Annotated in this window: 58 protein-coding genes (2 of these 58 only partly in view); 29 read left to right on the top strand and 29 right to left on the bottom strand. The window is 59.2% G+C overall.

Features of this window, described 5'->3' with window-relative positions:
• A protein-coding gene (locus ACR0AJ_RS13155) for a saccharopine dehydrogenase family protein (RefSeq protein ID WP_170349835.1) crosses the window boundary here: on the top strand, window positions 1-669 show its 3' portion. The gene continues 474 nt to the left of window position 1, outside the view; only the last 669 of its 1143 coding nucleotides appear in the window; its start codon lies beyond the left edge, outside the window; the stop codon is at window positions 667-669.
• A 99-nt stretch (window positions 670-768) separates the two neighbouring features.
• Here the strand turns inward: ACR0AJ_RS13155 and ACR0AJ_RS13150 are convergent, their stop codons facing one another.
• From ACR0AJ_RS13150 to ACR0AJ_RS13130, 5 genes are all read right to left on the bottom strand, one after another.
• The gene (locus tag ACR0AJ_RS13150) at window positions 769-969 is read right to left on the bottom strand and encodes a DUF1127 domain-containing protein (protein ID WP_170349834.1); all 201 of its coding nucleotides are present in this window, start codon (window positions 967-969) and stop codon (window positions 769-771) included.
• A 43-nt stretch (window positions 970-1012) separates the two neighbouring features.
• A complete protein-coding gene (locus tag ACR0AJ_RS13145; RefSeq protein ID WP_170349833.1) occupies window positions 1013-1249 on the bottom strand; it encodes a DUF1127 domain-containing protein in 237 nt (78 codons plus the stop codon).
• 159 nt (window positions 1250-1408) lie between these two features.
• Window positions 1409-2488 carry a hypothetical protein gene (locus ACR0AJ_RS13140; protein WP_170349832.1) on the bottom strand — a complete coding sequence of 360 codons (1080 nt, stop codon included), beginning with the start codon at window positions 2486-2488 and terminating at the stop codon, window positions 1409-1411.
• A gap of 115 nt (window positions 2489-2603) precedes the next feature.
• A complete protein-coding gene (locus tag ACR0AJ_RS13135) occupies window positions 2604-2921 on the bottom strand; it encodes a DUF3775 domain-containing protein (protein WP_170326413.1) in 318 nt (105 codons plus the stop codon).
• A gap of 86 nt (window positions 2922-3007) precedes the next feature.
• A complete protein-coding gene (locus ACR0AJ_RS13130; protein WP_170349831.1) occupies window positions 3008-3781 on the bottom strand; it encodes a DUF1365 domain-containing protein in 774 nt (257 codons plus the stop codon).
• Between the two features lie 146 nt (window positions 3782-3927).
• On the opposite strand from ACR0AJ_RS13130, the gene ACR0AJ_RS13125 reads away from it, so the two are divergent.
• From ACR0AJ_RS13125 to ACR0AJ_RS13115, 3 genes are read left to right on the top strand one after another with little or no spacing between them, the layout of a single operon-like run.
• The gene (locus tag ACR0AJ_RS13125) at window positions 3928-4584 is read left to right on the top strand and encodes a sigma-70 family RNA polymerase sigma factor (RefSeq protein ID WP_170349830.1); all 657 of its coding nucleotides are present in this window, start codon (window positions 3928-3930) and stop codon (window positions 4582-4584) included.
• 10 nt (window positions 4585-4594) lie between these two features.
• Window positions 4595-5245 carry a ChrR family anti-sigma-E factor gene (locus ACR0AJ_RS13120; protein WP_170376149.1) on the top strand — a complete coding sequence of 217 codons (651 nt, stop codon included), beginning with the start codon at window positions 4595-4597 and terminating at the stop codon, window positions 5243-5245.
• Window positions 5246-5300: 55 nt separating this feature from the next.
• On the top strand, window positions 5301-5705 hold the full coding sequence (locus ACR0AJ_RS13115) for a hypothetical protein (RefSeq protein WP_425081390.1): 405 nt from the start codon (window positions 5301-5303) through the stop codon (window positions 5703-5705).
• 3 nt (window positions 5706-5708) lie between these two features.
• Here the strand turns inward: ACR0AJ_RS13115 and ACR0AJ_RS13110 are convergent, their stop codons facing one another.
• The 6 genes from ACR0AJ_RS13110 to ACR0AJ_RS13085 all read right to left on the bottom strand — a co-directional run bounded on the left by ACR0AJ_RS13110 (window position 5709) and on the right by ACR0AJ_RS13085 (window position 13029).
• Entirely contained in the window at window positions 5709-6938 is a 1230-nt protein-coding gene (locus ACR0AJ_RS13110) for a DNA recombination protein RmuC (protein WP_480741048.1), read from the bottom strand.
• Window positions 6939-6990: 52 nt separating this feature from the next.
• Window positions 6991-8850 carry a DNA mismatch repair endonuclease MutL gene (gene mutL, locus ACR0AJ_RS13105; RefSeq protein ID WP_480741046.1) on the bottom strand — a complete coding sequence of 620 codons (1860 nt, stop codon included), beginning with the start codon at window positions 8848-8850 and terminating at the stop codon, window positions 6991-6993.
• Between the two features lie 283 nt (window positions 8851-9133).
• Window positions 9134-10063, bottom strand: a complete 930-nt coding sequence (locus ACR0AJ_RS13100) for a metal ABC transporter permease (protein ID WP_170349825.1) — start codon at window positions 10061-10063, stop codon at window positions 9134-9136.
• Window positions 10060-11265: a metal ABC transporter permease gene (locus tag ACR0AJ_RS13095; RefSeq protein ID WP_480741044.1), complete on the bottom strand. Its 1206-nt coding sequence runs from the start codon at window positions 11263-11265 to the stop codon at window positions 10060-10062. Before ACR0AJ_RS13095 ends, ACR0AJ_RS13100 begins: the two co-directional genes overlap by 4 nt.
• Window positions 11266-11268: 3 nt before the next feature.
• Complete coding sequence (locus ACR0AJ_RS13090; RefSeq protein ID WP_170349852.1) at window positions 11269-12072, bottom strand: metal ABC transporter ATP-binding protein; 804 nt, start codon at window positions 12070-12072, stop codon at window positions 11269-11271.
• Window positions 12073-12075: 3 nt separating this feature from the next.
• Window positions 12076-13029, bottom strand: a complete 954-nt coding sequence (locus ACR0AJ_RS13085) for a metal ABC transporter solute-binding protein, Zn/Mn family (protein ID WP_170349823.1) — start codon at window positions 13027-13029, stop codon at window positions 12076-12078.
• Window positions 13030-13229: 200 nt separating this feature from the next.
• Here ACR0AJ_RS13085 and deoC point away from each other — a divergent pair, with 200 nt between their 5' ends.
• Genes deoC through ACR0AJ_RS13070 form a run of 3 tightly spaced genes read left to right on the top strand, consistent with a single transcriptional unit; the run spans window position 13230 to window position 17412 of the window.
• Window positions 13230-14228: a deoxyribose-phosphate aldolase gene (gene deoC, locus ACR0AJ_RS13080; RefSeq protein ID WP_170533106.1), complete on the top strand. Its 999-nt coding sequence runs from the start codon at window positions 13230-13232 to the stop codon at window positions 14226-14228.
• 10 nt (window positions 14229-14238) lie between these two features.
• On the top strand, window positions 14239-16572 hold the full coding sequence (locus ACR0AJ_RS13075) for an aldehyde dehydrogenase family protein (protein WP_480741042.1): 2334 nt from the start codon (window positions 14239-14241) through the stop codon (window positions 16570-16572).
• A 24-nt stretch (window positions 16573-16596) separates the two neighbouring features.
• Window positions 16597-17412, top strand: a complete 816-nt coding sequence (locus ACR0AJ_RS13070) for an SDR family oxidoreductase (RefSeq protein ID WP_480741041.1) — start codon at window positions 16597-16599, stop codon at window positions 17410-17412.
• Window positions 17413-17433: 21 nt separating this feature from the next.
• On the opposite strand, the gene ACR0AJ_RS13065 is transcribed toward ACR0AJ_RS13070, so the two are convergent.
• The 7 genes from ACR0AJ_RS13065 to ACR0AJ_RS13035 form a co-directional block, all read right to left on the bottom strand.
• Window positions 17434-18744: a M16 family metallopeptidase gene (locus ACR0AJ_RS13065; RefSeq protein WP_170376163.1), complete on the bottom strand. Its 1311-nt coding sequence runs from the start codon at window positions 18742-18744 to the stop codon at window positions 17434-17436.
• A complete protein-coding gene (locus ACR0AJ_RS13060; RefSeq protein WP_170349818.1) occupies window positions 18741-20081 on the bottom strand; it encodes a M16 family metallopeptidase in 1341 nt (446 codons plus the stop codon). Before ACR0AJ_RS13060 ends, ACR0AJ_RS13065 begins: the two co-directional genes overlap by 4 nt.
• Before the next feature lie 82 nt (window positions 20082-20163).
• Complete coding sequence (locus ACR0AJ_RS13055; RefSeq protein ID WP_480741039.1) at window positions 20164-20682, bottom strand: DUF3035 domain-containing protein; 519 nt, start codon at window positions 20680-20682, stop codon at window positions 20164-20166.
• 50 nt (window positions 20683-20732) lie between these two features.
• Window positions 20733-21203, bottom strand: coding sequence for a signal peptidase II (lspA, locus tag ACR0AJ_RS13050; protein WP_170349816.1), 471 nt, complete (start codon window positions 21201-21203; stop codon window positions 20733-20735).
• Window positions 21203-22792: a bifunctional phosphoribosylaminoimidazolecarboxamide formyltransferase/IMP cyclohydrolase gene (gene purH / locus ACR0AJ_RS13045; RefSeq protein ID WP_480741037.1), complete on the bottom strand. Its 1590-nt coding sequence runs from the start codon at window positions 22790-22792 to the stop codon at window positions 21203-21205. The genes lspA and purH overlap by 1 nt, the downstream gene beginning before the upstream one ends.
• A gap of 22 nt (window positions 22793-22814) precedes the next feature.
• Entirely contained in the window at window positions 22815-24554 is a 1740-nt protein-coding gene (locus tag ACR0AJ_RS13040; protein WP_480741035.1) for a heparinase II/III family protein, read from the bottom strand.
• 90 nt (window positions 24555-24644) lie between these two features.
• Window positions 24645-25901 (bottom strand): RsmB/NOP family class I SAM-dependent RNA methyltransferase, encoded by a 1257-nt coding sequence (locus ACR0AJ_RS13035; protein ID WP_170349813.1) that lies wholly within the window; start codon window positions 25899-25901, stop codon window positions 24645-24647.
• Between the two features lie 89 nt (window positions 25902-25990).
• On the opposite strand from ACR0AJ_RS13035, the gene ACR0AJ_RS13030 reads away from it, so the two are divergent.
• Entirely contained in the window at window positions 25991-26185 is a 195-nt protein-coding gene (locus ACR0AJ_RS13030; protein ID WP_170349812.1) for a DUF1674 domain-containing protein, read from the top strand.
• A 4-nt stretch (window positions 26186-26189) separates the two neighbouring features.
• Here ACR0AJ_RS13030 and ACR0AJ_RS13025 read toward each other — a convergent pair whose 3' ends face one another.
• Window positions 26190-27044, bottom strand: a complete 855-nt coding sequence (locus tag ACR0AJ_RS13025; protein ID WP_170410700.1) for a LysR family transcriptional regulator — start codon at window positions 27042-27044, stop codon at window positions 26190-26192.
• 98 nt (window positions 27045-27142) lie between these two features.
• Between ACR0AJ_RS13025 and tmpA the strand changes: the two genes are divergently transcribed.
• From tmpA to ACR0AJ_RS13005, 4 genes are all read left to right on the top strand, one after another.
• Window positions 27143-28279 (top strand): 2-trimethylaminoethylphosphonate dioxygenase, encoded by a 1137-nt coding sequence (gene tmpA / locus ACR0AJ_RS13020; RefSeq protein ID WP_170349810.1) that lies wholly within the window; start codon window positions 27143-27145, stop codon window positions 28277-28279.
• Complete coding sequence (tmpB, locus tag ACR0AJ_RS13015) at window positions 28276-28866, top strand: (R)-1-hydroxy-2-trimethylaminoethylphosphonate oxygenase (protein ID WP_170349809.1); 591 nt, start codon at window positions 28276-28278, stop codon at window positions 28864-28866. The genes tmpA and tmpB overlap by 4 nt, the downstream gene beginning before the upstream one ends.
• Window positions 28863-29531: an ureidoglycolate lyase gene (locus tag ACR0AJ_RS13010; RefSeq protein WP_170349808.1), complete on the top strand. Its 669-nt coding sequence runs from the start codon at window positions 28863-28865 to the stop codon at window positions 29529-29531. The genes tmpB and ACR0AJ_RS13010 overlap by 4 nt, the downstream gene beginning before the upstream one ends.
• A gap of 97 nt (window positions 29532-29628) precedes the next feature.
• Window positions 29629-30486: a hypothetical protein gene (locus tag ACR0AJ_RS13005; RefSeq protein WP_170349807.1), complete on the top strand. Its 858-nt coding sequence runs from the start codon at window positions 29629-29631 to the stop codon at window positions 30484-30486.
• 6 nt (window positions 30487-30492) lie between these two features.
• Here the strand turns inward: ACR0AJ_RS13005 and dapB are convergent, their stop codons facing one another.
• Window positions 30493-31302, bottom strand: coding sequence for a 4-hydroxy-tetrahydrodipicolinate reductase (gene dapB / locus ACR0AJ_RS13000; RefSeq protein WP_170349806.1), 810 nt, complete (start codon window positions 31300-31302; stop codon window positions 30493-30495).
• Window positions 31303-31391: 89 nt separating this feature from the next.
• Here dapB and rbfA point away from each other — a divergent pair, with 89 nt between their 5' ends.
• From rbfA to ACR0AJ_RS12965, 7 genes are all read left to right on the top strand, one after another.
• Window positions 31392-31787: a 30S ribosome-binding factor RbfA gene (gene rbfA / locus ACR0AJ_RS12995; protein WP_170349805.1), complete on the top strand. Its 396-nt coding sequence runs from the start codon at window positions 31392-31394 to the stop codon at window positions 31785-31787.
• Entirely contained in the window at window positions 31784-32527 is a 744-nt protein-coding gene (locus ACR0AJ_RS12990) for a phosphodiester glycosidase family protein (protein ID WP_170349804.1), read from the top strand. The genes rbfA and ACR0AJ_RS12990 overlap by 4 nt, the downstream gene beginning before the upstream one ends.
• 54 nt (window positions 32528-32581) lie before the next feature.
• Window positions 32582-33487, top strand: a complete 906-nt coding sequence (gene truB / locus ACR0AJ_RS12985) for a tRNA pseudouridine(55) synthase TruB (protein ID WP_170349803.1) — start codon at window positions 32582-32584, stop codon at window positions 33485-33487.
• Between the two features lie 21 nt (window positions 33488-33508).
• Entirely contained in the window at window positions 33509-34012 is a 504-nt protein-coding gene (locus ACR0AJ_RS12980; protein WP_170360724.1) for a DUF1643 domain-containing protein, read from the top strand.
• A gap of 94 nt (window positions 34013-34106) precedes the next feature.
• Window positions 34107-35135 carry a calcium-binding protein gene (locus ACR0AJ_RS12975; protein WP_480741031.1) on the top strand — a complete coding sequence of 343 codons (1029 nt, stop codon included), beginning with the start codon at window positions 34107-34109 and terminating at the stop codon, window positions 35133-35135.
• 144 nt (window positions 35136-35279) lie between these two features.
• Entirely contained in the window at window positions 35280-35549 is a 270-nt protein-coding gene (rpsO, locus tag ACR0AJ_RS12970) for a 30S ribosomal protein S15 (protein WP_008757925.1), read from the top strand.
• Window positions 35550-35802: 253 nt separating this feature from the next.
• Window positions 35803-36924: a Hint domain-containing protein gene (locus ACR0AJ_RS12965; RefSeq protein ID WP_170349800.1), complete on the top strand. Its 1122-nt coding sequence runs from the start codon at window positions 35803-35805 to the stop codon at window positions 36922-36924.
• 117 nt (window positions 36925-37041) lie between these two features.
• Here ACR0AJ_RS12965 and ACR0AJ_RS12960 read toward each other — a convergent pair whose 3' ends face one another.
• Together ACR0AJ_RS12960 and ACR0AJ_RS12955 are read right to left on the bottom strand one after the other, a co-directional pair.
• Window positions 37042-38643 (bottom strand): BCCT family transporter, encoded by a 1602-nt coding sequence (locus ACR0AJ_RS12960; RefSeq protein ID WP_170349799.1) that lies wholly within the window; start codon window positions 38641-38643, stop codon window positions 37042-37044.
• A gap of 197 nt (window positions 38644-38840) precedes the next feature.
• Window positions 38841-39602 carry a DUF3299 domain-containing protein gene (locus tag ACR0AJ_RS12955; RefSeq protein ID WP_480741029.1) on the bottom strand — a complete coding sequence of 254 codons (762 nt, stop codon included), beginning with the start codon at window positions 39600-39602 and terminating at the stop codon, window positions 38841-38843.
• Window positions 39603-39884: 282 nt separating this feature from the next.
• Between ACR0AJ_RS12955 and pnp the strand changes: the two genes are divergently transcribed.
• On the top strand, window positions 39885-42035 hold the full coding sequence (gene pnp / locus ACR0AJ_RS12950; RefSeq protein ID WP_170396549.1) for a polyribonucleotide nucleotidyltransferase: 2151 nt from the start codon (window positions 39885-39887) through the stop codon (window positions 42033-42035).
• A gap of 124 nt (window positions 42036-42159) precedes the next feature.
• Window positions 42160-42498, top strand: coding sequence for an NIPSNAP family protein (locus ACR0AJ_RS12945; protein WP_170360736.1), 339 nt, complete (start codon window positions 42160-42162; stop codon window positions 42496-42498).
• Between the two features lie 52 nt (window positions 42499-42550).
• On the opposite strand, the gene ACR0AJ_RS12940 is transcribed toward ACR0AJ_RS12945, so the two are convergent.
• Window positions 42551-43186, bottom strand: a complete 636-nt coding sequence (locus ACR0AJ_RS12940) for a DUF1326 domain-containing protein (protein ID WP_170349795.1) — start codon at window positions 43184-43186, stop codon at window positions 42551-42553.
• 252 nt (window positions 43187-43438) lie between these two features.
• Here ACR0AJ_RS12940 and ACR0AJ_RS12935 point away from each other — a divergent pair, with 252 nt between their 5' ends.
• From ACR0AJ_RS12935 to ACR0AJ_RS12920, 4 genes are all read left to right on the top strand, one after another.
• On the top strand, window positions 43439-43711 hold the full coding sequence (locus ACR0AJ_RS12935) for a PepSY domain-containing protein (RefSeq protein WP_170360740.1): 273 nt from the start codon (window positions 43439-43441) through the stop codon (window positions 43709-43711).
• A 23-nt stretch (window positions 43712-43734) separates the two neighbouring features.
• Window positions 43735-44262: a helix-turn-helix transcriptional regulator gene (locus ACR0AJ_RS12930; protein WP_170360743.1), complete on the top strand. Its 528-nt coding sequence runs from the start codon at window positions 43735-43737 to the stop codon at window positions 44260-44262.
• Between the two features lie 131 nt (window positions 44263-44393).
• Window positions 44394-45083: an outer membrane protein gene (locus ACR0AJ_RS12925; RefSeq protein ID WP_480741027.1), complete on the top strand. Its 690-nt coding sequence runs from the start codon at window positions 44394-44396 to the stop codon at window positions 45081-45083.
• 71 nt (window positions 45084-45154) lie between these two features.
• Window positions 45155-45886: a glycosyltransferase family 25 protein gene (locus tag ACR0AJ_RS12920; RefSeq protein WP_170360746.1), complete on the top strand. Its 732-nt coding sequence runs from the start codon at window positions 45155-45157 to the stop codon at window positions 45884-45886.
• Between the two features lie 67 nt (window positions 45887-45953).
• Here the strand turns inward: ACR0AJ_RS12920 and ACR0AJ_RS12915 are convergent, their stop codons facing one another.
• Window positions 45954-46604: a peroxiredoxin gene (locus tag ACR0AJ_RS12915; RefSeq protein WP_170360748.1), complete on the bottom strand. Its 651-nt coding sequence runs from the start codon at window positions 46602-46604 to the stop codon at window positions 45954-45956.
• A 183-nt stretch (window positions 46605-46787) separates the two neighbouring features.
• Here ACR0AJ_RS12915 and ACR0AJ_RS12910 point away from each other — a divergent pair, with 183 nt between their 5' ends.
• Window positions 46788-48227 (top strand): aldehyde dehydrogenase family protein, encoded by a 1440-nt coding sequence (locus ACR0AJ_RS12910; protein WP_480741026.1) that lies wholly within the window; start codon window positions 46788-46790, stop codon window positions 48225-48227.
• 52 nt (window positions 48228-48279) lie between these two features.
• On the opposite strand, the gene ACR0AJ_RS12905 is transcribed toward ACR0AJ_RS12910, so the two are convergent.
• On the bottom strand, window positions 48280-49131 hold the full coding sequence (locus ACR0AJ_RS12905; RefSeq protein WP_480741024.1) for a methylated-DNA--[protein]-cysteine S-methyltransferase: 852 nt from the start codon (window positions 49129-49131) through the stop codon (window positions 48280-48282).
• A gap of 118 nt (window positions 49132-49249) precedes the next feature.
• On the opposite strand from ACR0AJ_RS12905, the gene nth reads away from it, so the two are divergent.
• From nth to ACR0AJ_RS12890, 3 genes are read left to right on the top strand one after another with little or no spacing between them, the layout of a single operon-like run.
• A complete protein-coding gene (gene nth, locus ACR0AJ_RS12900; RefSeq protein ID WP_170410745.1) occupies window positions 49250-49894 on the top strand; it encodes an endonuclease III in 645 nt (214 codons plus the stop codon).
• Window positions 49891-50880: an adenosine kinase gene (locus ACR0AJ_RS12895; RefSeq protein ID WP_170410748.1), complete on the top strand. Its 990-nt coding sequence runs from the start codon at window positions 49891-49893 to the stop codon at window positions 50878-50880. The genes nth and ACR0AJ_RS12895 overlap by 4 nt, the downstream gene beginning before the upstream one ends.
• 28 nt (window positions 50881-50908) lie before the next feature.
• Window positions 50909-51760, top strand: a complete 852-nt coding sequence (locus ACR0AJ_RS12890; protein ID WP_170410751.1) for a glycosyltransferase family 2 protein — start codon at window positions 50909-50911, stop codon at window positions 51758-51760.
• Window positions 51761-51773: 13 nt separating this feature from the next.
• Here ACR0AJ_RS12890 and ACR0AJ_RS12885 read toward each other — a convergent pair whose 3' ends face one another.
• The 4 genes from ACR0AJ_RS12885 to sigZ form a co-directional block, all read right to left on the bottom strand.
• Window positions 51774-52607: a DUF547 domain-containing protein gene (locus ACR0AJ_RS12885; protein ID WP_170410754.1), complete on the bottom strand. Its 834-nt coding sequence runs from the start codon at window positions 52605-52607 to the stop codon at window positions 51774-51776.
• Window positions 52604-53977: a radical SAM protein gene (locus ACR0AJ_RS12880; protein ID WP_480741023.1), complete on the bottom strand. Its 1374-nt coding sequence runs from the start codon at window positions 53975-53977 to the stop codon at window positions 52604-52606. The genes ACR0AJ_RS12885 and ACR0AJ_RS12880 overlap by 4 nt, the downstream gene beginning before the upstream one ends.
• 71 nt (window positions 53978-54048) lie before the next feature.
• Entirely contained in the window at window positions 54049-54759 is a 711-nt protein-coding gene (locus ACR0AJ_RS12875; protein ID WP_170549930.1) for a glutathione S-transferase family protein, read from the bottom strand.
• Between the two features lie 64 nt (window positions 54760-54823).
• Window positions 54824-55336: the 3' portion of an RNA polymerase sigma factor SigZ gene (gene sigZ / locus ACR0AJ_RS12870; RefSeq protein ID WP_480741021.1), read on the bottom strand. The gene runs 27 nt beyond the window's last position; 513 of the gene's 540 nt are visible here — the last part of the coding sequence; its start codon lies off the right edge, out of view — the gene reads right to left on this strand; it ends in the stop codon at window positions 54824-54826.

The following is a 55336-nucleotide window of genomic DNA, read 5'->3' as shown; positions in this document are numbered from 1 at the left end:
CCCAACCCGTTCCGTTATAAATTCAGCTGGTCGCCGCTGGGGGTACTCAAGGCGCTGCGTTCGCCGTCCAAGTCGATCCGCGACTATGTTCCGCTGGACGTGGCCCGCCCCTGGGACGCAATCACCAGCTATATCGCGCCGCTGCCGACGCCCGAAAGCTTTGAGGTCTACCCCAATCGCGACTCGATCCCGTTCATGCAGCAGTACCACTTTGAAAAGCACTGGCCGGTCAAGGAATTTGTCCGCGGCACCCTGCGCCTGAACGGCTGGGCCGATGCGTGGTCTGATGTATTCCACGAAATCGAAACCCTGTCCGGCCCCGAAGGTGACGCGCGCTTGAAAGAGATGTCAGACCAGTTCTGGGAAGAAAACGCCTATGACAAGGGCGAACCCGACCGCGTGGTCCTGTGCGTCGGGCTGAAGGCGGAAAAAGACGGCATCCCGGTCTGGCACAAGACCTATGTGATGGACGCCTGGGGTGACGCGCGTGGCACCGCCATGGCGCGACTGGTGTCGATCCCGGTGTCGCTTGCGGTCGAGGCGGTCCTGAACCGCTCCATCCCAGCCGGCGTCCACGCCGCCCCCAGTGACCCGAAACTGGTACAGGACTGGATGGCCGAAATCGACACGCTGACTCAGCATCTTCAGATCGTAGACCAGTTGAAATGAACGGCTGACACCGCCCGTTCGAGAATGGGCCGCTTAAAGGTTAAAAAAGCCATCCCGAAATATCGGAATGGCTTTTGGTTTGTCTTGCATCGCGATCGGTCAGATGTAGCGCTCGATCACGGTGTCGATATCGCTGCGGTTGATGCCCAGTTCGGCGAGTTCGGAATCGTTCAAGCGGTTCAGATCTTGTGCGGCGCGTACGATGCTGGAACTGATCGCCTGCAACCGCATCGCCCGGTCGAACAACAACACGGAACTGGCATTTATCGACTGGTCGCGATTTGGGTTAAAATCAAACATTTTCTCCTCCAAGTAATTTACGATATTCGGCGCGGCCCGTGGATCAGTGTGCGGTGCCCGAGTAAGGCTTCTTGTGATAAACGCTCTCATAGGCGCGTTGCTTGATCTCACTGCGTGGGATGCCGATGTCTGCCAATTGACGATCACTGAGGTTTTCCAGTGCCCGAACGGATTTGGCAAAGATATCGCGGCGAAAATGTTCGACCCGTGCTTCGGCGTAATTCGAGAACAGACCGAAGAAGAGCCCCTTTTGCGGAGTAACTGTTTGTGCGTATCCCATGACTTTCTCCTTTAACTCTGAATTGCGTTTATCGTTGAAACAGAGAAAAGGGTTCGGGGTTAAAAGCGTCGGAGGGTTGGATTAAATCCGCTTAATCTTCGCAGGACCAGACGCCGACAACATGGCACGGTCAGGTGTAATCAGCTGAAATAAAATAATTTAATCAAAATCACTAATATCCAGCGCGTTTTTAACCAGAAACAAAACCGCGGCATCAAGGTCTTCACGCGCCAAAACTTGTTTGAACGACGCCGTCAATGCATCCGTTTCCCATGTCCGTACAGACAAGGCGATCCAGCCTGCCAGTTCCGCGCTGCGTTCAAGCTCAAGCTTGTAAATCTCCAGTATTTGTTCTTGCAATTCCGGCCATGTGGAACCGCCAACGGCAAGAACCTGAATTAGCTTCTGCTTATCTTCTGGCGACGAGTTCGCCTGCGCTAACGCCTGCCCAATCGCTTCTACTGCGTCTGCGCCGTCAACCTCGATCCCGGCCAGCGCCCAATCCGCTATGTTTCGGTCACCGGCACGCAACGCGGGCTGATACCGCTGTCGAACGAATGCCTGCGCGGCAGGATCGGATTGCATACCCAACAATCGAATGACAGCCGGCGCATAAGCAAGGCGATTTACATCGCGCAACTCCTGCAACAAAGACGCGGTTGTCACAACGTCCCGCACCTGTCGGGCAGTCGGATACGGTGCGCGATGAAGCTCTGCAAGCGCGGCATTGCGCAACAGCCTGTCTTCATGCGTCAGATATTGGCTAAAAAAAGTGACGCGTGCAGGGTTAGCCGTTTTTCCGACGATCCAGTGTTTACCCTGAAAACGCACCGCTTCTAGAAAAGCTGCCCGCTCTTGCGTCATCAGAAAACCTTTTGACCAGGCGCTTGCGAAGCTGCGGCCTGACTTGTCCACAGATCCGCTGCCGTAGATCATCAAAACAACTCTTTCAGGGTCGACGCGGAAGGCTGATCGCGTCACGCTGTCAACCAGGAATGGGATATCCGGTAGGGTCTCTAGCTGCGCGGGCGCGCCTTTCAGCACGGAAACCGAGGCGTACTTAAAGGGATTGGTCGGCGACGGCGCAGCCAGAACAATCACACGCGCAGACAGAATACGGTCTGCAAGAGAGTATTCCGGCAATGTTGTACAAACCGAACAGGCGTTCGAAACGCGCGGAGCGGCCATGCTGGCCACGGCAAACACAAGTCCCACTAGAATACGCCAATCGAGTCGCATGGTTCGAGCATCCACCGGTTTACGGCCCTGCTGCAACTATTCTTTGCGCCGCCGAATTGGCGGTCGAATTTGATGACCACCAGGCATGGGGAAAAGGCGCTTCGTTCAAACCGGCCTACATCAGATCGTTTTCCACGTCCTCGGCTGAAATCCCCAGCGCATCCAGACCGTTTTCTAGGTGATCCGACAGGTGTGGAGTGCCGATCAGATAATCGGCGCAGGGGGTCGAGGCCTCGGATTTTGCGGTTGCGATGGCTTCGGCCAGATCCTCGGCGAAAAAGCTTTCGCGTCCGATCCACATGACAGCAACCAGCTCGGCCTGCTCGTCCTCACCCATACGGTCGATAAAGGCGCGCAGTTCGCCCTCGGCGCGGTTCAGTTCGCGCCCCATCATGGCGACCTGAGCGATTTTTCTTGCCGAGATTTCCAACATGACCCAACTCCTCGTGTTCGCGGTTTCATCCTAGCACAACCACCTCACGGCGCCTGAGTCTTTGATCTTACGCAAACTATGCCAGCTTAAGGCTCGCGAATGCGGGAAACCGGGTGGTCGGGAATGGGGGCTGTACGAAACGGGCGGAACCGGGCCTTTTTCGCCTTCAACTTCACCGCCTGCCACAGGATCAGGAAAAACGCGCGGCGCGCACCAAAAGGTCGGCGCAGCAAAGACCTTAGGATCGTACGATTGGTCAGCGGAGCCCGCCGTCCGGTCAGGGTTGCAATCAGCCCACCATCGTCGCGCACGTAATCGATCCAGACACCCACCCGGTCCGGGCGATAGTCAAACCGGAAGGTATAAGACCCTTCGACCTTTTGAAACGGCGAGACATGCATCAGCTTGTCCGCCACGATCCGGTCCGAGGGTCGGATCGGCGCAAAGTTGGGGGTGTGGCACAGATAGCTGTGGCGCGTGCCATAGGTGTTTGTGACCTCGGCCACCACGGCGTAAAGCTGGCCGTCAACATCAAAGCAAAACCAGAAGCTGACCGGATTGAACACATGGCCGAACACTCGCGGCTGGGTAAGCAATGTCACGTGATCCGGTTGGGTCACGCCCATCTGGTCAAACTGCTCCCGCAGCCAGGCCGCACCGCGCCCCTGCCCTGGCTCACCCCCATGGTCGAGTTCCCGCCAGTTGGTGACATTAGTCCGGTTCAGGGAAAACAGCGCCGGAGTGGCCGGATGGCTTTCCGGGTCCAACAAGATGTAGTCGACGGAATAACGAAAGGCGTTCTGGATCGCGCCCTTGCGCCCGTGAAAGGTATGGCCTGCAACATGGTCGACCGTGTTCACGCAGTTTTCTCCGTTCTTCGTGTAAACCGTTCCGGCGGCATTCTTTTCCTCATGTGTTTCTATCAGATAGTACGATATTTGACGCGGCCCGGATCAAAAACAGCAAATAAAGTGATCCGTCTTGGGCTGGGCCGCGTAATGTGGTTATGTTTACCGAGATCGATACCGTGACCTTGGATGAACCGGCGGCCGAAAGGCCAGCACTGAAACCTCGGCGCGCAAGCAAACGCATCAGGGGCAAGCCGGTGAACAAAGCGGATGGCAGTTGCGACACCAGAACTGAGTGGGTGAGCCACGTCAGGCGAATTCGGGACGCGCAGGATCAGGCGGCCTTTGCCGAACTGTTCCAACACTTCGCGCCACGCATCAAGGCGTTCCTGATTAAGTCAGGGTCCGACGCCGCGCTGGCCGAGGAATGCGCGCAAGAGGTGATGGCGACCTTGTGGCACAAGGCGCATCTGTTCGATCCCACTCGTGCGACCGTGGCCACTTGGGTGTTCACGATTGCAAGAAACAAGCGCATCGACGTTCTGCGCAAACAACGCCGACCCGAACCCGAGGATCTGTGGTGGGGGCCTGAGGCGGAACCAGATCAGGACGACGTGGTCGCGCTGCAACAGGAAACCGCGCAGCTGCGCGACGCCATGGCGGCGTTGCCCGAGGCGCAAAGACAACTGATCGAACAGGCCTATTTTGGTGATCTGAGCCATCGAGAAATCGCATCTCAGACCGGGTTGCCGTTGGGTACGATCAAATCACGGATACGGCTGGCGCTGGACCGCTTGCGCCATGCGATGAATTGAGATGACGAAGATGAGCAACGATATCAAACATCACCTGACAGACGATCTGTTGATGGCCTACGCCGCGGGCAACCTGCCCGAAGCGTTCGACCTGATGGTGGCAACACACCTGTCCCTGTGTGACCACTGCCGCGCCCGGGCCGAAAGCTTTGACGCTGTGGGCGGATGTGTTCTGCAAGAGCAGGACAGCCCTACCAGCATGAGCGATGGGTCTCTAGCCGCAACCATGGCGCTGATCGCTCAGGGAGCCCCGATTGCAAAACCCGCACGTCCGGGATGCACGGTTCTGCCCGCGCCCTTGCAGGATTATGTCGGTGGCGATGTGAATGACATCAAATGGCGATCCATCGGCATGGGTGTAAAACAGGCGATCCTACCCACCACGAGCGAGGCCACCGCCCGCCTGCTATTCATTCCGGCCGGTGCGGCCGTGCCCGATCACAGCCATAACGGCATGGAACTGACGATGGTTCTGCAAGGTGCGTTCTCGGATGAGGTCGACCATTTCGGTCGTGGAGATGTTGAGATTGCGGATGAAAGCCTGCACCACACGCCGACGGCCGATATCTCAGAGGATTGCATCTGTCTGGCCGTGACTGACGCGCCTTTGAAGTTTACCAAGTTGATGCCGCGCCTGTTCCAACCATTCTTGCGAATCTGAAACACTGGGGTGGCTCGTGCTACACTGACCCTTCAATAGGTTCGGGAGACTTTTCATGAGAAATCATCTGATACTGACTGCATTGATCGCAAGCCTTACCAGCACGGCCTGGGCGCAGCGTGCAGCAGAAGTAAAATTCGAGCCCGGCAATTTCGGCACGATGGTGAATGGGGCAATTACCGGCAACGAGTATTTCGATTACATGTTGGGCGCGCAGGCTGGTCAGGAAATGTTCGCCGATCTCAAGGTCAGCGACACCAATGGCAATGGCGTGATTTACTTCAACATCCTGCCACCCGGCAGTGACGGCGTTGCGATCTACAACGGCTCTATCGATGGCAACACCGCCCGCATCGACCTGCCCGAAGACGGAGATTATACGATCCGCGTCTATCTGATGGGCAATGATCGGGATACTGATAAGACAGTCGGCTACAATCTGGATCTGTCGATCCAGTAAAGCCTAGCCTTCGGATTTGCCTAGCGGTACCACATTATTGTGGTCGTCCGGGGCAAGCTCTTCGAAATCGAAGTTGTCCAACCGCTGTGCCCGACGCCCGGCTTTTTCGGCGCTGATCTTGATTTCCGAGATATCCTTGACTGCCTGTCCGAAATGGCGATCAAGGTTCGAAACACGGTCCCCCAGACGCTCCACATCCTTGTGCAACAGGCCCAGTTCCTTGCGGATTGCCCCCGCCTGTTCTCGCATACGCGCGTCTTTCAAGATCGCTCTCATCGTGTTCAGCGTCGCCATGCAGGTGGTGGGGGAAACGATCCAGACTCGCTTGCTGAAACTCTCCTGCACCAGTTCCGGGAATTTGGCGTGCAACTCGGCATATACCGCCTCGGACGGAAGAAACATAAGCGCGCCGTCGGCGGTTTCGCCGTCCAGAATGTACTTCTCGGCAATATCGTTGATGTGCTTGCGCACGGTGCTGCGGAACATCTGAACCGCCGCTTTCAACTCGGCATCATTGGTCGAGCCGATCAGTGCCTCATACGCCTCCAATGGAAACTTGCTGTCGATTACAATCGGTCCCGGCGGGTTCGGCAAGTGGATCAGACAATCTGCGCGGCGACCATTCGACAGGGTCGCCTGCAATTGGAAACTGTCTGACGGCAAAGCCTTGGAGACGATATCGTTCAGCTGAATCTCCCCAAACGCGCCGCGTGTCTGCTTGTTCGACAAGATATCCTGCAGCGACAGCACATCGCCCGACAGCTTGGTGATATTGTCCTGCGCTTTGTCGATGGCGGCCAGACGTTCCTGCAATTGTGTCAGAGACGTCGCGGTCTGTTTCGACGAGCCATGCAGCGATTCCTTCATTCGCTCCTGCATCTCGGCCAAAGCCCGAGCGGATATCATCGCATTGTCTGCCAACCGGTCATTCATCTGCTGCTGCACCGAGGACAGGCGCGATTCAACCGTCTGGATCACCTGCACCTGCGCATTGGCCTGTGTATCCGACACATGCTGCAAACCACCGCGCAACTGTTCCTGGCCCTGCCCCAGTTGCTGCACGTGTTGACCCAAATGCGCCATCTGCCGCACCAGCGGTTCTGCCATTCGGGCGGAACGGTTGGCTGCCCGCAAGGACAGGAATAGCAGCAGCAGAATCAATGCCACCACTCCACCCGCGATCAGCACCACAGGGTCGTTCAAAGCCATTTCTGTGCCAGCAATCTCGATCATGTCGCCTCGGATGTTCTTGTTTTATTCTTCATAACCCGGTGAAGCGCCGGGATCAACTGCGCCCGAACAGGCGTTCGATGTCGCTCAGCTTCAGTTCCACATAAGTGGGTCGCCCATGATTGCACTGGCCGGAATGGGGAGTCGCCTCCATCTCGCGCAGCAGGGCATTCATTTCCTCGGCCCGCATCCGACGGCCAGACCGGACCGAGCCATGACAGGCCACCCGGCTGAGGATTGCTTCGATCCGCGCCTGCACCGTTTGGCTTTCGCCTTGATCGGCCAGTTCATCCAGAATATCTAGGATCATTGCACGGGCATCCACTTCGCCCAGAATGGCAGGTGTTTCGCGCACGGCGATGGCGCCGCCGCCAAAGGGTTCCAACGTCAGCCCAAGGCGCGACAGGTCATCCGCAACCGCCATCAGACGCGCGCAGTCGCCTTCGGACAGCTCGACGATTTCCGGGATTAGCAATGCCTGCGCGGCGACGCCGTTTTCGGTCATCTGAGTTTTTAGCTTTTCATAAACCAGCCGTTCATGCGCGGCGTGCTGATCGACGATCACCATACCATCAGCGGTCTGGGCAATGATGTAGTTCTCATGTACTTGCCCGCGCGCCGCACCCAAGGGCAGGTCCTGCATCGGGGGCTCTTCTTCTGTGGTCGAAACTGGCGGAACCGCCTCCACGATGCTACCGCTATAATCGCGGGAGAGTTCGGCAAAACCCGGCGCCTGCGCCTGAAACGCGGCCTGCCGGGCTGCGGGCGAAGGACGATCCATCTGATACACCCGGGCGGGAGTGGGCTGTGCCGGTTCGGGCCGCATCGCGCCCAGCGTTGCATTGGCCACGGTCGAGGACGCTCGGTGCCCGGCCTCGGCCAACGCATGCCGCAAGGCCGAGACGATTAGCCCCCGCGCCACGCCGGGATCGCGGAACCGAACCTCAGACTTTGCCGGGTGAACATTTACATCCACCAGCATCGGGTCACAGTCGATGAACAGCGCCGCCGCCGGATGCCGGTCGCGGCTGAGAAAGTCGAAATAGGCCGCCCGCAACGCACCGGTCAACATCTTGTCGCGCACGGGACGGCCGTTGACGAAGAGATACTGCGCCACTGCTGCGCCACGCGAATAGGTCGGCAAGGCAGCATAGCCATACAAGCGAATACCCTCACGAGTCGCATCGATCTGCAATGCGTTCTCGGCAAACTCGCGCCCGATCACGCGGGCCAGTCGGGCGTGCAACGCATCGAACAGATCGCCATTTTCGCGATCGGCGCGAAAGGTCACGCGACCTTCACCCCCGCCCGAGACATCGCGCAGCGTAAAAGTGATGGCGGGCTCGGCCATGGCCAGACGTTTGACCGTATCAGTGATCGCCTGCGCCTCGGCCCGGTCGGTGCGCATGAATTTCAGCCGAGCGGGCGTGGCAAAAAACAGATCCCTCAGCTCGACCACCGTGCCTGCACGCAAGGCGGCGGGTTTCACCGCCTCCATCTTGCCACCAGATACATATATCTGGGCCGCATCTGACCCCGGCACCCGACTGGTTATGTTCAGCCGCCCAACCGCACCCAGCGACGGCAGCGCCTCGCCCCGGAAGCCGAACGTGTGAATGTTCAGCAGATCCGACCCGTCGATCTTGGATGTCGCGTGGCGCGAAAGGGCCAGTGGCAGATCATCCGCCGAAATCCCGCACCCATCATCCGTGACGCGAATCAACGTCTTGCCACCATCAGCGATATCGATGGCAATCCGGGTTGATCCGGCGTCGACGGCGTTTTCCACCAGTTCTTTGACAGCTGAGGCGGGGCGTTCCACCACCTCACCCGCAGCGATGCGGTTGATTGCAGCATCGTCAAGTTGACGGATTACGGGGCGGATTTCGCTGATATTGGGGTTTGCCTGCACCATACCACCAGACCTAGCATATGCGCACACGATTCTGCCACTGATTTGGCAGTCCTATTTTTAGGAGGGAGGGGGCGTTCGAACAATCGCGCTGCGCCGATGTCAACAGACGGCAAACCTTGCCACGATTGTCCGAACGATCCAAGTGAGTGGTGGTCATTCAGAAATTTATTGCGGCGGGCCTAACACGAAACGCGGCGCGACAATCATTAACTCTGTCCTTGCTGGGCGTCTGGGCGAATTTCAGCCGACCCCTCGCATTGACCAACAGCGGGAAAGCGCCGTGTCAAGTGGCTTGGGGCGCTCCGGCACGGGAGCGGCACGGGCCCCACAATGCGGCGCAGGCCAGGATCAGGCCGGACATGGTTGCGATCATCCCTGCCGCGCTGACCGCATCCGTACTGCCCAACCAAAGCGGCCCGTAGCCCGCCAGCACATAGCCCGATATTGCCGACACGCTGGCGAAAATGACGCTCCAGGCGATTTGGGTTTCCAGCCGATTTGTCATCATCCGCGCCGCCGCCGGGGGGCAAATGAACATGGCGATCACGATAATTGACCCCACTGCATCAAACGCGGCCACGGCCGATATTGCAGCCACGATCACCAACGCCATACCCAGCGCGCCGGTGCGAATGCCGATGGTGCGTGCGAAGCCTTCGTCGAAGGTCGAAATTTTCAACGGACGCCAGAACAGCCAGATGAACAGGACCACCCCGACCAGCGTCAGCGCAATCCGCGGCAGCTCCGGCGGCAGCCCGGCCAAAGCCGTCAGGTCCAACAGAGATGACCAGCCCACAGCATCCAGCCAGATCAGGCTTTCCAGATTGCCATATAGCGCATGTTCCACGTCCAGATGCACGGTCGAGGTATCGGTCTGCTCCAGCAGCAGCACACCGCCTGCGAACATGGTGGTGAACACCACGCCCATCGCAGCACCGGGTTCAATCTGGCCCAGCCGCCGGATCGCCTCGATCATCACAACGGCAACAATGGCTGCACCCGCCGCGCCCAGCATCATGGGCCAGGTCGAGATCGCTCCGGTCAGCAGAAAGGCCACAACGATGCCGGGCAGCACCACGTGGCTGATTGCGTCCCCAATTAGGGCTTGTTTGCGAAGTACAAGAAAATTCCCCGGCAGGGCGCAGGCGATGGCGGCGAAGATCCCGATCAACAGAGGCGTCAGGGACAGGGGGACAAATTCTTCACCGCTCATGGCTGGACCTCCTGCGGGCCACCGATCAGGCGGTCGATATCCGCGATCTGATCGCGGGTCAGCACCGTTTCGATATCGCGCAGCCCGTCATAAAGCGCCGCCGTCGCCTCATGCGCCTGATCCGCGCGCACGATTTCCCACCGTTTTTCGTCGCGCAACGCCTTGGCGGCACGGGCTTTACCAGCCTCGGTAGCAACGCCATCGGCGCGGGCAAAGCCAGCGCGTTTCAGCAGGCGCAGGGTCAGCGGTTCATAGATTTTCTGACCTTGCGCCAGCGCCAGCAATCCTTGGCGGATATGCACCCGACGCTGGAATCTCAGATGTTGCAACACCGCCGCCAGAACACCGCGAACAGGTGCAAACAGTAGGGACAGCGCGAAAAAGCCAAAACTGACCAGCACAATGATCGGACCGGTCGGCAGGTTCGGCGCCGAGGCCGACAGGGCCGCGCCCAGATACCCGGCCAACCCACCCGCCAAACCAGCGAGCAAAACAACTCGGTCCGAGCGGTCGGTCCAGAACCGCGCGGTCACGGGCGGTATGATCAGCAATGCCACAATCAGGATCAGCCCGACGATCTTCAACCCGACAACGGTGACGGCCATCACCAATCCCATCATCGCCAGATCAATCCGATGCACAGGCAGACCCCGTGCGGCGGCATATTCCGGGTCAAACGCCACCATGGTCATCGGTCGGCGGATGATCATCACCAGAACAAGCGTAGCGGCCCCGCCAATCGCAATGATCAGCGCATCCGCCCACAACATCCCGGCAGTGGAGCCCAGCAAGAACCCTTCGAGCCCCGCCTGACGACCAACGCCCATGGTTTGAATCACGGTCAGCAGTACGATGCCAAATCCGAAGAAAACGGACAGCACCGCGCCGATGGCAGCATCTTCGGCCAGCCGCGTGCCCCGGGTCAGCCAATTCATACACAGCAGACCAATCCAGGCCGAGATCGCCGATCCGGCAAGCAGACCGATCAGATTGCGTCCATCGCCGCCAAAAGCGACCAGCACCATGAAGGCCAGGCACACGCCGGGCAGGGTCGCATGGCTGATCGCATCGCTGACCAGCGCGCGCTTGCGCAGAAACAGGAAAGTGCCGGTCACCCCGGCGGATACGCCCAGCAAGGTCGCACCAATAGCAACCAGCGTGGCGTTATAGCCAAGCTGCAGGCTCAGAGCATCCCAAAGCATGATTTACCCCAGCGCGCGTGAGATCTGGTCGATCTGCGCGGTGGCCAGACGGCCCCCATAGGCCGATTGCAGGGTTTCGGCGGTAAAGGCCTCGGCCACTGTTCCCTCGGCCACCTTACGGGTGTTGATCAGGAAGACGTGGTCGAAATAATCGGTAACGGTGGCCAGATCGTGATGCACGACAACGACGGTCTTGCCCGCCTCTTTCAGCGATTTCAAAACCGCGATGATGGCCTTTTCTGTGGCCGCATCGACCCCGGCAAAAGGTTCGTCCAACAGGTAAAGATCAGCCTCTTGCGCCAATGCGCGGGCTAGAAAAACCCGTTGCTGCTGACCGCCGGAAAGCTGGCCAATCTGACGATCCGCGAAGTCGCGCATGCCAACCCGGTTCAGGCAATCCATGGCCTGCGACATATGTCGGGCTCGAATGCGGCCCAACAGGCCCAACTGCCGCGACAGGCCCATCAGAACCACGTCGATCACGCGAGTCGGGAAATCCCAGTCCACACTGGCGCGCTGCGGGACATAGGCGATGCGGGCACGCTGCTGCTCCAGCGGTTTGCCAAAGACAGTGACCTGCCCGGAGAGCGGCGATACGATCCCCAATGCGGCTTTGAGAAGGGTCGATTTCCCCGCGCCATTAGGTCCGATGATCGCCGTCATCGCACCGGTCTGCACGGTCATATCCACCGAGAACACCGCAGGTTTCTGGCCATAGGAAACGGTCAATCCGCGAATGGCCAGAGGGCTCTCGTCCAAACTGTGCCCGGTAATTGAAACACCCTGATCAGCGGCCAGTTCCAGCATCATTCAAAACCCCGCCGATAGTTTGCCGTTCATACCCCGATCAGGCACATCCGCGCCCAGCGCCCCGGCGATGACAGTGATGTTGTGATCCAACATGCCAACATAAGTGCCTTCATACGTGCCAGGCTCTCCCATGGCGTCGGAATACAGCTCGCCGCCCACACCCACGTCGTGACCTTTGGCAGCAGCTCCTTCGATCAGCGCCCGCATCGACCGGTCAGAGACCGAGCTTTCAACGAACACCGCTGTCAGCTGCTGATCGACCAACGTATCCACCAGCTCTCCGATCCGGTTCAGCCCGGCCTCAGATTGGGTCGAGATGCCCTGAATGCCCATCACCTCATAGCCGTAAGCCGCGCCGAAATAGCCAAAGGCGTCATGCGCGGTGACCAGCACGCGGTTGTTTTCGGGAACAGCTGCAAGCGCCTGATTGGCATAGGTGGTCAGCGTATCAAGCTCGGCCAAATGCGCTTCCGCATTAGCGGCAAAAATATCCGCCGCTTCGGGGCGCGCTGCGGTCAGGGCCTCTTGCACCTCAATCACCACATCACGCCACAGGGTCGGGCTCATCCACACATGCGGGTCGTATTTGTCGGCATAATCGTCATGCCCACGCAGTTTGGACTTGTCGATCCCTTCAGCCACGGCCACCACAGTGCGTTTGCGGCCGAGGTCATGGAAGAAATCTTCCATCTGCGCTTCCAGATACAGACCGTGCCACAGGATCAGGTCCGCACGGGTCATCGCAACGATATCGCTGCGGGTCTGGCGATAGGCATGCGGATCGACTCCTGGACCCATCAGGCCCTTCACCTCGACCTGGTCCCCGCCCACCTGACGCGCGGCGTCAGCAATCATACCGGTGGTTGCGACCACTTTCAGTGGTGTCTCGGCCCAAGCCGTCAGAGGCAAAGCAGCCGCAAATGCCAGCGCTGCAAGAAAGCTGCGACGAATCATAGTCAGATCCCGATTTGGTGTCCTGTTGAGAATGAATATGCGAACCATTCGCAACTAAGTCAACGCTATTGCGAATTATTCGCAAGAAAATGCCTATTTTTGTCCATTTGGTCAAAAAATTTGCAGATCGAACCTTGCTGCACCTTCCCTTTACGTGCGGCTCGTGCGATTTTGGCGCAAACCTCCCAAAGGACGTGACTATGGATACGCAGAGCTCAGAAAGCCCCGTGCGCACCGCGCATCTGCCGCAAGTGACCGAACCCAGAAACCCCGGCATGGATCTTGATCTGGATTGGGTACGCGCCGTGCAGGCCAATACCTCGGCCATCGAACGCCGGGCCGCGACGCTGCCCGGTCGCCGCTCGGTTAAAAAAGAGTATCAGGCCGCGTGGCTGTTGAAGGCGATCACCATGATCGACCTGACCACCTTGTCCGGCGATGACACCGTGGGCCGGGTGCGGCGCCTGTGCGCCAAGGCGCGTCAACCGGTGGCACCTTCGGTATTGCAGGCGCTGGACATGCCGCCGATCACCACCGGGGCTGTCTGCGTCTACCACGACATGATCGGCACGGCGGTTGAGGCGCTGAAAGGCACCGGCATTCCTGTTGCGGCTGTGTCAACCGGTTTCCCGGCGGGCCTTTCGCCGTTCCACTTGCGTGTAGCCGAAATCGAAGAAAGCGTAAAAGCTGGCGCCGAAGAGATCGACATCGTCATCTCGCGCCGCCACGTGTTGTCCGGAGATTGGCAGGCGCTGTATGATGAGATGAAAGCCTTTCGCGTGGCTTGCGGTGATGCGCATGTAAAGGCCATCCTTGCCACCGGAGAGCTGGGCAGCCTGCGCAACGTCGCGCGCGCCTCGCTGGTCTGCATGATGGCCGGGGCGGACTTCATCAAGACCTCGACCGGCAAGGAAAGCGTCAACGCCACCCTGCCCGTGTCGCTGGTGATGATCCGCGCGATCCGCGACTATTATGACCGCACCGGGTATCGCGTTGGCTATAAGCCTGCGGGTGGCATCTCGAAAGCAAAGGACGCGCTGGTTTACCTGTCGCTGATCAAGGATGAGCTGGGCGACCGCTGGTTGCAACCGGACCTGTACCGCTTTGGCGCGTCGTCCTTGTTGGGCGATATCGAACGGCAATTGGAACACTATGTGACCGGAGCCTATTCGGCCGGTTACCGTCACTCGATGGGCTGAGGACAGAACAATGACAGTCAAAGAGATTTTCGAGACCATGGACTACGGCCCCGCCCCCGAAAGCGCCGCCGAGGCACTGGCCTGGCTGGTCGATCAGGGTGATAAGTTCGGTCACTATATCGACGGTGCATTCACCAAGCCCGGCAAAGGGTTCGAAAGCCGCAACCCCGCGACCGGAGAGGTGCTGGCCAAGCTGACCCAAGCCAAACAGGCCGATGTGGACGCAGCCGTTGCCGCCGCCCGCAAGGCGCAACCGAAATGGGAAAAGCTGGGCGGTGCGGGCCGTGCGCGATACCTCTATGCCATTGCGCGGCTGTTGCAGAAACACGCGCGCCTGTTTGCCGTGCTGGAAAGCCTCGACAACGGCAAGCCGATCCGGGAATCGCGCGACATCGACATCCCGTTGGCGCAGCGGCATTTCTACTACCACGCGGGCATGGCGCAGCTGATGGAAAGCGAATTGCCCGATGCGCAGGCGTTGGGTGTGTGCGGGCAGATCATTCCGTGGAACTTCCCGCTGCTGATGTTGGCATGGAAAATCGCCCCTGCGATCGCGATGGGCAACACCGTGGTTCTGAAACCGGCTGAATACACCTCGCTGACCGCGCTGCTGTTCGCTGATATCTGCTCCCAGGCCGGTTTGCCGAAAGGCGTGGTCAACATCGTCACCGGCGACGGTGCCGTGGGCGAAATGATCGTTTCCACAGACGTGGACAAGATCGCCTTTACCGGCTCGACCGTTGTGGGCCGTCGCATCCGCGAAGCCACTGCGGGCTCAGGCAAAGAACTCACTCTGGAGCTGGGTGGCAAGTCCGCTTACGTCGTCTTTGACGACGCCGATATCGATTCAGCCATTGAAGGTCTGGTCGACGCGATCTGGTTCAACCAAGGCCAAGTCTGCTGCGCAGGCTCGCGCCTGTTGGTGCAGGAAGGCATCGCCGACCGCTTCCACGAGAAACTGCGCGCGCGGATGGACAAGCTGCGCATTGGCGACCCGCTAGACAAATGTATCGACGTGGGCGCGGTGGTGGACCCGGTTCAGTTGCAGACCATCAAGAGCATGGTCGAAAGCAACACCACCGGTCACGTTCATCAGGCGGCCTGCGACCTGCCCGCCAATGGGTGCTATTACCCACCGACGCTGATCTCGGGGCTCGAAACCTCGGACCCGCTGATGCAGGAAGAAATCTTTGGCCCGGTACTGGTATCGTCCACCTTCCGCACTCCGGAAGAGGCGGTCGAGCTGGCCAACAACACCCGCTACGGGCTGGCCGCGACGGTCTGGACCGAGAATGTGAACCTTGCACTGGATATTGCGCCCAAACTGGTCGCGGGCGTGGTCTGGGTCAATGCCACCAACCTGTTCGATGCTGCCGCCGGATTCGGCGGTGTGCGCGAAAGCGGCTTTGGCCGTGAAGGCGGTTGGGAAGGTCTGGCGGCCTATACCAAGCCCAAGGGCAAGGTCAAACCGCTGGCCAAGGTTGAGGCGACCCTGGGCGAAGGTGCTCCGGTTGATCCCATCGACCGCACCGCCAAGATGTATGTCGGCGGCAAGCAGGCAAGACCCGATAGTGGCTATTCCAAACCTGTCTGGGGTAAATCCGGCCTTTTGGGCCATGTGGGCCTAGCCAACCGCAAGGACGTCCGCAACGCGGTTGAAGCTGCGGCGGGCGCCAAGGGCTGGTCTAAAACCACTGGCCATCTGCGGGCGCAGATCTTGTATTATATTGGTGAAAACCTGTCGGCCCGTGCTGATGAATTCGCGGCTCGTCTCGATGCCATGACCGGTAAGAAGGATGGTGCGAAAGAGGTCGAGGCCTCGATCCAGCGCCTGTTCACCGCTGCCGCCTGGGCGGACAAATATGACGGTCAAGTGCATGGCGTTCCGATCCGGGGCGTTGCCATTGCCATGAAAGAGTCCGTTGGTGTCATCGGCGCGCTGTGCGCGGATGAGGCACCTTTGCTGGGTCTGGTCTCGGCCATGGCCCCGGCGATCGCTATGGGTAACCGGACAGTTCTGGTTGCGTCCGAGCCCTATCCGCTGGCAGCAACCGACTTCTACCAGATTCTTGAGACGTCCGACGTGCCCGCAGGTGTGGTCAACATCCTGACCGGCAGCCACGTGGAACTGGCGAAACCGCTGGCCTCACACCTGAACGTCGATGCGGTCTGGTCGTTCTCGTCCACTGATCTTTCACAAGAGATCGAGGTCGTTTCGGCCGGAAATTTGAAACGGACCTGGGTCAATAACGCGACGGCATTTGATTGGGGCGTGGACCATTCGCGCCGCTTCCTGCAGGCTGCAACCGAAGTGAAAAACATCTGGGTGCCCTACGGCGAGTAGGGCTCCCGTTTTAGGGAGGCCCACATGGATTTTTCAGGACAGACCGTCATCGTCATTGGCGGCACCAGCGGCATCAACCGCGGCATTGCCGAGGCGTTTGCGGCCTCGGGGGCCAAACTGGCCGTTGCCAGCCGGTCGCAGGACAAGGTCGATGACACGCTTGCCGCGCTAAAAGAGGCCGGCGCAGCCGAAGTAGTTGGCGCAGCCTTTGATGTGCGCGATGCGCAGGCAGTGGCGGACGGGCTGAAACAATTCCATGACGCCTTGGGTGATTTCGACGTTCTGGTCTCTGGCGCGGCGGGGAATTTCCCGGCCCTGACCTCCGAGATGTCGGTCAATGCGTTCAAGACCGTGGTGGATATCGACCTGATAGGCACCGTTCATGTGATGAAGGGGGCCTATCCTTACCTCAAACGCCCCGGCGCCAGCATCATCAATATCTCGGCCCCACAGGCGTTTCTACCCTACGAAGGGCAAGCCCATGTTTGCGCGGCCAAAGCCGGGGTCGATCAGATCACTCGCACCCTGTCGATGGAATGGGGGGTCGAAGGCATCCGCGTGAACTCGGTGGTGCCAGGATTTATTGAAGGAACTGAAGGCGCACGGCGTCTGGCACCAACGGAAAACGCCCACGAGGAACTGCGCCGCGATGTGCCGCTGGGGCGTTGGGGAAATACACAGGATGTAGCCAATGCCTGCCTGTTCCTCAGCTCGGACATGGCCAGCTATATCAGTGGCACAGTTCTGTCCGTTGATGGCGCGCTGTATCAGCGCGGGTCCGGCAAGTTCGGGCAGATGATGGGGCAGATGCTGCGCAGCGCAGCGGGGAAAAAGGGCTGAGCGTTGCTCAGCCCCCTTTGATCAGTTTGTGGTTTCCAAACCTTCGGGTTTGCCGACAACAGTGAAATGCAGCCCCTCGGGGTCCAGCAATTCACTGGCCACGCGGTTCACCTCGTCCAACGTCACCGCGTTCACCTTGTCGTTGCGGGTGGCGATATAGTCGATGGGCAGGTTTTCCATCTGCATACCGACCATGATCCCGGCGATCGGGCCATTGCCATCAAACCGTAACGGATAGGCTCCGGTCAAATAGGTCTTTGCGTCGTCCAACTCTTTTTGAGTCACACCTTCGGTCGCGGCACGCGCCCACTGGTCGCGGATCACCTCGACCGCTTCGGCGATGCGGTCATTGGCCGAGGACACCGAGCCCAGATAGACCGAAGCCAGATCCTTGGGTACCAGATAGGTCGCGACGCCATAGGTCAGGCCACGCTTTTCGCGCACTTCCTGCATCAGGCGGCTCTCAAAACCACCGCCACCCAGAATGTGGTTCAGAACAAAAGCGGCAAAGAAATCCGGATCGTCCCGGTCGATCCCCGCGTGGCCGAACAGGGCCACGGATTGCGGCGTATCGAACTCGACCACGCTGACGCCACCGGGGATGTCCACGTCAGCACGGCCCGGAATGGGTTTGCCCGCCTCGGGCAGATCCGCCAGCAACGTGTCCAGTAACGCGCCCAGCTCATCGGGGGTGATATCGCCCACCGCACCTACATAGAGCCGGTCCTTGGCGAACACATTGTCATAGGCGGTGACCACATCATCACGGTTCAATGCGCTGACGCTTTCGATCGTGCCTTTGCCCTCGGACCCATAGGGGTGATCGCCATATGCCATCTGTGCAAAATTGCGCCCGGCAATGTCATTGGGGTCAGTCTGGTCCGAGCGCAGCCCGGACAGAATCTGCGCCTTCACCCGCTCAACCGCGTCTTCATCGAACCGAGGCTCGTGGATCGTGGTGCGTAACAGGTCGATGACTTCGCCCCGGTTCTCAGTCAAAAATTGCGCCGAAATCGAAACGGAATCATCCGACGCATTGTACCGGAACGAGGCCGCCAGTGATTCCAACTCGCGCGCATAGGTGCGGGCGTCCATGTCACCTGCGCCTTCTTCGATCAGACCGCTCATCAGATAGATGGCGCCGCGTTTGCCGGGCTCATCCAGCGAGGTACCACCGCGAAAACGTAGTTCCAGCGCGGTGAAGGGGATCGAGTGATCCTCGACCAGCCATGCGGTGATACCGCCGGGTGAGGTGACCTCTTCGATCTCGATCTCGGCCCATGCGGGCAGCGCGATGACAACGGCGATCAGGGTTGCAAAAATCCGTTTCATTGCGTCACCTCATCGTCGCGCATCAGCCATCCGGTGACCGACGCCTCGGGCTGTAGAACCTCACGGGCGGCGGCGATGATTTCTTCCCCGGTCACGGCCTGCAGGATATCGGGCCACGCCTGTACATCCTCGACCGTCAAGCCGCTGGTCAGGGCGCGGCCATAGCGGTTGCCGATCCCGTCCACATTATCGCGCGCATAAGTCTGGGCGGCGCGCAACTGCATCTTGATCCGGTCAAGGTCTTCTTCGTTCACACCTTCAGCGATGAAGTCGGCGACGGCTTGATCCATGGCTTCTTCGGCTTCTTGCAGCGACACGCCCTGGGCCGGGACGACCAGCAGATCAAAGGTCGTGTCGTCCAGCGAGACGCCGCGATAGAAGGCACCCGTATAAACGACCTTTTGCTGTTCGAATTGCAGTTTTTCGTTCAGGTAGGACGTGGTGCTGCCCCCCAGCAATTCGGCCAGCAAGAACAGCGCGGCGGCTTTTTCCTGCGCACCGGCATCCCGTTCGGGCGCGAGATAGCTGCGCTGGACATAAGGCTGCGAAACACGCGCGTCCTTGAAGGTCAGGCGACGTTCGGCCGATTGCGGCGGTTCCTGAGAGCGTACGCGTTCAGGCAAGTCCGGGTTGGCGGGGATAACGCCATAATACTGTTCGGCCAGAGTTTTGACCTCATCCGGCTCCACATCGCCGGTCACCACCAGAATGGCGTTATTGGGCGCGTAATGGGTCTGATAGAAGGACAGCGCATCCTCCATGTCCAGCGTCTCCATCTCGTGCTTCCAGCCGATGATCGGCACGCCGTAACGATGGTTAAGGTACTGAGACGCGCTCATCTGCTCGCCAAAAAGCGCCCGCGGGCTGTTTTCGGTACGCTGGTTGCGTTCTTCAAGGATCACGTCACGCTCGGTTGCGATATCCTCTTCGCTCAGGCGGATATTGCGCATCCGGTCCGCCTCCATCCGCATCATCAACTCCAACCGGTCGGCAGCTACGCGCTGAAAATAGGCAGTGTAGTCATAGGAGGTGAAAGCATTGTCATTGCCACCATTGGCGGCGACGGTAGCGGAGAACTCGCCCGGTGCCAGCGTATCGGTGCCCTTGAACAGCAGATGCTCCAGGAAATGCGCCACGCCGGACGAACCAACAGGCTCATCCGCAGATCCGGCGCGATACCAGACCATGTGCTGCACGACCGGGGCGCGGTGATCTTCGATCACAACGACATCCATGCCGTTATCCAGCGTGAAAGTGGTAACCGCCTCGTGCCCTTCCTTGGCAAGCAAAGGGGTGGCGGCGAACAGGGCGGCAGATAATGCCAGGGCCCGAACCATGGGGCGTCCTCCGTTTCGTTTGATGGTGTTCAAACTACGGTTGTGTTGCGCAGGTTCAAGGGTGATGACGGAAAGTTAAGATTTATTCATCAGCCGGTGGGGCCGAGGGCGTCTCAATCCCGGCCTGACGCGCTGCTTCGTTCTGCCGATTGGCATCAAGTGCTTCGCGACTGTAAACCTGCGAATAGCGGTCTATCTTGAACAGGCGCAGACGGGTCAAGCGGCCCTGCTTTCTGCGAAACTCGGCGTCTTCGGTGTCGACGACCTGACGCGTGTTGGATGGTACGCCATAGCGACTTGAGGCCGTCACCAGCGCGCCATCAGATGCAGGAATTTCGGCATTCGGGTTCAACGCCGCTTCGCTACCGCCCAGCGCCACCACGGCATCCGCCTTGGGGTTTGGGTCGGTCAGGTTGGAACCGCCCGGTGTGGGCGCAGGCAGGAACTTATAGTCCTTGGGCTGGGTCAGCGGTTTGACCGGCATGACCGAAAACTCATCCGGTCCGTCCCCCGGTGCCTCAAGATGGCGCAAACCGATATCCGAGCACCCGGCAACCGCAAAGGCCAATGTCACAGCAAAAATGGAACGCGGCAACCGCATCAGAGTCTCCAGCCAGTTTCAGGCGCTTTTATCGCATATCACCCGGCGCGTCACGAGGGCTTTTTGCCATCGAACAACACAAGTCCGAAAGCACCTGCAAAGATGAACACATCGGCCAGATTGAAAACAAACGGATTGTTGAGGCCGCAACAGGACATGTTCAGGAAATCCAGAACATAGCCGTACAGCACCCGATCCACCACATTCCCAAGCGCGCCACCAATCAGCAACCCGCCGCAAAACAACATCAGCTTGGACGGGGTTGTCCGCATCAGCCAGATCAGCACGCCAATCGCAACAGCCAGCGAGATGCCGATCAGCACCCAACGGGCGGTGTCGCTGTCGCCTTGGAACAGGCCGAAATTGATGCCCCGATTCTCACCGTATTTGAACACCAAGAGCGGCGGCAGCACGTCGATATTGCCCTCGGCCACACGCATCACGTGAACGACCAGATACTTACTGATCTGGTCGATCGCAAACGCGGCCAGCGCGGCCCAGAGCAGAATACGAGAACGCATCAGTGGCGGAAGTGGCGCATGCCGGTGAAGACCATGGCCAATCCGGCCTCATCCGCGGCCGCGATCACCTCGTCATCACGCATTGAACCGCCCGGCTGGATGACACAGGTCGCACCAGCCTCAGCGGCTTCCATCAGCCCGTCAGGGAAGGGGAAGAATGCATCAGACGCAACGGCCGAGCCGATGGTGAGCGGCTGCGGCAAGCCGAGCGCGTCGGCCATTCGTTCGGCCTTCTTGGCGGCAATCATGGCAGAGTCCAAGCGGCTCATCTGGCCTGCACCAACGCCAACAGTCGCACCGTCCTTCACGTAAACGATTGCGTTGGATTTAACGTGTTTCGCCACTTTCCAGGCAAACAGCAGGTCGCGCATCTGCTCTTCGGTCGGCGCCTTTTTGGTGACGACCTTCAGATCGTCCATGCCGACAAAACCATTGTCCTTGTCCTGCACCAACAGGCCACCCGCTACCTGACGCACGGTCTTGCCGCCTGCGGTCACGTCCGGCAGGGCTTCGGTAGTTAGAAGGCGCAGGTTCTTCTTGGCCGCGAAGATTGCTTTGGCCTCATCCGATGCACCGGGGGCGATCACGACTTCGGTGAAAATCCCGGTGATTTCCTGTGCGGTTTCCGCGTCGAGCGGTTGGTTCAGTGCCACGATCCCACCAAAGGCCGAAGTACGATCGCAATCGAACGCCGACTTATACGCGTCCAGCAAGGTCGCGCCTGTGGCAACACCGCAAGGGTTGGCGTGTTTGATGATCGCACATGCCGCACCTTTTGTAGGATCGAACTCGGCCACCAGTTCAAACGCTGCGTCGGTGTCGTTGATGTTGTTATAGCTCAGCTCCTTGCCCTGGTGCTGAACGGCGGTAGCCACACCCGGACGGTTGGTTCCATCAGTGTAGAAAGCCGCCTGTTGATGACTGTTCTCACCATAGCGCAGGGTCTGTTTCAGTTCACCGGCAAAGGCGCGGCGCTTGGGCGCATCAAGCTGCAGTGCGTCGGCCATCCAATTCGAAACCGCGGCGTCGTACGCTGCGGTCCGGGCGTAAGCCTTTTGCGCCAGCCACTGGCGGAAACCGTAGGATGTCTTGCCGTAATTCTCTTCCAGCTGATCCAGGAGCGAAGAGTAATCCTCGACATCCACAACTACGTTCACAAAGGCATGGTTCTTGGAGGCCGCACGGATCATCGCAGGGCCGCCAATATCGATGTTCTCGATGCACTCGTCATAGCCTGCGCCTTTGGCCACCGTCGCCTCGAACGGATAGAGGTTCACAACCAGCAAGTCGATCGCGCCAATACCATGTTCATTCATCGCAGCCACGTGGCCGTCGTTGTCGCGCAGCGCCAGCAGGCCGCCATGCACCATCGGGTGCAGAGTCTTGACCCGACCATCCATCATTTCAGGGAAACCGGTGATCTCGCTGACATCCTTCACCTCAAGCCCTGCATCACGCAGCGCCTTGGCTGTACCGCCGGTCGACAGCAGCTCGACCCCGCGCTCGGCCAGCGCCTTTCCCAGCTCGATCAATCCGGTCTTGTCGGAAACGGAAAGCAACGCGCGGCGCACGGGGTGAAGATCAGTCATGGGTCCAAAGGTCCTTTTGGCGTCAGTCAAACTCGGGCTCGTCCCGGTGCAGATCGCGCACGGCATAGGCTGTATCCTGTGCCTTGCTCAGCGTCCACCGGGTGCGGGTCGCATACTCCATTGCGCGCCCGGATAGAACGATCTGTTTTGTCGCGCGTGGCTTTAATCGGCCTTTTTCAAGGTAAACGCTTGGTTCAACGGATAATTTTCCCACGCCATCATGGCGGAAAATCCAAATTTCGCCGCTTTTGAGCGCCATCGACACCGCCGCGCCGCCCAAATCAATGGCCGCATCCACGTCTGGATGCAGGTGAAACCGGATATCAAACCCGATCCCGTTCAGGCCTGAAGCGTCCAGCGCCCGGTCAAACTGCCGTTTGGCCTTGTCGGTAGCAGTCAGCAGAATATCCTCGCCCGTCAGTTCTCGCCCATCAAATCGCAGCTCGAACGTACGCGCATGGGTCAGACCGAACACTTTGGTATAGCCGTCATGCCCGACCATAAAGCGGGTGCCTTCGAATGCCTCTTCGAAATCAATCGGCACGTCTTGCGGTGCATCGACCAAAGCCTCTCGTTCACCTCCATTCCCCGCTGGTGCCAAACGCGCGCTAGAATAGCCATCCAGGCACAGGGTCGAATGCGAAGGTGTTGCGCGCCCGGCTCGCCGCCATTCCGTTCCGAAACTTTCGCCTGATCCGCAGTTCACAATCAGTGGCCGCCGCCCCGAAGTTAGCTCAAACGCCAATGTCGAGGCATGGGCATTATAAGATGCAGCCCCCGTGGGCGGCACGTTAGCATCGACGATCACGCTGGTCCGGGCCGCGTAAAGCCGTGCAAACCCCATCGCCAACCCAGTTGCGTGTTGCGGGCGAACCCCGCTTTGAGCCAACGCCTGATCCAGCCGCCCTTCGATTCCGCGCCCGCCGCCATGAAAGCGGGCCAATGCGCCGTCTGAATGGCGCAGGCTGCGCAGGGTCGGCGCCATGCGTTTGATCGCTTCGGCCTGCGCGCCGGGGGTGCCCCGCCCCTGATCGCTCAGTGCGGCCGAGGTCCAGGACAGCAGGGTAAACACCTCAAGCAACTCTTCAGGGTTGCGGGTGGAAATACCGCCCTGCGCGTCGATCTGCCGTTCGCATTCCTTTGCCAGCGCACGTAGCGCTGGATCGGCCATCTGCTCCAACCCTTTCAGCGCCAGTCCAGCTTGAACCAGACCGGCCAGAGCCTCGAACCGGGGCAGGCCCGGTGTGGCCGCTTTCCAACGTTTGGACAGGAACCAGGTTTGCTGCGCCAGCGCGCGAAAGAACACAGCGCTCTGCTTGTCATCCATTCCGCGCAGAAGGAAGACGGCATGGTTGATCCAGCGCATCACCCGTCGGCCGGTCAGATCGGGTGCCCAGCCCGGCCCTTGCCCGCGGCCATGCGCGTCGATCCAACCCCACACCCAACGCTGCGCCTTTTCCCGCGCCCGCATATCGCCGACGGCGGCCAGATCATCCAGCCAGGCAAAACCGTGACGTTCACTGTCAAAACCGGTGCTAGGCGCCGCCACGTCCCAAAGGCCGGTATCCTGTGCCTCGACCAGATACCCGGCAAACAGCAGATTTCCAGCGACCAGCTGCCGCCCCCGGGCAAACGATCCCACAGTGCGCGGTTCAGGCTCGGTGACGAAGCCGGCAGCGGCCTTGCGCCGCTGGCTGAGCCGCGCATACAGACGGTTCTGAAACCGCGTCCACCGGTTTGTCATGGTATCTGAGTTTGACATGACGCTCGTTACTCTGCCTCTCACGCTCTGCTGGCGCCTGAGACCCAACGATAGACCGGTGTGATCGTCAAGTCATCGAAAAGCGTGCCATCAGGCGGATTTGTTCAGGCAGGCGATATAGAACCCGTCCATGCCACCGCGATCCGCCCAATAATCGGGCCGCAGACGCAGGCCACCTTCTTCGGTGATCCAGCTTTGATCCACCCCGGTCACGTCCAGCGCGGTGCGGTCGATGCTCATGTCAGGATATTGTTCCAGCGCCTCTTCGATCTGCACCTCGCCTTCGTCAGGCAACAGGGAGCAGGTGCAATAGACCAACCGTCCGCCGGGTTTCAGCAGGGTCCAGGCATGGGCCAGCATCTGCGCCTGCAATTCAATCAACCCGCCGAAGTCCGAGCCGTCCTTGGCAAAGGGCAGGTCCGGGTGGCGCCGAATGGTTCCGGTGGCCGAACAGGGTGCGTCCAACAGGATCGCGTCATACTGGCCCTGATGCTCCAACGCGTCACCAGCGATGACTTGCGCTTGTAAGCCAGTGCGTTTGAGGTTCTCGCGTACTCGCTCCAGTCGGGGCTCCGAAATATCCAGAGCCGTCACCTTGGCCCCGGCTGCCGCCATTTGCAGCGTCTTGCCGCCGGGTGCAGCACACAGATCCAGCACGGATTCCCCGGGCTTTGGTGCCAATACACACACCGGCAAAGCCGCCGCCGCGTCCTGCACCCACCAGTCGCCCCGATCAAACCCCGGCAGGTTTGAGACCTGCCCCGCATCCTGCATACGCATCGACCCGGTCGGTAGTGCCTCACCCGGTCCCGTGGCCCCCGGTTTCAGTGAGAGGTCCAGCGGTGCGCCAGTGAAATGCGCCTGCTCCATGCCTGCAACGGCATCAGTGCCCCAGGCCATGATCAGCGGCTCGCGCAGCCAGTCCGGCAGGCGCGGCACCCGCATCTTGGGCCAGGCTTCCGGCCCTTCGGCGGCAACCTTGCGCAGCACAGCGTTGACCAACCCCTTGAGCCGGCCATGTTTGCGCGACCGCCCCACAATTTCGACCATCGAGTTCACGACACCATGCGCGGCCTCACCCTGGCACAGCTCAACCGCGCCCAGGCGCAGCGCGTTATTGACGGTCAGAGCAGGCGTCCTGTTAAGGTGATTGTCCAGAAGACGGTCAGCTCGTTCCAAACCGCGCAGGGTTTGCAAGGTCAAACGCTGCGCCCGCGCGCGATCCTCGGGGGCCAGTCGATCCAACGCGCCTGCGGCCAGGCATTCGGACAACAGCCGCCCCTCACCCAATATCTGATCCAACAGATAGATCGCGCTGCGTCGCGCCGCTGTTGCGTTGTCGGACATGAAACCGCCTTTGATGTGACTCTCGTCCGCATTGCCAAAGGCGGACGGGGGCGTATATCAAGCCCGTGCCCGGAAAGGAACCCGATGTCATGCCCGACACCACGAATGACGACCACAAAGACCTGCCCCCAGCCGCCCAGCGCGCCCTGGCCGAGGCGGAAGAACGCCGCAGCAAGGCCGAGGCAGAAGCAAAAGAGATGCCCAAGGAACTGGGCGGGCGCGACGGCCCTGATCCGGCCCGCTATGGCGATTGGGAAAAAAAGGGCATCGCCGTCGATTTCTGATTGATCAGCCCTGAAGTGCCTGCAGAAAATCGGCAATCAGGGCACGCTGCTTTTTCGATTTGACCCGCTCTTCGGGCCAAGTCAGCCAATAGCCGTCTTTGGTCTGCAAATCGGGCAGATCCAGCCGACACAGCCGACCGGCCTGCAAATCCGCGCTGGCCAGAGGCACCGAGCCCAGCACCACCCCAATCCCCTGCCGGGCCGCCGAAATGGCATGTTCCATCGAATCGAAACTGATCTGTGACGGCGGCATCTCGCCATGCCCCGTCTTACGCGCCCAGTCCCGCCACGCCGGGCGCTCGCCACGCAGCTCAATCAGCGGCACCCCCCATTTTACACCGGGCGCGGCCATCGGCACCAGAACCTCGCGGGCGATCAGGGCCGCATCCCGACCGGGCCAGGCCCCACGCCCATAGCGGATTTGCAACCAGGTCCGCTCCTCATCCAAGGACGACCGGCGCGCCACCGAGTCGGTCATCACCCGCACATTGGGTCGCGTTTCCTGAAACCGAGCAAGCCCAGGCAGAACCAGAGCGTGGATGTTCGAAGACAGGCCCGCGACGCGCAGCTCTTGCGGGGATTTGCCGAACAAATCTTCGGTGTTGCGCTCCAACGCCTGCAAACTCTCTTGCACCAGCGGCAGATAGCTTTCGCCTTCAACCGTCAGTGACACGCCTCGTGCCTCGCGCACGAACAGGGACCGGCCCAGCCAAGCCTCCAGGTTACCGATCCGCTGACTGACGGCTGCCTGTGTCAGCCCAAACTCTCGGGCGGCGGCGGAAAAACCACCCAACCGACCGGCGGCCTCGAACACGCGCAGCCAATCCAGCGGCGGCAATCCGATTTTTTTCTTTGCCATAAGATTTTCCAAGCCTCAGCCGAAAGAAGGATTAATTGTGTTAATGCCACAAGAGGCGTATCTGCTCAATCAAAGCCCGCGCTGAACAGGAGACCCCCATGCTGCGCACTGCCAATCACGATACTTCGGTTGTGACTGTTGAATTTGACACCGGAACTCAGGCCCGTTTCCATGCGATCTGGCTGCGCGATAATGCGCTGGATCCGGAGACACGCGCGCCCGGAAACGGTCAGCGTCTGATCACCATCAGCGACATTCCCGTCGATATTTCAGTCAGCTCCGCCGAGATCAGCAATGGCGATCTAACGGTCACTTTCCAGCCCGAAGACAAGACCGTGACCTTCCCCGCCGATTGGCTGGCCGATCACGTCTATGATTGCGCCCGGTCCTTAGAAACAGGCCGTGTCGCACATGGCATCACCACGTGGGAACGCGGCATCGAAGCGCCAAGTGCTGATTGGGGTGAAGTCCACGCCAATCCCGCCGCCAAGCGCGGCTGGCTGGCTGCAGTGGCTAAGTTCGGTTTTGCCAAGCTGACCGGCGGCCCGACTGAGCCGGAATCACTGCTGAAGGTGGCCGATCTTTTCGGCTACGTCCGCGAAACCAACTATGGCCCCTATTTTGAGGTTCGGACCGAGGTAAACCCGACCAACCTAGCCTATACTGGCCTTGGTCTTCAGGCGCATACCGACAACCCCTATCGTGACCCGGTGCCGACGCTGCAAATCCTCTATTGTCTGGAAAACAGCGCCGAAGGTGGCGATTCCATTGTAGTCGATGGTTTCCGTGCCGCCGAAAAACTGCGCGATCAGAACCCCGAAGGCTTCGCCCTGCTGGCAGGCTATCCCGCGCGATTTGAATACAAAGGTTCGGACGGCATCTGCCTGCGGTCTCGCCGCCCAATGATCGAGTTGTCGCCGGACGGTGAGCTAGTCGGCATCCGCTTCAACAATCGGTCTTCCGCCCCGTTTGTTGACGTGCCATTCGATCAGATGGAAGCCTACTATGCTGCCTATCGCCAACTTGGCGAGATCATCGACGATCCGGCCATGGGCGTGTCGTTCAAGCTGGAACCGGGTGAAAGTTTCATCGTCGACAACACCCGCGTCCTACACGCGCGGCTGGGCTATTCCGGCGCAGGATCGCGTTGGCTACAAGGCTGCTATGCCGACAAGGATGGATTGCTGTCGACGCTCGCAGCGATGGACATGGCGCAACCGGAGGCAGCGGAATGAAACCCGATTTCTCAACCCTCAACCGCGACAACATCGTGGCCTTTATCGGGGATATCTTCGACCGTCGTGGTGGCGAGGAATATCTGGGTGAACCGGTCACGATGGCAGAACACATGCTGCAAGGTGCCACAATTGCCGAACAGAACGGCCAGTCCGAGGAAATCATCGTTGGCGCGCTGCTGCACGATATCGGCCATTTCACATCCGAGTTCGGCACCTATCACCCCGACGATACCGAGGATCGCCACCACGAGGATGCGGGGGCCGAAGTTCTGGAACAGTTCTTCCCGTCAGTCATCACCGATTGCTGCCGCTATCATGTGGCGGCCAAACGGTATCTCTGTGCCACCAAGCCTGAATATTTCAACCGCCTATCCACAGCTTCGGTTCACACTTTGGAGCTGCAGGGTGGTCCGATGAGCGCCGAGGAAGTCGCGGAATTCGAGGCCAACCCGAACCTGAAAGAAATCATTCAGGTCCGCTATCTGGACGAGGCAGGCAAGCGTGCGGATATGAAGACGCCGGATTTCACCCATTTCGCGCCGATGGTGCAACGCATGGTCGACAAACATCTGGGGGCGGCATGAACGCCCCCGAATATATCTTTGAGGCCAGTTCAAAGCCGTCCCTGCCCTGGCATGAGGTGCCCCTGATCCGGGCCACAGACGCGTCGGTCAAGGGCTATGGCTGTCTGGTCGATGACCCGGACGGCTTCGAGATCGAAATCTCTCGCTGGCCCCAACAGGGCTGGCGCCCCATCGACGAAGGCACCGGCGATGAAGGTGGCTGGGTTGAGGGCACGTTCAAATGCGACTGGCAGGGCGACGTGCTGTATGGTGAGAACGAGGCGGTTAAAGGCCACTATGTTCTGGGCTGGTCCGCCGACCCGCAACAGGCACAGACCGACCAGCAAACCGCGCCGCGTGATCAGGTGCTGCTGTGGCATATGAACTATCACCCAGACGGCGGACAGATGTTCTGGCCGTTGGACAACAAGCCCTTCATCGTTCCCGCTGCGCTGCCCGGGGACAATTTGACCCCCGAAAAGGTGGTCGCTTTCTGGTGTGACGGCTCGCGAGGCCTCTATATCCACCCCGGTATCTGGCACGAGGGGATTTTCCCCGTCGAAGACAATCAACGGTTCCTCGACCGCCAGGGCCGGGTCCACGCTCGTGTCAGCGCCGATATCGGCAAAGAATTCGGCGTTTATCTGGCCTGCCCGCTGCGTGAAGATAAGGTGAAGGATCTGTAATTGCACCTCAGGAAGCCCGTCTTCAGAAACCCTTAACCCTTAGCCGAAACATCTGTGATACTCTGATGCCACGTCCAACAGGCACGGGAGGTATCCGATGGGATGGAACAGGCGCAAAGTTGTCCAGCTGGGAACCGCAGCAACGGTCGGAACCTTTTTGCCGCGCGTGGCAACAGCAGCGGAAGACCAAAATGCGGCGTTCGAACAGGAATTCAGCACGACGCTCGATCATCTGAGAAAAACATTCTCGGGGCTTGGGTTCAACGAAGCAGCACCACTGTCCATTGCTTCCGGGCGCGATGACTATAACGAGGGGCTGCGGCACGATTTTGACCAATCCGCGCTGCCCTCGAACGCTTTTGTCATTCAACCGTTGGCTCGGGTTGCCGATGTCAGTGAGAAATCTCGTGCGGACGTGTTGCCACTATTTCATGAGGTTGGCTGCCATCCCGCAGACACAGACGGTCAAGCCACGACGCGTCTGATGATGCGCATTTTGACCGAAGCCTTCGATCTTGACCCCACCCGCATTGCCTTTGTCAGCGTGCCGCAGTCCGAGGATATGCGCACGGTGCTGGACGAGATGGCCCTACCCTTTACCGAAAAAGTGCTGCTGCGCGATGAGGTTGAGGCCCTGGCCGCCCGCGATGCCTCGGGCTTTTTCTTTCCTGATCCGTTTGGCGATGCCTATATCGTGACGATGGGCGTCTATTACCGCGTCGGTGATACGGATGAACTCGCCCCCACGGCCTATCCTCCGTCCGCCAACTGGACCGAGATCGGCGAGATCGTGATCGGAGGTGAGGCCGCGCCCCTTGGCATTTCCATCGGGGCCGAGCGCCTGACCTATGCCCGGACCGGCCAGTACCCGACATGGGATCAACGATTGGGGCTGCTCTTTGCAACGGCAGAACAGGATGGTGCAGAACCGCCCGGTCTGGCCGCATTCCGCTAATCGGGGTTACAGCCCCAGCACATCCACCATGTCATACTGGCCGGGGGCCTTGCCCTGCCCCCATAGCGCTGCCTTTAGGGCACCGCGAGCAAAGATGGCGCGGTCGGTGGCCAGATGGCGCAGAACGATGCGTTCTCCGGGGGCGGCGAACAGCACGTCATGCTCGCCGACGATGTCGCCACCGCGAATGGCGTGGAATCCGATGTCTCCGCGTTTACGGGCCCCAGTGATCCCGTCGCGGCCCCGGTCGGACACGTCGGCCAGATTGACACCGCGCCCTTCGGAGGCGGCCTCACCCAGCATCAGCGCAGTGCCCGAGGGCGCATCGACCTTGTGGTGATGGTGCCCTTCAATCACTTCGATGTCGAAATCCTCATCCAGCGCGGCGGCAACTTTCTTGGTCAGTTGCACCAGCAAATTGACCCCAAGGCTCATGTTCCCAGCCCGCACGATAACGGCATGGCGCGAAGCTGGCTCCAGCGCTGCGATCTGCTCATCCGACATGCCGGTGGTGCCAATCACGTGCACGCAGCGCGCCTGCGCGGCCAGCGCGGCAAATTCCAGCGTCGCTTCGGGTGCTGTGAAATCGATCACCGCCTGCGCCTGCGCAAATGCCTCAAGCGGGTCATCGGTCACGGTGACGCCCAGCGCTTGACCGCCCATGGCCGTGCCCACGTCCTGACCGATCCAATCATGGCCTGTACGCTCGACCACACCGACCAAACGCGCCTGATCGCTGTCGGTGACGGTCTTGATCAGCATCTGCCCCATACGGCCCGAAGCCCCTGTGATTACGATCCCCGGAATATGGGTCATTGCGCTGGTCCTTTCTAAAGTCGGCTCAAAGCCTCCTACCCGGTTCGCGCCCGCTTGGCAAAGCCCAGCTTTGCGCTTAGATCGGGGATATGGCAAAGAACAAATTCCACGATGGCCCCGGCCCCTCCCAACGACAGCTGCGCGTCGGCGAACTGATCCGACGCACCCTGTCCGAGGTTCTGGCGCGCGGAGATGTCCACGACCCCGACCTGAACCGCATGTCGATCACTGTAGGTGAGGTGCGCACCTCGCCCGATCTGAAGATCGCCACCGCCTATGTGCTGCCCCTTGGAGGCAAAGGGCAGGAAGATGTGATCGAACTGCTCGCTCGCAACAAGGGCGAGTTGCGGCGCGTGATCGGCAAAAAGCTCAACCTTAAGTTTTCGCCCGATCTGCGGTTCCGTCTGGATGATACTTTCGATCGTCTGGACGACACCCGCCGCATGTTCAATCAGGACGCGGTGCGCCGCGATCTGGACGAGTGATCCGCACACTGGTCACGTTGGGCGCGGTTTTCTGGGCCGCGCAGGCCGGCGCGGTCACCTGCGAAAAGCTGACCCACGAGAATAAGCGGTACACCGTTTGCGAGGTGGACGCCGCCAATGAAGACCTGCGCCTGTTTCTGAACGACGAAAATGACGACCTGCTGGGGCATTTCTCATCGGTGAACGAGGCGCTTGAACCCAGTGGAAAGCGTCTGGCCTTTGGGATGAACGCCGGTATGTATCACGACGACCGCTCGCCCGTCGGCCACTATGTCGAAGAGGGCGAAGAGGTCATGCGCGTGATCCCGAATCCCGGCCCCGGCAATTTCGGCCTGCTGCCCAACGGCGTGTTCTGCATCCGCGACGGTCGCGCCGATGTGTTCGAGACGCTGGATTTCGTCGAACAGGCCCCCGACTGCCGGTTTGCCACCCAATCCGGCCCGATGCTGGTGATCGACGGAGAGCTGCATCCGCGCTTTCTGCCTGACTCGACCTCGCTCTATGTGCGCAACGGGGTGGGCACCAGCGCCGATGGCACGCGGGCGGTGTTCGCAATCTCGGATGACTACGTCACTTTTCATGAATTCGGCAGCCTTTTCCGCAACGTGCTGGAAACGCCGAATGCGCTGTTCTTCGATGGCAATATCTCACGCATGTACGACCGGGCCAGCAACCGCTCGGATGTTGGCTTTTCGCTGGGGCCAATCGTGGGTGTGGTCGAAGACACACCGGGAAATTGACAGGACCCGGGTGATCCGTTAGGTCGCGCGCCTCAGCAAAGGGCAAGGTGCAAGATGGGACGTAAACGCAAGGGTCGAGACATTTCCGGCTGGCTGGTGGTGGACAAACCCGCGGGCATGACCTCGACCGCGGTGGTCAACAAGGTACGCTGGGCGATGGACGCAAAAAAAGCGGGCCATGCAGGCACGCTGGACCCCGAAGCGACCGGTGTTCTGGCCGTGGCATTGGGGGAGGCGACCAAGACCGTTCCCTACATCACCGACGCGCTAAAAGCCTACACATTCACCGTGCGTCTGGGTCAGGCCACCAATACCGACGATGCCGAGGGCGAAGTGATTGCACAAAGCGATGCGCGCCCCTCGGATGAGGATATCAAACAGGCATTGGCCCCTTTTTTGGGTGAGATCATGCAGGTTCCGCCCAAGTTCTCGGCGGTGAAAATTGACGGCCAGCGCGCTTACAAGCTGGCCCGCGATGGCGAGGACGTGGAACTGACCGCTCGCCCCCTATGGGTTGAGGAACTGATCCTCGTCGACCGCCCCGATGAAGATCACGTCGTACTGGAAATGACCTGTGGCAAAGGCGGTTATGTCCGCTCGATCGCCCGCGATCTGGGGGCGGCACTGGGATGCCACGGTCACGTCAAGGTCCTCCGCCGCATCTGGTCCGGCCCGTTTGAGGCCGAGGACGGTTTGAGCATCGAACAGATCGACGAAATGGCCAAGACAACCGCGTTGGACGAGTATCTGCATCCGCTGGAAACCGGTCTGTCGGATCTGCCCGAACTGAAATGTACCCCTGAAGGGGCCACTCGCCTGCGCAACGGCAACCCGGGCATGGTGCTGGCCTCGGACGTGGAATACGGCGACGAGGCCTGGGCCTCGCTGGACGGCAAGGCCGTTGCTGTAGGTATCTACAAATCCGGCGAATTGCATCCCAACCGGGTGTTCGTCGATTAAACGGCGTGTTAGGCGAATGGCATGATCACCCGAACGCATACCAAGGGCGATGCGCCCTCGACCGCCATTTATTCCGATTGCGAGAAGTATCGCTATAGCCTGACCCGCATCTGGGACCCGGAGGGATGCAAGGCGCTGTTCGTGATGCTGAACCCCTCAACCGCGACCGAGGTGCAGAACGACCCCACCGTCGAACGCTGTGAACGGCGGGCGCGGGCGTTGGGGTTCGGGGCGTTTCAGGTGACCAACATCTTTGCCTGGCGCGACACCGACCCGCGCAAGATGCGCGCCGCCACCGATCCAGTGGGGCCTGCGAATGACGCGGCGATTCTGGACGGCGTCGAATGGGCCGATCAGGTCATTGCCGCCTGGGGCACCCATGGTGCGCATCTGGATCGCGGCCCGGCGGTGGAAACCTTGCTGCGCGGCACCGGCCAACCACTGTTTCACCTGGGGCTGACCAAGGGCGGACACCCGAAACACCCGCTCTATATCGCCTATACTCAACAACCCGAACCGTGGTGACAAAAGGTTAACCACGAGATCAGCTTGGCTTTGACCAAGTGCTTGACCGCATGAGACATTTACCCTCGGGGCAGTACGTTTACGGAGGGTTCCCATGTTTCTGATCGGATTTCTAAGTCTGGCCGCTGTCGGTGGCGCAGCCTTTGCCATGAGCGACGCGTTTGTCCCCGAAGACACGCCCGAAGATGATGACAGCATTGACGATCAGCCTGATGAGGTCTCTGACGGCAAGTACCTTGAGATCAATGAAACCGACGAAGACCCGACCACGTCCCAAGACACCGCGGAAGAACAGGAACCATCGACCGGAACCATCCTGTCCGAATTTGAAGGCGATCTGGTCATTGCCGGAACCGAAGAGGCGGATGTGCTGACCGGTCAGGACGGGGACGACCAAGTCAATGGATATAGTGGGGATGACACCATCGACGGTGGTGAAGGCGATGACGTGCTGTTCGCCGGTGAAGGGGCGGATTTCGTGTCAGGAGGCGCGGGCGACGATATTCTGCATGGCGAGGATGAGGATGACCTGCTGACCGGGGGTGAAGACGATGACATGCTTTATGGTCATTCCGGCGCAGATCAGCTGGAGGGGGGCGAGGGTGAAGATGCGCTCTATGGCGGGCAGGACGATGACACGTTGGACGGTGGTGAAGGCGATGATGCACTGCACGGCGGGTATGGCGACGACATACTGGACGGCGGCACGGGTGAGGATGTTCTTTTTGGCGGCGACGGCGACGACATATTGAACGGCGAAGAAGAAGTAGACGCTGTCGATTTCCTGAACGGCGGCGCTGGCGAGGATACGATTCTGGCCGATAGCGGCGACATCGTCACCGGCGGCGACGGCGCGGATGAGATTATCCTGACCCCCGAAGCCGAGGATGAAGCGGTGACCGTGATGGATTTCCAACCCGGTCAGGACAAGCTGTTTGTATCATGGGATGGTCAGGAAGACCCCGACATTCAGATCGAAACTGACGCTGAAAACGAGAATCTCACACATGTGCTGATCGACGGGCAGGATGTGGCGCAGCTGCTGGGGGCCGAAGGGTTGACGGCCGACGACATTCAGCTGATCTCTGAGATCGATCTGGCACAGCTGGTCGCATTGGGCTGAGCCCGAAGAATCCTTTTGCCATTCGCCAAAATTACGCTTATACGCGCGCATCCGCATCGGAATCGGTGCGGTCTTCTCCATGGGCCTGTGCTGGACGACATCCCGGCCTGCGCCATCAACTCTAACCTTTTAAAGGAGACCCCGATGTCGATTACTGCCGCTGAAAAAGCACGCGTTATGAAAGAATTCGCAACCAAGGACGGCGACACCGGTTCGCCAGAAGTCCAAGTTGCCATCCTGACCTCGCGCATCACCACCCTGACCGAGCACTTCAAGACCCACAAAAAAGACAACCACGGTCGTCGCGGTCTACTGAAAATGGTCGCCCAGCGCCGTAAGCTGCTGGACTACCTGAAGGGCAAGGAAGAAGCACGCTATCAGGACCTGATCAAAAAGCTGGGCATCCGCCGTTAAGATCGGACTGTACAGCTGGTACAATTCAGACGCCCGCCTTTTTGGCGGGCGTTTTTTTGTTTTACCCCGCCAGTGATGGTAAAGCGCATGAATCGCGAACGTGCTGAAACGGATACAGTTTTTCCTTACACTTCGCCAACCTTAGCGTCGGAACACACTTTCCCGATGCCGCGAAATGACCTCATTGCGGCCTTGATTGAACCCCCGCACATGGATTTTGTGTCCGCGTAAGATTTGGGACCGAAGAAATTAAATGACAGACTTCAGCATCAGTGGTGGTGGCTCCACCGACTTTACAGATACGTCCCCTGGTGGCGGATTCGTTATTGACTTCGATAGTCTGGACAACAGTTTCAGTCTTCAGATCAATGACGTCGATCTGTTTGTCGGCGGGCCTGCCGGAGCCCCAAATGAGCTTCAATTTCAGATACCTGGAACCGCGGGCCAAACGGTTCAGTTTGCTGACGGTGACAGGTATGAGATCGACACACCTGCCGTTTGGCAGCTGGGAAACACGAATGGGGAACCCGTCGTCCGGTTAGAGGTAAATCCGGACGGAACCATCGCGCTGTTTGGTGTGAAGGTGAACAATGGGCCGCTGGAACCGCTGGCGCTGTTCAATGGATTGACCGTAAACACCGATGCAATTGCTGCGGCTTGGAATGATAGCGGGCAAAACGAAATTGACATCAACCAGTCACAAACGGGCCCAACAAACGCAAGCGGCGAGTTTGTGGACGTGCTATGCTTTGCGTCCGGAACCCTTATTGAAACGCTTCAGGGTCCAAGGCGGGTCGAGGACCTGCAAGTGTCAGATCAGGTTCTGACCTATGATCATGGCCATAAACCTATCCGATGGATCGGGTCACGCTGTCTCAGCAACGCTGAACTGGAGGCCCAGCCGAGACTTAAACCGATTCTGATCCGCGCCGGTGCCTTGGGGGCAGGATACCCCAAGCAGGATCTTGTCGTCTCACCACAGCATCGTGTTCTTGTTTCCTCAACGGTCGCTCTGCGCATGTTTGATTGTAAGGATATCTTGATCCCGGCGAACAAGCTTCTTCCGCTTGACGGCGTTGAGACACTGGAAAACACATCAGACGGGGTGGTGTATTTCCATCTTCTGTTCGATACGCATGAAATCATCTGGTCCAACGGCACACCAACGGAAAGCCTTTTTACAGGGCCAGAAGCCATAAAATCAGTCTCGGAAGAGGCCCGGCAAGAGATAATGGATTTGTTTCCCGGATGCGGCGACCCGCAGGTTCAGGCGCTGTCGGCACGCTATATTCCCCAAAAGGGCAAACAAATGCGAAAGCTTGTCCAGCGGCATCAGAGCAATCAAAAACCTCTGTTCGGCGAATTCCCCGCTTAGAATTCTTCTATTTGATAGCAAAACAAAGCTTTCAGATTTTAGGCCGAGAACCGACCTAAGGCGCAACAAAAAAACGCCCGCCTGATGGCGAGCGCTTCCGTTGTGTCAGGGATTACCTCACATCTTCGCCTTCTCTGATTTCAGTGCCAGCCATAGGCAATAGCACATGATCAGAACCACCAGCGTGAAGGGGATACCTGTCGACACCGCTGCGCCTTGCAAGGCGGCAAGGCCACCGCCCAGCAGCAATGCGATGGCGACCAGACCTTCGAGCGTACACCAGAACACGCGCTGGATGACGGGGGCGTCCATCTTGCCGCCCGCCGTGATCGTGTCGATCACCAGCGAACCCGAGTCCGACGAGGTCACAAAGAACACCACGATCAGGACCAGCGCAATTGGGGCCACGATGCTATACAGCGGCAGCTCTTTCAGGAAGCCGAACAGCGCGCCTTCGGGGGCATAACTGTCGATCACCGTGGCGCGAACACCTTCCGCTCCGCCCGCATTCAGCATATCGATGGCTGCACCGCCAAATGTCGACATCCACAGGGCGCAAACCGCTGTCGGCGCAAGCAGGGCGCAGATGACGAATTCACGTACCGTGCGGCCCTTCGAGATACGGGCAATAAACATGCCCACAAACGGTGACCATGCGATCCACCACGCCCAGTAGAAGGTGGTCCAGCCATGGAAGTAGCTGGTATCCTCACGTCCGAATGGGTTGGACAGCGCTGGCAGGTGCAGCACATAATCCGTCATCACGTTGAAATACCGTGAGATGGCTGTGCCAATTCCGGTGACAACAATGACGAAAATGAACAGCCCTACGGCCATGATCATGTTGATCTCACTCAGCCGTTTGACGCCTGCATCCATACCCATCAGGACCGAGCCCAGTGCAATCATGGTGATGCCAATAATAAGCAGGACAACGACGGTCGGGCTGGATTCGATGCCGAACACTTCGTACAGCCCCGCCGCAACCTGCTGCGCGCCCAGACCCAATGATGTGGTCAGGCCGAAAAGGGTGGCAAAGACGGCCAACGTATCGATGAAATGGCCCCACCAGCCCCAGACTCGCTCACCCAGGATCGGGTAGAACGCAGACCGAAGGGTCAACGGTAGGCCCAAATTGTAACTGAAGATTGCAAGGCTAAGGCCAACCGCGGCGTACACCGCCCAACCTTCAAGGCCCCAGTGGTGGATGGTGCCGACGATACCGGCATATTCGTTGCCCGGCACTGCGATATCAATGCCTAGTGGCACGGCATTACCGTCCTCGGCAAAGTTGTAATAGACCGGCTCCATCACTCCAAAGAACAGCAGACCGATGCCGATGCCGGCGGCGAACATCATCGCGATCCAGCCTGCATAGGAATAATCGGGCTTGGCGTCTTTGCCGCCAATCCGAACCTTGCCCACGGGCAGGATGATCAGCACCAGGCAGAACAGCGTGATCGCATCCACGGACAGGACCAGGAACCAGTCAAACGTGCTTGTCAGCCAGGGCCGGAGCCAGCCAAAGAACGTCGCTGCGGCCTCTTGGTTGGCTAAGGCGATCAGAACAAAGGCAAAGATCAGGATACTTGAGATCAGAAAGACCGGGTTGTGGATATCCAGACCGAAGGGCCGGACGTTATCCTGTCCAAGCTCATATTCGGTCTCGAAATCGTAGATCCGTGGATCCGGATCCAGCATTTTCTTGGTTTGTGCCATTCGACTTTCCCTCAGTTTGCTGCGTGCAAACGCCAAGGTCTTCGGTCGGTGGACGGCAAGTTTTCTGGTTTTCCCTTGGCGCGTTTCCCGTCATGTCGACCGCGAGTCTTCTGGTAAGAGCTTACACGATCATCAAAATTTCGCAAAATCCACGCAATTTTAGGGGTTTTACTGCCAAAAACGAAAAAATCGGGCAATTAATCCTGTAACGGCGCCCCACGGGTTTTACGACTGCCCGCCGCGCGCAACCGGTCCTTGAGGGTTGGCGTCCAGGTGGATTGACCTTCTTTGTTTTCCAGCGTCTCGACTAGATCGGCATCCAACCGGAACGTGGCGCGCATCGACACCAACCCGTCAACAACGTTCATCACTTGATCCGTAGGATCAATGACTAGTTTCCCGGTCAGGCGCACCGGTTCATGCGTATAGGCCGGTGTCCAGCCGTTGCGCAATTTCACCCGGATCATCTGGTTCGGCGCGGGTGGTGGCAGGTGACTGCACATGCCGGGCTTAGGCACCAGATAAGCCACCGATTGGCCATCTTCATCCGATGGCGCAGGAATGGCATAACCCATCAGGGTCACCGTCTGACCGTCAAGACCCGGATTGCCGCTTGTGTTGGCCCTATTTCGGCGCTCGGACACGTATTCGCGCTGGGACAGCAGCCAGTCGACGTCAATCTGGTCGGCGGCAAGGGCATCTTCGGTTTCCATCAGAAGTGTTTGCCATTTCTGGCGGTCTTCCGCGCTGCCGACGTCTTGCTGCAACCTGCCGCGCAGGCGGACCGCGAATAACAGATCATCAAATTGCTCGGGGGTAAGCGCGCGAAACGGGTCGTCATAGGTCTGGACCGACGGGTCCGGCAGCGCGGCCCAATCCAACGCAGCACCTGGCGCGGCCGAAACCGGGCCGATGAAACCCAGCAATGCCAGCGGTATAATCTTTAGCCAGGCCGTCATCTGCATTCTCCGCCCGAAACCCGAAACGCCCCCGTACCTTAGCGGCCCGTACCACCCCAGGTCCATGCCGGCATCATCACGAATTCAGCAGGGCGGCAGACCGCCAACCCGGTTCGGTTTCGCTTTCCTTTGGACGCAATCTCATGTATGCGCGCGATATCTGAGACGTTGTGCCCTGACCCTGGCACTCAGACGAAAGTAAAAATGGGGTCGGCGGCAATGGGGCCGCCATGCAAACGGGAGACCCGGAGGGCCGGGAGCGCTCCCATCTAGGATACGCATATGTTTGATGTAACAAAGAAATCTATGCAGTGGGGCGAAGAGACGCTGACACTGGAAACCGGCAAAGTTGCCCGTCAGGCGGACGGCAGCGTGATTGCCACGCTGGGCGAGACCAGCGTCATGGCAAACGTGACCTTTGCGCGGGCACAAAAACCCGGTCAGGACTTTTTCCCGCTGACCGTGCATTATCAGGAAAAATACTATGCCGCTGGTAAGGTTCCGGGTGGCTTCTTCAAGCGCGAGGCGCGCCCGACCGAGAAAGAGACGCTGACCGCGCGTCTGATCGACCGTCCGATCCGCCCGCTGTTTGTTGACGGCTTCAAAAACGAAGTTCTGGTGATGTGTACCGTCCTCAGCCACGATCTCGTCAACGACCCCGACATCGTCGCGATGATCGCTGCGTCGGCTGCGCTGACCATTTCCGGTGCGCCGTTCCGTGGCCCGATCGCCGGTGCCCGTGTTGGTTTCGAGGATGGCGAATACGTTCTGAACCCGACCGTCGACGACATGCAGGACCTGCGCCTGAACCCTGAACAGCGTCTTGACCTGGTTGTTGCCGGCACCAAAGACGCCGTGATGATGGTGGAGTCGGAAGCCTACGAGCTGTCCGAAGCGGAAATGCTGGGCGCGGTTAACTTTGCGCATGAGCAGATCCAGCCGGTCATCGACCTGATCATCTCGCTGGCTGAAGAGGCCGCGAAAGAGCCGTTCGATTTCCAGGCGCCGGACTACTCCGAACTGTCAGCTGCCGTTAAGGCCGCCGGTGAAGAGCAGATGCGCGCCGCCTTCGCGATCACCGACAAGCAGGAGCGCACCGCCGCTGTTGCCGCTGCCCGTGAAGCGATCAAGGAAGCGTTGACCGAAGAGCAGTTGGAAGACGGCAACCTCGGTTCGGCAATGAAAAAGCTGGAAGCAGGTATTCTGCGCGGCGACGTCGTCAAAGGCGGCAAGCGGATCGACGGTCGTTCGACCACCGATATCCGTTCGATCGTTGCAGAAACCTCGATGCTGCCGCGTACGCACGGTTCCGCCCTGTTCACCCGTGGTGAGACACAGGCGCTGGCCGTGACCACGCTGGGCACCGGCGACGACGAACAGTTCATCGACGCGCTGCACGGCAACTTTAAATCGAACTTCCTGCTGCACTACAACTTCCCTCCGTATTCGGTAGGTGAAGTTGGCCGCGTGGGTGGCCCGGGCCGTCGTGAGATCGGCCACGGCAAGCTGGCATGGCGCGCTTTGCAGGCGGTTCTGCCTGCGGCGACCGACTTCCCCTACACGATCCGCATCGTGTCGGAGATCACCGAATCCAACGGCTCCAGCTCGATGGCGTCGGTCTGCGGCGGCTCGCTGTCGATGATGGATGCGGGCGTTCCGCTGAAAGCACCGGTTGCCGGTGTGGCCATGGGTCTGATCCTGGAAGATGACGGCGAATACGCCATCCTGTCGGACATTCTGGGTGACGAAGACCACCTGGGCGACATGGACTTCAAAGTTGCGGGTACCGAAAACGGCATCACCTCGCTGCAGATGGACATCAAGGTTGCGGGCATCACACCCGAGATCATGGAAAAAGCCCTGGCGCAAGCCAAGGACGGCCGGATGCACATCCTGGGCGAGATGGGCAAAGCCCTGTCCGAGACCAACGAATTCTCGGTCCATGCCCCGCGCATCGAAACCATGAACATCCCGACCGACAAGATCCGTGAAGTGATCGGTTCGGGCGGTAAGGTCATCCGCGAAATCGTCGAAGTGTCGGGTGCTAAGGTCGACATCAACGACGACGGCGTGATCAAGATCGCCTCGCCCGACGGTGAATCGATCAAGAAGGCCTATGAGATGATCCACTCGATCGTCGCAGAACCCGAAGAGGGCCAGATCTATACCGGTAAAGTGGTCAAGATCGTCGACTTTGGTGCCTTTGTGAACTTCTTTGGCAAGCGCGACGGTCTGGTCCACGTGTCCCAGATCGAAAATCGCCGCCTGAACCATCCGTCAGATGTTCTGAAGGAAGGTCAGGAAGTGAAAGTCAAGCTGCTGGGCTTTGACGATCGCGGCAAGGTGCGCCTGTCGATGAAAGTGGTCGATCAGGAAACCGGTGAAGAGATCGTTCCTGAGAAGAAAGAGAAGAAAGAGGAAAGCGCAGAGTAATCTGCCTTTCTATTTCGAACAGGAAAGACCCCGGTTTCAGCCGGGGTCTTTTTTTGTTTGGGCTGCCCTTGAAACGTCCTCGAACCATGGCGACAGTTAATGAGTTCTTCTGTGAGGCAATGCAATGATCCTAGAAATTCGTCATTACACGCTGAAACCCGGCCTCCGGGAGGAATTTATTGCGTTTTTTGAAAAGCATAACCGCTCTGCTCTGCGCGATGCAGGCATGCTTGTTTTTGGGCCACTCCGCGATCTGGAGGATGCCAACAAAGTACACTGGATGCGCGCTTTCCCCTCTCTGGAAGCAAGAGAGCGGATAAAGAATGACTTCTACGAAGGGCCAGTCTGGCACGAGCAGATCGAGCCCATCGCAATGTCAATGATTGCCCATTACGAGGCAGAACTGACCGAGACAACCAACGGGTTCGAGACATTCAAAGGCGCTCGAACACTCGATATGTAGTGGGAACTGCGCCGCAATTCGGGTTTTGGACAAATGCGGCGCTGCTCAACAATCAGTGCGCCACCCCTGACGGCCCGTGCTTCATGATATGCCATTGGCCGTAGCTGTCGTTCAGGTCCAGTTTGATCGCCGCGTCTGCCTTGGTCGACGCGCTGCCGATCTCGGCCAGGGTGAATTCGATACCGCCGGGGATATCGATCCGTACGCGATGCGGGCCACCGCCATGCGGTGCCTGAATCGGTTCGCCGGTAGATTTCAGCACATCCCCGATGGTGACCTGGGCCGTACGCCCGTCCATGTCCATCTCAAAATCAATCGGCACATACAGAGTCTCATGAACGTTGTCGCACATCGTACGGAAAACATGCCAGTGGGTCGCCATTTCCTCGGTCTCTTCGCCGTGAAAGACCTTTTCCAATGCGGCGCGTTGGGCGTCCGAGGCACTTGGATCGATGATCACCTGCATCTCACCGCCGCCCTCGAAAATGGGACCCGGCCAGGCATAGATAAGAGCAGCCTTCGTACCACTTAGATCCGTGTCGCCAAAATGCCCCTTTGAAACTTCCAACACTTCAAACCCGCGGCAATGGCCATGGGTTGGCAATTCTTCGAACTGGCAAGGGCATGCATACCCGCAGTTGCAGTTCCCAAAAGCATCGCCTTCAATGTACCAATCAGTAAAACCCATCGTCTTCTCCTGTTATGCACAGTCTGAAAATCCCGACGTCGTTGGTCGCATGCCTGTAGATTATTCCCCCGACAACACCCTACCACAAATTGGTTGCGTTCAGAACCGTAAGGCCTAAATGCCCCTGTTTCGTTGAAATTGCGGCGTAAACCTTGGTTTAAACCCGCCAGTTTCAACCAAAATCCAATCGCAGCAGCCGGGGGCCATCCCCAGTTCGATCGCATCGACGCAATGCACAAAAGGAGATGCGATATGGAAACCTTCAAGATGCTGACACTGACCGGCCTGATCGTAACTGCCCCGGCCCTGGCTCTGGCCAACGTAGGGCTTGGCGACAAACTGGGAACCAGCGAGGCCGAAATCCGGGCGACCCTAGAGGCGCAGGGATACCAGATCGAGGAGATCGAGTTCGAAGATGGTGAGATCGAGGTTGAACTCAGCAAGGATGGCGTGGAAACTGAACTGGTCCTGACCGAGACGAATGGCGAGGTGACCGCCATCGAAATCGAAAAAGACGACGACTGACCGCGCGAAATCAAAGGAGCGCCATGAAGCTCTCACAGACGTCTTTACTCTGGCTTCTTCTGGTGGTGCAGGCCCTCTGCGCCGCCTTTTTCTTGACCGACGCGATCCTGGATTGGACCGGAGGCGAAAGTGCCGGGTTCCGCCATCTGCACGGGTTTGAACTGGTTCTGTCGCTGGCGCTGATGGGGGGACTGGCCGCAACCATTACCCTGATACGCACGCAAAATCGACGCGTGCGCGAAATGCAGCGTCAGCTTGGTGTGGCGCAGGGTGCCTTTGCCCAAATCATCGACAACCAGTTCAGCGAATGGCAACTCAGCGACGCTGAACGTGATGTCGCGCTGCTGTCCATCAAAGGGCTGTCCATCGCAGAAATCGCTGAACTCAGGCAGACCAAAGAAGGGACGATCAAGGCACAAAGCGCAGCGATTTATCGTAAGGCAGATGTCACGGGGCGGCTTCAACTGCTCAGTTTCTTTGTCGAAGAGCTTTTGACCGCTCCGCTGATGAACGAGCCCAAAGCGCCCAAGCCCAGAAAAGATCAAATCTGAAATTCAAGGCGGATTTATTCACTCACTCCGTGCAAATAACCTGTGACTCAACGTGAAGCTCCCGCGCCTTCTTTTCGCGTCTCAATTGCCCACATGTGCCTTGTACCCAATTCGGAACAAAGGACATGGTTATGGTTTCTCGTCTCATTCTCGCCTCGGCGGCCCTGACGGTCAGCGCGTCGGCACTGGCTGCCCAAAGCCTGACTGATGGCCTTTATATTCAGGGCTTCGCAGGCTACAGCCAATTGCAAGACAGCGACTTCGGCGGCACGGTCAACGGATCGCCACAATCCGTGGACACCGATTTTGACGCGGGCTATGGGCTGGGTATCGCCGTTGGCAAGGAAATTCCACAATGGTCTAATGACCGCATCGGCACCCGGGTCGAGCTGGAATTGTCCTACCGCGACAACGACGTGGACGGCGTCAATTTCTCGGGCAACGGGCCGGGGAACGAGGGGAATACATCGGGCGATATCACGCAGACCTCGCTGTTTGGCAATGTGCTGTTCGACATCAAGCAAAACAGCGCTTTCACACCCTATGTGGGTCTGGGTCTTGGCGTAACCTATTCCGATATCGACATCTCTTACGGGCCGGGCGTGCGGCTGGACGACAGTGAGACGAACTTTGCAGCCCAAGTCATCGCCGGCGTGGCTTATGAGGTCAACGAAACCACTGCATTAACCCTCGATACCCGCTATTCTCGCGCCTTCGACGTCTCAACCAACCGCGTGGCACCCAACGGAGCCTCCACCGGCTCTGTCGAAGACGATATCGACACGTTCAGCGTCAATGTCGGCCTGCGCTACGGGTTCTGAGTGCGCACGGGGGCAGAGTTTCTATCCGGTTCCTCTTCCCCCGCATGGTCCCGTGTTCTATGCACGGGATCATGCGATCTTTTATCATCCATATGTCCTCTAGCACCGCCCGGCGACCCAATGCCGACAAGCTGTGCGCCGATCTGCCAAATGCCGAACTGTTCGAGGCCGTGAATGGCCGTGATCCTGAACAGATCGCCGGTGTTCAACTTCATCCCGGCAATCTGCACCGCCCGCATTACCCCTTTCCCCTCCGTCCGGCTGAAATCGGCGTGTTCGAAAGCCATCGCCGCATCTGGCGCAAGCTGGTCGATGAAGAAATTGATCTGGCCATCATCACCGAAGATGACCTGCGTATCGACCCCGCCCGCATGGCCGAGACGCTCAAGGTTCTGGCCCCGATAGCCACACCCGACCATTATATCCGCATTCCGGTAAAGCAGCGCGAGGTCCCGGTTCAGACTCTGGCCGAACAGAACGGGCTTCGGCTGATCCTGCCCAAGGTGATCGGGTTGCAATGCGTCTGTCAGATGGTGGGTCGACACGCGGCCAAACGATTGCTTGCCGCCACCGAACAGATTGACCGCCCGGTAGATACCTTCATGCAAATGCACTGGCTGACCGGCCAACCCATCCACGCCCTGCTGGGCAGTGGCAATCAAGAGGTGGCGCGCGAAATCGGTGGGTCGACCATCCAAACCAAACCGCCACTGTCGGATAAACTGACCCGCGAATTCAAACGCGCAGCTTATCGGGCAAAGCTGCACCTGCACCCGCAGCGCCCGCGTACTTCATCTGGCTGAAGATACCTTAGAGGGAAGTAGCCGTTAGGCGCGAGGGGGCAAACAGCCCCCCAAACCCGGCCCCGTCTTACGACGGCGCCTTGGTCTTGCGCAGATAGGGAAAGATCGTTTCGAACTCGCCGAACTTTTCTTTCGCTTCATCGTTGGACACGGCAGGCGGGATGATCACGTCTTCACCCGGCACCCAGTTGGCAGGCGTCGCAACGCCCTTGGCCGACATCTGCAATCCGTCGAGCGCGCGCAGAATCTCGGCAAAGTTCCGGCCTACGGTCATCGGATAGGTCATCGAAAGCTTCAGTTGCTTGTCCGGCCCGATAATAAAGACCGAGCGCACCGTGGCGCTGTCTGCAGGCGTGCGACCGTCGGGCAGATACGCCTCGGCTGGCAGCATGTCGAACGCCTTGGACACCGCCAGCCCGTCATCGGCGATGATCGGAAAGCCGGGGTTTGCGTTGCCGTAAGCCTCGATGTCTTTTTTCCACTTCTTGTGATCCTCCACCCCGTCGACCGACACGCCCAGAACCTTGGTATTGCGGGCCGCCCATTCGTCATTCAGCTGCGCCACAGCCGAAAACTCGGTGGTGCAAACAGGAGTAAAATCTTTGGGGTGCGAAAACAGGATCGCCCAGCTGTCACCGATCCAATCATGGAACTGAATGGTGCCCTGATCCGTCTCTGCAGTGAAGTTCGGAACCGTATCATTGATGCGCAAACCCATGGCGAATCTCCTTTATTGTGAAAAACCCGAGTCGGTTGCCGTAAACCTAAACACTTTGCGCGATTGTTAAACCACATAAGGGCGTCAAATAATTTGATCAAATTTTTCCTTGCCGTGCCCTTGCCCCGGTGACAGAGTGGCCGCGATTCCCGGCTTCGGGCTGTTGGCACAGGAGGATGCGCCATGATCGAAAAACGCGATTTCTATATCACCGGTCAGTGGGTCGCCCCCTCGGCGGCCAATGACTTTCACGTGATCAACCCCTCGTCCGAGGAACCCTGCGCGGTGATCTCGTTGGGCGCGCAGGCCGATACGGATGCCGCCGTCGCTGCGGCCAAGGCGGCTCTGCCGAGCTGGATGGCCACTCCGGTTGCGGAACGGATCGCGCTGGTGGAAAAACTTGTCGAGGTCTATCAAACCCGCTCGGAAGATCTGGCGCAGGCTATGTCGCTTGAGATGGGCGCGCCGCTGGATATGTCACGCAGTTCGCAAGCGGGTGCGGGCATCTATCACCTCAAGAACTTCATCCGCGCCGCAAAGGATTTCCCGTTCGAACGCCCGTTGGGCGATCATGCCCCCAATGACCGCATCATTCACGAGGCCGTCGGCGTTGCGGCCCTGATCACACCGTGGAACTGGCCGATGAACCAGATCACGCTCAAGGTCGGCGCGGCGGCAATTGCGGGTTGCACAATGGTGCTGAAACCGTCCGAGCAAAGCCCGCTGAACGCGATGATCTTTGCCGAGATGATGGACGCTGCAGGATTCCCGCCCGGCGTGTTCAACCTGGTGAACGGCGATGGGATGGGCGTCGGCTCGCAACTTTCGGCACACCCAGATGTGGATATGGTCAGCTTTACCGGATCGACCCGTGCCGGAACCGCGATTTCCAAGGCTGCAGCCGAAACGCTGAAGAAAGTGCATCTGGAACTGGGCGGCAAAGGCGCGAACGTAATCTTTGCCGATGCCGATGAAAAGGCGGTCAAACGGGGTGTGCTGCACATGATGAACAACACCGGCCAAAGCTGCAACGCGCCCAGCCGCATGCTGGTCCAGCGCCCGATCTATGATCAGGCGGTGGAGATTGCGGCAGAGGTAGCCAACAAAGTCACCGTTGGTCCCGCGCTTGAGGAAGGTCGCCATATCGGCCCTGTGGTGAACGAGGTGCAATGGACCAAGATTCAGGACCTGATCCAACAGGGCATTGATGAGGGCGCGCGTCTGGTTGCTGGCGGCACCGGACGGCCCGAGGGTTTGAACAAGGGCTACTACGTCCGCCCCACCGTCTTTGCCGACGCCAATAATCAGATGACTATCGCGCGTGAAGAAATCTTTGGCCCGGTCCTGACCATGATGCCCTTCGACACCGAAGAAGAGGCCATCGAGATCGCCAATGACACGCCTTATGGTCTGACCAACTATGTCCAGACACAAGACCCCGCGCGCGCCAATCGTATGGCGCGGGTGCTGCGGTCGGGCATGGTTGAAATGAATGGCCAGTCACGCAGTGCCGGATCACCGTTTGGTGGGATGAAGCAATCCGGCAATGGGCGCGAAGGCGGCGTTTGGGGCTTGGAGGACTTTCTGGAAGTCAAATCCGTCGGTGGCTGGGCTACCGAGTAATCAAGTTTGATTAATCCAATTGTGAGGCACCTTACGGTGCCTCGCTCTGTTTTCAGGCTTCCGCCTGTGCAGCCTCATAGGCCAGCATGGCGCGTTTGACCGGCAGGCCCCAATGGTAGCCGCCCAAACCGCCAGATTTCCGCAGCGCCCGGTGGCAGGGGATCAGCCAGCTGACCGGGTTGCGCCCCACAGCCGTGCCAACCGCACGCACCGCTTGCGGGGACCCTACCCGCTGCGCGATCTCGGAATAAGTGGTGACCTGGCCCGAGGGTATATGCATCAGTGCCTCCCACACCTTGATCTGCAGGGGTGAGCCGATCAGGTATAGGGGCGTCGGCTCCAAGCGGTCGCTGACCGATCCAAACGCGCTCAGCACCCACGGGCGCAGGCGCATCGGGTCCTCGACAAAGTCCGCCTGCGGCCAGCGCGACAGCATATCCTCCATCGCGTCTTCTTCACCGGTCTCGGCGCCGAAGGCCATGCCGCAAATGCCTTTGTCGGTACCCATCACCAGCGCGGGGCCAAAGGGGCTTTCGAACCAACCCCAATAGATCGTCAGCCCTGACCCTTTGCGGGCGTATTCGCCGGGGCTCATGGATTCCCATTTCAGGAACAAATCGTGCAGGCGGCCAGAGCCGGACAGGCCCACATTGTGGGCGGTCTCCAGCGTCGTGAACCGTTCGCGCAACAGCGCCTTAGCGTGACCCAAAGTCAGGTACTGCTGGTACCGTTTCGGTGACACGCCGGTCCAGCGCGAGAACAGGCGTTGGAAATGCGCCGGGCTCATGTCCATTTGGCGGGCCAACTCATCCAGGCTGAGGGGCTCACCGCCCTGATCAATCAGCTCGATCGCGCGTCGCATGACGTTGTAGTGATAGCCGCTTTCAGGAGTCTGGACGTTCATGTCTTTCACCTCATTATCTGGGATAAACCATAGCGCGCAGGCCACGTCCAAGCGACCCGGAACTTGCGCATTGGCTTTGGGCTTGTGTCACGGGCCAGCGGGCGGCATTAAGGCCCGGATGGCAAAACAACTCGACTATTACACGATCCGCGAGATCTTTACGCGTTTCCATGACGCCGACCCCGAACCCAAGGGCGAGCTGGAGCATGTGAACGTCTACACCTTGGTCGTAGCCGTAGCGCTGTCTGCGCAGGCGACGGACGCGGGCGTCAACAAAGCCACACGCGCGTTGTTCAAGGTTGCCGACACCCCGCAAAAGATGCTGGATCTGGGCGAAGACGGCCTGATCGAACACATCAAAACCATCGGTCTTTTTCGACAAAAGGCCAAGAACGTCATCAAGCTCAGCCGTATTCTGGTCGAAGACTATGGCGGCGAAGTACCCAATTCCCGTGCGGCACTGCAATCGCTGCCGGGGGTGGGGCGCAAGACGGCGAATGTGGTGCTGAACATGTGGTGGCGCTATCCCGCGCAGGCGGTGGACACCCATATCTTTCGTGTCGGCAACCGCAGCGGCATCTGCCCGGGCAAAAACGTGGACGCGGTCGAGCGTGCCATCGAAGACAACATTCCAACCGATTTCCAGCTGCATGCACATCACTGGCTGATCCTGCATGGCCGCTATCACTGTAAGGCGCGCAAACCCATGTGCGGCACCTGTATCATCCGCGATCTCTGCGAATTTGAGGACAAGAACCTATGAAAACCTACCAGCTTGTTGGCATCGGAAACGCCGTTGTGGACGTGATTTCCCAGGCCGATGACAGTTTCCTGGAACTGATGGGCATCGAAAAAGGCATCATGCAGCTGATCGAACAGGAACGCGGCGAGGTGCTGTATGCCTCGATGGAAGGTCGGGTTCAGACGCCGGGCGGGTCTGTGGCAAATACCATCGCCGGGGCCGGCGCACTGGGGCTGGATGCCGCGTTTATCGGGCGGGTGCATGATGACGCGCTGGGCCGGTTCTATGCGGATGCGATGAACGAAGATGGCGTGGATTTCGTGAACCCGCCGGTGCCGGGTGGCGAACTGCCGACCTCGCGCTCAATGATCTTTGTCTCGCCCGATGGGGAACGGTCGATGAACACATATTTGGGGATTTCGTCCGAGTTGTCCTCGGCGGACGTCTCTGCTGACGTGGCAGGCAACAGCCAGCTTATGTTCCTTGAGGGGTATCTGTTCGACAAGGAAAAGGGCAAGGCGGCGTTTCTTGAGGCTGCGCGAAACTGTCACAAAGGCGGCGGAATGGCGGGCATCGCCATCTCGGACCCGTTCTGCGTGGAACGTCACCGGGTCGATTTCCTGCTGCTGATCGAGAACGAGCTGGATTTCGTCATCGGCAACGAGGCCGAGATCAAGTCGCTGTTCGAAACCGACGATCTGGAAGAAGCGCTGGCAAAAACCGCCGCGATCTGCCCTCTGGTCGTGTGTACCCGGTCGGGTGACGGGGTAACGGTTCTGTATGACGGTCAGCGCACCGACGTTTCGGTGGAAAAGGTGGTGCCGGTGGACGCGACCGGCGCGGGCGACCAGTTTGCCGCCGGGTTTCTGTATGGCATGGCCACCGGTCGCGATTATGAGACCTGCGCCCGCATCGGCAATGTCTGCGCCCGTGAAGTGATCAGCCATATCGGCCCAAGGCCCGAAGCAAATATGCAGGAACTGCTGCGCGCCGCAGGCTTGCTGTAAAAAGTCAGGGCCGGACAGAGGGCATCGCATGAAAATAGCTGCGCTGACGATGGTGTACCGCGACTATGAAATGCTGGCGCGCTGGTGCGATTATTACGGCGACATGCTGGGCCGCGAAAACCTTTTTATCGTCTCTCATGGTGCCGACCCACGGCACCGTGAGATTGCCCAAGGGTGCAACTGCATCACTGTCCCAAGGGAGCCCGTTGCGAATTTCGACACGTGGCGGTTCGAAATGCTGCATCGCTTCGTTCAGTTTCTGTCCAGTTCTTATGATTGGGTCATTCGCACGGATTCGGATGAGTTCATTGTCGCGGACAGGGCATATGGAACCGTGCCCGAGATACTGCAGCGTCAGGAGGTTCCGTTCGCCTTTGCCCTCGGCCTTGAGGTTTTCCAACACGAAAGCGAAAAGGAACTGACGCCAGACCCTATCACCACCCAGCGGCGCTATGGTCTGGTTCTTGCGAGGTATTCCAAGGCGTTTGCGGTACGAAATGGCATGCGGCTGGAAAACCATGGGGTTCACATAAACCCTCGAGGATCATCTTCCTACACTGTAAACATGCCTGAAGGGCTGTATCTGCTGCACATGCGGATGTGTTCGAACGCCGTGCATCAGGCCCATCGTGACCGAAAGATCATGATGAAGAACGCGCCGCGCTCGTGGAAGAATCTGGACAAGTGGGAACGGATTATTCTTGACCACATTGCTTTGGGTCAGGTCGATGATAGCGATGCTCATCTCAGTCACGTCCGGAACGTTCAAAGCAATCGCCACAGACCGGCCTGGTATCGGCGCGGTATCCTTGTGCCTGTTGCGACACCCGACATGAACCGCGTCGTGGAACTCCCGCAGGGTATTCTCGGCCAGGTGTGATCGGAAGATCGTGCTATGAACCGGCTGCGTCGTTCAGCCGCCAATCGTAATCATACGCCCTGACCCGCTGTGTTTGCTGCAGTCGGGCCCGCAAGTCGGGATCGGCGACCGTTCGAATATAGGCCAGCACGGCCTGTTCATTTGGTCCAAAATCTTCGCGGAACCAGATGTAGATTTTTGACAGGACAGGCCTCCCGTGATCATTGAACCGCACTCCGCGCGGATCATTGACATAGGCACGCTCGGTCGCGGCAAAGTCCTGCTCCAAGGTCTCGGCCTGCCAAGCGCGGCTCATCAGATTGGGACAACCCACGGCCGCGCAGTTCAACGCATAGTGGATGCGGGGCTCATCATATGTGGGTCGGATGATGCGATGCTCGATATCGTTCAGGGTCAGCGTCTGCCCCGCCACCTCAACCAGAGGCCGGTTCCAGGGGCCGATCGACAGCGGCCCGTCTTTGATGTCGCGGATCGAGGCCACGGGATAGTTATCAAGAACCACATCCACCGTCACTGCATTATAGAGATTGATCCAATAGGCCAGCTGCTGATCGCGAGTCAGTTGCCTCGGATCCACGGCTTGCAAATCGGTCAGATAACCATCCAGCCGCGCCCGGTCGGCCTGCGTCACCTGCCCATAAGCCAGCCGATTTACACCTTGCGTATCCGGCGCGACATAACGGGACAGGAAAGCCGTCCAATCACTGTGATCAACCCGTTGTCCGGGCAGTGGCGCATAGCTGGTCAAGGTCTGCCCCGGCAAGGTCTCAGGCGCGGGCAGCGCCAAACGCTCAACACTGGCGCAGGCGGCCAGCAAGGGCAGCAGCAGGATCAACAGATATCTCATGACGCGTCCTTCCGGGTCTGGCGCAGGGCCCGCATCTGACCCTTGAGCCGCTTCAGCGGGGCAAGCGAGGGGTCGCCAAGCTCGGGCAGCTCCGGCCCACCAGACAGGCGCGGCACGGCGGCGTTCCACCAGCTTGGGCCGGTCGGGCCTTCGATCCGGTCCGGGCTGGCCAGATGCATATCACGCTGCGCATTGTGTACACACATCGACAGCGGTCCGTTAGCCGTCGCGACCATGAACACGCATGAGGCGCAACGATCCTCCTCAAGCGCATCCGCCGCCATGAAGTTATGGATGAACACGGCCTGCCGCCGCACCGGGCCGCGCAGCAGCCCTGATCCCAGACGCGCCACGCTTAACGCCAGATGACCAAGCGCCCGCAAAGCCAGCAGCGGGTGCCGCCGGATCATGCGCCGCAGTTTGGGGTGGATGCGGATATGCGCGTCCTGCCTATCGTCTACGCCTTCAAGCGCGGCGATCACCCGATGCACCAGCCGCCGGTTCGACAGCAACGAGACCGCGCGCCCTCCAGCGGTGACCACACTGGCATAACGGTTGCATTTGGAATGCCCAACGGCAGCTGTGTCGAAATGCAGCGGCGTGCCGTAGCCTGCCTCAATCGCGCGCGTCACACTGTCCTGCGTGATCGCATCCGGCCGCACGCGCAGAACACCACGCCCGGTATCGGCCTGCATCTGGAACGACACAAAGGCAACCTCGGGGCGGTCACGCAGAAACCGGGCCAATTTCGGTATCTCGCCGAAATTGCCGCCAAACACGGTGGTATTGAACAGGATACGCAACCCCAACCCGCGCGCGCGGCGGATGTAGGCGCGGCGCACGGTGTTCAATTCGACCTCGGAGCTGAACCCTTTTCGTTCCTGGGTCAGGTCGACGTGAAAGGCGACATCATCCAACCCTGCCGCTGCCAGCCGCGTCAGAAAAGCCCGGCTGGCGCGGATACCGTTGGTCATCAGGCAGGACCGCATGCCCAGACGGCGGATCTCGCAGCACAGGGCCTCAAGATCCTCGACCTTGCGCAGGGTCGGATCACCGCCCGTCAGTTGTACCGAGACACCTGTGCCATAGTGGCTGCGGATCGTGGCGAGCCGTGCAAACAGAGCCGAAAGCGGTGGGTCAAAGGTCATCTCGGCCCGGTCCGAGAGGTAGCATAGCGTGCAATCCAGATTGCAGTGCTGGGTGACCTCAAGCGCGACGCAGGCGATGGGGTAAAACCGCCCCGCTGTCTGTCCCGCGCCAAATTCACTGCAACTTTGCAAACCGCCACGCAAGGGGGCACGACGGTCGGTGCCTGTGAACTTGCGTCCGGCGGGGGCAATGGCGGGCTGGGGATGCGCGGTGTCTTTCATACGCACCAAGCTAGAGAGGGCTAGGACATGCGACCACGCCCTCTCACGCCAACGTGCGGGCCGGTGAACGATCAGCCGCAGCAGCCACCGGATTGTTTCACTTCGGTCGCCGACGGAGCCTCGTTCACATTCGCACCCCGACCCAGCCAGGTGCGCTCAGTCAGATAGAAATCGGTGAAGCGGTCGTGAAAGTCGTCGGACACGGATTTCTGCGGAATGCCCGTGGCCTGTAGGGCCCGCTGCCACGCTTTCACCTTGGGATAATCGGCCAGCATGTCGTGCCCACTGTGATCGGCGACAATCGCAGCGCGGTGCAACAAGGGCAGCCATGCCATATCCACATTGCCCAGCGTTTCCCCTGCAAAGAACGGACCATCGCCCAGTTGTTTTTCCGCCTTGGCAAAGGCGGCGTTCAATTTGGTCACGCGTTCACCAAATACCGCGCTGTCCGCACTTTGCATGGTGCTGCACTGAACCAGATAGTGTTTGCTGGCCTGATAGCTCCACGCTCGGTTCAAGGCGCGCTGTTCGGGCGTCAGATCGGGTTGCAGCAGGGCAGCGACTTCATCAAGATATTCAGCGATTGCGTCTGACTCGAACAGCGGCGTGCCGCCTTCGGTCACCAGCACCGGCACCTGGCCTGTGGGCGACAGCTCAAGAAACCAATCAGGCTTGTCGCTAAGGCTGATGAAGTCAATTTGATAAGGCACCTGCTTGGCCTCAAGCAGCGCCGTGACGCGCTGAACGAAGGGGCAGATTTTAAAGCTGATGATACGGATCATTGGTCTTTCCTTTTGGTTGCTTCACCTGTCAGACGAAGCCCACGCCAAAAAGACGACGATCAGATCAACATTTTCTGCAATTGGTGGATTTTTCCTGCACGCCCGAGATGTTTCCCCGCACATCCATCGAAATATTGCAGCAGTCTTCAAACGCCTTGCGCAGCTCGGACCGACCTTTTTGAACGCGTGACTTGAGGGTCGAATAGGACAGCCCATGCGCCTGTGCATAATCGCGTTGTGACATGCCATTGATGTCTATGGCCATCAACATATCTGCGGTCTCGGCGGGCAAACCCCGAATGAAGGGTTCGACACAGCCTTCAAGATCCTGACGGGTTTCGGGATCATCACGATGATACCACAGGTCATCCGGATGCGCCTGCGCACGGCCCGCTTTGCGATAGTGGTCAATGATAGTGCGATCCGCCGTCTGAAACAGCCACGGCTGCAGCTTGGCCGGATCTTTCAAATCAGGCAGGCCGGTGAAGACCTTGACCGAAATCTCTTGCAGCAGGTCATCCACATCCGCCGCATTAGACACGCGCGAATGCAAAAACGCCTTTAGACGAGCGCGATA

The organism is Ruegeria sp. CJ9 (assembly GCF_056536625.1).
This window is presented reverse-complemented; position numbering and strand designations above follow the sequence as displayed.

Coding starts and splice junctions, on each gene's coding strand:
- ACR0AJ_RS13150 (WP_170349834.1), bottom strand. CDS start 969: ATGTTTGATTTTAACCCAAATCGCGACCAGTCGATAAATGCCAGTTCC.
- ACR0AJ_RS13145 (WP_170349833.1), bottom strand. CDS start 1,249: ATGGGATACGCACAAACAGTTACTCCGCAAAAGGGGCTCTTCTTCGGT.
- ACR0AJ_RS13140 (WP_170349832.1), bottom strand. CDS start 2,488: ATGCGACTCGATTGGCGTATTCTAGTGGGACTTGTGTTTGCCGTGGCC.
- ACR0AJ_RS13135 (WP_170326413.1), bottom strand. CDS start 2,921: ATGTTGGAAATCTCGGCAAGAAAAATCGCTCAGGTCGCCATGATGGGG.
- ACR0AJ_RS13125 (WP_170349830.1), top strand. CDS start 3,928: ATGTTTACCGAGATCGATACCGTGACCTTGGATGAACCGGCGGCCGAA.
- ACR0AJ_RS13120 (WP_170376149.1), top strand. CDS start 4,595: ATGAGCAACGATATCAAACATCACCTGACAGACGATCTGTTGATGGCC.
- ACR0AJ_RS13115 (WP_425081390.1), top strand. CDS start 5,301: ATGAGAAATCATCTGATACTGACTGCATTGATCGCAAGCCTTACCAGC.
- ACR0AJ_RS13110 (WP_480741048.1), bottom strand. CDS start 6,938: ATGATCGAGATTGCTGGCACAGAAATGGCTTTGAACGACCCTGTGGTG.
- mutL (WP_480741046.1), bottom strand. CDS start 8,850: ATGGTGCAGGCAAACCCCAATATCAGCGAAATCCGCCCCGTAATCCGT.
- ACR0AJ_RS13100 (WP_170349825.1), bottom strand. CDS start 10,063: ATGAGCGGTGAAGAATTTGTCCCCCTGTCCCTGACGCCTCTGTTGATC.
- ACR0AJ_RS13095 (WP_480741044.1), bottom strand. CDS start 11,265: ATGCTTTGGGATGCTCTGAGCCTGCAGCTTGGCTATAACGCCACGCTG.
- ACR0AJ_RS13090 (WP_170349852.1), bottom strand. CDS start 12,072: ATGCTGGAACTGGCCGCTGATCAGGGTGTTTCAATTACCGGGCACAGT.
- ACR0AJ_RS13085 (WP_170349823.1), bottom strand. CDS start 13,029: ATGATTCGTCGCAGCTTTCTTGCAGCGCTGGCATTTGCGGCTGCTTTG.
- deoC (WP_170533106.1), top strand. CDS start 13,230: ATGGATACGCAGAGCTCAGAAAGCCCCGTGCGCACCGCGCATCTGCCG.
- ACR0AJ_RS13075 (WP_480741042.1), top strand. CDS start 14,239: ATGACAGTCAAAGAGATTTTCGAGACCATGGACTACGGCCCCGCCCCC.
- ACR0AJ_RS13070 (WP_480741041.1), top strand. CDS start 16,597: ATGGATTTTTCAGGACAGACCGTCATCGTCATTGGCGGCACCAGCGGC.
- ACR0AJ_RS13065 (WP_170376163.1), bottom strand. CDS start 18,744: ATGAAACGGATTTTTGCAACCCTGATCGCCGTTGTCATCGCGCTGCCC.
- ACR0AJ_RS13060 (WP_170349818.1), bottom strand. CDS start 20,081: ATGGTTCGGGCCCTGGCATTATCTGCCGCCCTGTTCGCCGCCACCCCT.
- ACR0AJ_RS13055 (WP_480741039.1), bottom strand. CDS start 20,682: ATGCGGTTGCCGCGTTCCATTTTTGCTGTGACATTGGCCTTTGCGGTT.
- lspA (WP_170349816.1), bottom strand. CDS start 21,203: ATGCGTTCTCGTATTCTGCTCTGGGCCGCGCTGGCCGCGTTTGCGATC.
- purH (WP_480741037.1), bottom strand. CDS start 22,792: ATGACTGATCTTCACCCCGTGCGCCGCGCGTTGCTTTCCGTTTCCGAC.
- ACR0AJ_RS13040 (WP_480741035.1), bottom strand. CDS start 24,554: ATGTCAAACTCAGATACCATGACAAACCGGTGGACGCGGTTTCAGAAC.
- ACR0AJ_RS13035 (WP_170349813.1), bottom strand. CDS start 25,901: ATGTCCGACAACGCAACAGCGGCGCGACGCAGCGCGATCTATCTGTTG.
- ACR0AJ_RS13030 (WP_170349812.1), top strand. CDS start 25,991: ATGCCCGACACCACGAATGACGACCACAAAGACCTGCCCCCAGCCGCC.
- ACR0AJ_RS13025 (WP_170410700.1), bottom strand. CDS start 27,044: ATGGCAAAGAAAAAAATCGGATTGCCGCCGCTGGATTGGCTGCGCGTG.
- tmpA (WP_170349810.1), top strand. CDS start 27,143: ATGCTGCGCACTGCCAATCACGATACTTCGGTTGTGACTGTTGAATTT.
- tmpB (WP_170349809.1), top strand. CDS start 28,276: ATGAAACCCGATTTCTCAACCCTCAACCGCGACAACATCGTGGCCTTT.
- ACR0AJ_RS13010 (WP_170349808.1), top strand. CDS start 28,863: ATGAACGCCCCCGAATATATCTTTGAGGCCAGTTCAAAGCCGTCCCTG.
- ACR0AJ_RS13005 (WP_170349807.1), top strand. CDS start 29,629: ATGGGATGGAACAGGCGCAAAGTTGTCCAGCTGGGAACCGCAGCAACG.
- dapB (WP_170349806.1), bottom strand. CDS start 31,302: ATGACCCATATTCCGGGGATCGTAATCACAGGGGCTTCGGGCCGTATG.
- rbfA (WP_170349805.1), top strand. CDS start 31,392: ATGGCAAAGAACAAATTCCACGATGGCCCCGGCCCCTCCCAACGACAG.
- truB (WP_170349803.1), top strand. CDS start 32,582: ATGGGACGTAAACGCAAGGGTCGAGACATTTCCGGCTGGCTGGTGGTG.
- ACR0AJ_RS12980 (WP_170360724.1), top strand. CDS start 33,509: ATGATCACCCGAACGCATACCAAGGGCGATGCGCCCTCGACCGCCATT.
- ACR0AJ_RS12975 (WP_480741031.1), top strand. CDS start 34,107: ATGTTTCTGATCGGATTTCTAAGTCTGGCCGCTGTCGGTGGCGCAGCC.
- rpsO (WP_008757925.1), top strand. CDS start 35,280: ATGTCGATTACTGCCGCTGAAAAAGCACGCGTTATGAAAGAATTCGCA.
- ACR0AJ_RS12965 (WP_170349800.1), top strand. CDS start 35,803: ATGACAGACTTCAGCATCAGTGGTGGTGGCTCCACCGACTTTACAGAT.
- ACR0AJ_RS12960 (WP_170349799.1), bottom strand. CDS start 38,643: ATGGCACAAACCAAGAAAATGCTGGATCCGGATCCACGGATCTACGAT.
- ACR0AJ_RS12955 (WP_480741029.1), bottom strand. CDS start 39,602: ATGACGGCCTGGCTAAAGATTATACCGCTGGCATTGCTGGGTTTCATC.
- pnp (WP_170396549.1), top strand. CDS start 39,885: ATGTTTGATGTAACAAAGAAATCTATGCAGTGGGGCGAAGAGACGCTG.
- ACR0AJ_RS12945 (WP_170360736.1), top strand. CDS start 42,160: ATGATCCTAGAAATTCGTCATTACACGCTGAAACCCGGCCTCCGGGAG.
- ACR0AJ_RS12940 (WP_170349795.1), bottom strand. CDS start 43,186: ATGGGTTTTACTGATTGGTACATTGAAGGCGATGCTTTTGGGAACTGC.
- ACR0AJ_RS12935 (WP_170360740.1), top strand. CDS start 43,439: ATGGAAACCTTCAAGATGCTGACACTGACCGGCCTGATCGTAACTGCC.
- ACR0AJ_RS12930 (WP_170360743.1), top strand. CDS start 43,735: ATGAAGCTCTCACAGACGTCTTTACTCTGGCTTCTTCTGGTGGTGCAG.
- ACR0AJ_RS12925 (WP_480741027.1), top strand. CDS start 44,394: ATGGTTTCTCGTCTCATTCTCGCCTCGGCGGCCCTGACGGTCAGCGCG.
- ACR0AJ_RS12920 (WP_170360746.1), top strand. CDS start 45,155: ATGCGATCTTTTATCATCCATATGTCCTCTAGCACCGCCCGGCGACCC.
- ACR0AJ_RS12915 (WP_170360748.1), bottom strand. CDS start 46,604: ATGGGTTTGCGCATCAATGATACGGTTCCGAACTTCACTGCAGAGACG.
- ACR0AJ_RS12910 (WP_480741026.1), top strand. CDS start 46,788: ATGATCGAAAAACGCGATTTCTATATCACCGGTCAGTGGGTCGCCCCC.
- ACR0AJ_RS12905 (WP_480741024.1), bottom strand. CDS start 49,131: ATGAACGTCCAGACTCCTGAAAGCGGCTATCACTACAACGTCATGCGA.
- nth (WP_170410745.1), top strand. CDS start 49,250: ATGGCAAAACAACTCGACTATTACACGATCCGCGAGATCTTTACGCGT.
- ACR0AJ_RS12895 (WP_170410748.1), top strand. CDS start 49,891: ATGAAAACCTACCAGCTTGTTGGCATCGGAAACGCCGTTGTGGACGTG.
- ACR0AJ_RS12890 (WP_170410751.1), top strand. CDS start 50,909: ATGAAAATAGCTGCGCTGACGATGGTGTACCGCGACTATGAAATGCTG.
- ACR0AJ_RS12885 (WP_170410754.1), bottom strand. CDS start 52,607: ATGAGATATCTGTTGATCCTGCTGCTGCCCTTGCTGGCCGCCTGCGCC.
- ACR0AJ_RS12880 (WP_480741023.1), bottom strand. CDS start 53,977: ATGAAAGACACCGCGCATCCCCAGCCCGCCATTGCCCCCGCCGGACGC.
- ACR0AJ_RS12875 (WP_170549930.1), bottom strand. CDS start 54,759: ATGATCCGTATCATCAGCTTTAAAATCTGCCCCTTCGTTCAGCGCGTC.